This is a genomic window from Rhizobium sp. WSM4643 (assembly GCF_025152745.1).
Classification (GTDB): domain Bacteria; phylum Pseudomonadota; class Alphaproteobacteria; order Rhizobiales; family Rhizobiaceae; genus Rhizobium; species Rhizobium leguminosarum_I.
In genome coordinates this window covers 1-57,671 of sequence record NZ_CP104043.1, presented here as the reverse complement: position 1 = coordinate 57,671, position 57,671 = coordinate 1, and the positions used below count along the sequence as shown (strand labels likewise).

The following is a 57,671-nucleotide window of genomic DNA, read 5'->3' as shown; positions in this document are numbered from 1 at the left end:
ATCCTTGCGGGCGCCATAAGGACCCATCGAAAATTGCCTGCGAGGCGGCGCTTTCGGCCGTGCATCAGGCGCAGGCGCGGGTCGCCGAGCTCAACAGGGACCGCGAGCAGAAGGGCCTGACCAGGGTCGGCTACGGCATCGGCCTGCATGTCGGCAACGTCATGTTCGGCAATGTCGGCCTCAAGGACCGCCTGACCTTCTCCGCCTTCGGCTCAGCCGTCAACGAGGTCCAACGTTTGCAGATCCTGACCAAGAAATACGGCCGCGAGGTCGTCGCCAGCCAGGCCTTCGCCGGTTATTGCGGCGGCGAATGGACAACGCTCGGCGAGGAGAAGTTGCGCGGCGTCCGCCAGAAGGTGACGGTGCTGCAGCCGCGCGCGCCGGCACCCACAATCAATGTCGACGAGAGCTTCCGCGAGGCCGTACAGAACGGACTTTCGGAAGCCGAGCAGGTCATTCTCCTGCATCGCGACGCCAAGAAACAGGTCAAGCGCACCAGCATGGAGAAATTCATCCAGTAAGAGCTTAGAACCCCTGCCATAATCTTCGCATCTCGCCCGGGGGAACTTCGGCGGGGGCGGCGGTTTTTCTATGATTGTCATCAGCTAGACACCCCGTTTGCGGTACGATAGTGTGCCTTAACGGGAACATAGAAGACTGGGGAATTTCATTGGTATGGCGTCTGCAGCCGATCTGTTGCGTATTGAAAATCTCGACGTCTCCTTCTCGGTTTTCGGTGACCGGTTACGCGTCGTAAAAGAAGCCAATCTTCGCATCCTTCCGGGCAAGGTCACCGCCCTCGTCGGTGAATCCGGCTCCGGCAAATCGGTGATCAGCCAGTCGGTGATGGGCATATTGCCCAATCCGGCCAAGGCCTCCGGCCGCATCCTCTTCACCGATCCGCTCGACGGCAGCACGACCGATATCCTATCCTTTCCGCGCGACAGCGAGGAAATGCGCGACCTGCGTGGCCGGCGCATGGCGACGATCTTCCAGGAGCCGATGACCTCGCTCTCGCCGCTGCATACGATCGGCAATCAGATCAGTGAAGTGCTGCTGATCCATACCGAGGCCGACAAGCAGGAAGCCCGTGAAAGGACCGAGGAGATGCTCGGCCTGGTCGGCTTTTCCAACCCGCATCGCACTTACGACATGTATCCGTTCGAACTGTCCGGCGGCATGCGCCAGCGCGCGATGATCGCCATGGCGCTGATCTGCAAGCCGGCTCTCTTGATCGCCGACGAGCCGACGACGGCGCTCGACGTGACGATCCAGGCGCAGATCCTGGAACTGCTCCGCGAGCTGCAGGCCAAGCTCGGCATGGCGATGCTGCTCATCACCCACGATCTCGGCATCGTCGCCAATATGGCCGACGAGGTGGTCGTCATCTATCACGGCGAGATCATGGAAGCAGGACCCGTCGAGGCGATCTTCCGCAATCCGCAGCATCCTTATCTCAAAGGTCTGATGGCCGCCGTTCCGCATTTCGACATGAAACCCGGCGAGCGGCTGAAAGCGCTGCGCGAGGTAACGGTCAATCTCGAGTCCCTCGTCGGCAAGAAGAAGCCGCTCCAGGCAGAGGCGCCGGGCACCCTGCTGTCCGTTGCCAATCTGTCGAAGACCTACAAGACGCGCAAGCGCAGTTTCTTCGGCAAGCACGAAGCCACCGTCCTGCGCGCCGTCGACGACGTCAGCTTCGACGTCCGCCGCGGCGAATGTCTTGGCCTGGTCGGGGAATCCGGCTGCGGCAAGACGACACTCAGCAAGATCCTGATGCGCGCCATCACGCCGGACAGCGGCGCGGTGGTATTCAACGACGGCAAGGAGGTCGTCGACGTCCTCTCCGTCAAAGGCGCCGAACTGCAGGACATGCGGACCAAGATCCAGATGGTGTTCCAGGATCCGGTCTCCTCGCTTTCGCCGCGCATGACGGTGCGCAACATCCTGAGCGAACCGCTCGAGATCCATGACCGCGGCGACAGTAACGAGCGCAAGCGCAAGGTCGAGGGATTGATGGCGGCAATCGGCCTCGACAAGCGTTATCTCAGCCGTTACCCGCACAGTTTTTCGGGCGGCCAGCGCCAGCGCATCGGTATTGCGCGCGCACTCGCGCTCGGGCCGAAGCTCGTCATCCTCGACGAGCCGGTCTCGGCTCTCGACGTTTCCGTGCAGGCGCAGATCCTCAACCTGTTGAAGGACCTGCAGAAGGAGCTGGGACTTACCTATCTCTTCATTTCGCACAATCTCGCCGTCGTCGATTACATGGCCGACCGTATCGCGGTGATGTGCAAGGGCCGCATCGTCGAGATCGCGCCGCGCGAGATCATCCTGCGCGATCCGGTGCATCCCTATACGAAATCGCTGCTCGCCGCCGTCCCCTTCCCCGATCTCGACCGGCCGCTCGATTTCAAGGCGCTCAGGGAAAACGGCGCCGCCGACAAGCAGAACTGGGGCGTGACCTTCACCGCCGAGCACGACGACGCTTCCGAACTCGCTTATGCCGACCTCGGCGACGGCCATCTGGTGCGCGCCCGCAAGGGCGCCGATGCCAAGGAGTTGCGTTGATGGTGACGCGTCGCATATTCCTGGGCGGCCTCGTCGGCGCGGCGATCGCGCCCGCGGTGGTGAGGGCGCAACAAGCCACCGAACCGGAATTCCTGAAGGAGCGGCTGACATCAGGCAGCCTGCCGCCGATGGCCGAGCGCATTCCCGCCCGCCCGCGCATCGTCAACCTGAAGGAATTGGGGCTGGAACCGGGTGCCTACGGCGGCACGGTGCGCACCATTATCGGCGGCCAGCGCGATATCCGCTTCATGACGATCTACGGCTATTCCCGGCTGGTCGGCTACAACAAGCACCTGCAGTTCCAGCCGGATATCCTGGCCGGTTTCCAGTCCGAGGACGACACGGTCTTCACCTTCACGCTGCGCGAAGGCCATAAATGGTCCGACGGCCAGCCGTTCACGGCCGACGATTTCCGCTACTGGTGGGAAGACGTCATCCTGAACGACAAGTTGACACCCGGCGGCGGCGCGCTGGAACTTCGTCCGCATGGAAGCCTGCCGCGCTTCGAGATGCTCGATGCGCTGACCGTACGCTACACCTGGGAAAAGCCCAACCCGATGTTCCTGCCGACATTGGCAGGCCCGCAGCCGCTCGTCATCTTCGGCCCTGGTCATTATCTCAAGCAGTTCCACAAGAAATTCCAGCCGGACCAGGCGAAGATGGACGAGCTGATGAAGACCTACCGCGTCAAGAAATGGCAGGATCTGCACATCAAGATGGCGCGTTCCTATCGTCCGGAAAATCCGAACCTGCCGACGCTCGATCCCTGGCGCAATACGACGCCGCTGCCGTCCGAGCAGTTCGTCTTCGAGCGCAACCCGTTCTTCCACCGCGTCGACGAGACCGGCAGGCAGCTTCCCTATCTCGATCGTTTCATCCTCAACGTCTCCTCCTCGTCGATCATCGCCGCCAAGGCGGGTGCAGGCGAAGCCGACCTGCAGGTGACGGGCATCGATTTCAACGACTACACCTTCCTGAAGGAGGCCGAAAAGCGCTTCCCGGTGAAAGTCAATCTCTGGAAGCTCGCGCGCGGCTCGCGCATCACGCTGCTGCCGAACCTCAACTGCGCCGACGAGGTGTGGCGCGGCCTCTTCCGCGACGTGCGCCTGCGCCGGGCGCTGTCGCTGGCGATCGACCGGCACGAGGTCAACATGGTGGCCTTCTACGGCCTTGGCACGCCAAGCGCCGATACGGTCCTGCCCGACAGCCCGCTCTTCAAGCAGGAATATGCCGACGCCTTCGTGAAGTTCGATCCCGACGAGGCCAACCGCCTGCTCGACGAGCTCGGCTTGACCAAACGCGACGACGACGGCATCCGGCTGCTGCCCGACGGGCGGCGCGCCGAGATCACCGTCGAGACCGCCGGCGAGAGCAATCTCGATACCGACGTGCTGGAGCTGGTGCATGACCACTGGGCCAATATCGGCCTTGCGCTCTATACCCGCACCTCGCAGCGCGACGTCTTCCGCAACCGGGCCATGAGCGGTTCGATCATGATGTCGATCTGGTACGGCCTCGACAATGGCGTGCCAACAGCCGACATGTCGCCCGCAGGCCTTGCGCCGACACTCGACGATCAGCTGCAATGGCCGCTCTGGGGCATGCATTACCTCTCCGCCGGCCAGGAGGGCGTCGCACCCGACCTGCCGGAGGCGGCCGAACTGGTCGACCTGCTTGGCCAATGGGGCTCGACGGCGAAATTCGAGGAGCGCCAGGTGATCTGGCACAAGATGCTGTCGCTCTATACACAGCAGGTGTTCTCGATCGGCCTCATCAACAGCACGCTGCAGCCGATCCTTCGCGCCGCCAAGCTGCAGAACCTGCCGGAGAAAGCGCTCTACGGCTTCGATCCCACCTCCTATCTCGGCGTCTATATGCCGGATGCATTCTGGTACAAGGAGGCCTGAGGCGTGTTCAGATATATACTTTGGCGGATCGCCGCCATGGTGCCGACGCTCTTCGTCATTTCGGCACTGGTCTTCACCATCATCGAGCTGCCGCCGGGCGACTTCTTCGAGAGCCAGATCGCCGAACTGCGCGCCTCGGGCGAAACCGCCAACCTCCAGGAAATCGAGGAGTTGCGCCAGCAATACGGCTTCGATAAGCCGGAGATCGTGCGTTATTTCTACTGGGTCGGCGGCATGCTGCACGGCGATTTCGGCTATTCCTTCGAATACCAGCTGCCGGTCTCCGACGTGGTCGGCGATCGTCTATGGCTGACGATCCTCGTCTCCTTCACGACGATCCTGCTCACCTGGCTGATCGCCTTTCCAATCGGCATCTATTCGGCCACGCATCAGTACAGCTGGGGTGATTACGGGCTGACGTTCCTCGGTCTGATGGGCATCGCCATTCCGAACTTCATGCTGGCGCTGATCCTGATGTATTTCGCCAATATCTGGTTCGGCATCTCGATCGGCCATCTGATGGACCAGCAATATATCTCGGCGCCGATGAGTTGGGCGAAGGCGCAGTCGATCCTCGCCCATCTCTGGATCCCCGTCATCATCGTCGGCACGGCCGGCACGGCCGGCATGATCCGCCGGCTGCGCGCCAACCTGCTCGACGAGATGCAGAAGCAGTATGTCGTCACCGCGCGCGCCAAGGGCCTGCCGCCGCTGAAGGCGCTCATCAAATACCCGCTGCGCATGGCGCTCAACTTCTTCGTCGCCGATATCGGCTCGATCCTGCCGTCGATCATCTCGGGCGCCGAGATCGTCGCGATCGTGCTGTCGCTGGAGACGACGGGGCCGATGCTCATCAAGGCGCTACAGAGCCAGGACATGTACCTTGCCGGCTCCTTCCTGATGTTCCTGGCCTTCCTCAACGTCATCGGCGTGCTGATCTCGGACGTCGCGCTCGGCTTCCTCGATCCCCGTATCCGTCTGCAAGGCAGGAGCACCAAATAATGTCGCCCCTTCCCGCACCCGGCGCGCCGCTGCCGCACTATGTTTCGACCGCGCCTTTCGATCCCTTGGCGACCGAATCGATGACGTCGGCGCAATCGCGCATCCATCTCGCCTCACAGAAGCAGCTGATGTGGTGGAAGTTCAAGCAGCACAAGCTGGCCTTGATCTCCGGCATCTTTCTCGCCGCCGTCTACCTGATGATCCTGATCGTCGAGTTCCTGGCGCCCTACGGCCTGCACACGCGCAATGTCGATTTCATCCACGCGCCGCCGCAAACCATCCACTTTTTCGACAAGGGCAGCTTCGTCGGTCCCTTCGTCTACGGCCGCCGCATGACGCTCGATATCGACACGCTGCACCGCGTCTACACCGACAAGACGAATGACGTGCAGCCGATCCGGTTCTTCTGCCGCGGCGATGCCTATAAATTCTGGGGCCTTGTCGCCTCGAACTATCACCTCGTCTGCCCGGCGATCGGCGGCCAGATGTTCCTGCTCGGCACCGACCGGCTCGGCCGTGACGTGCTGTCGCGCATCCTCTACGGCGCGCGGATATCGCTGACGATCGGTCTGATCGGCATTTCGATCAGCTTCGTGCTCGGCATCGTCATCGGCGGCCTTGCCGGTTATCGCGGCGGCTTTTTCGATCTCATCGTCCAGCGCTTGATCGAAGTGTTGCAATCGCTGCCGAGCCTGCCGCTGTGGATGGCGCTGGCCGCCATCATGCCGGTGACGTGGAGCCCGATCGTCATCTATTTCGGCATCACCGTCATCCTCGGCATCATCGACTGGACAGGGCTGGCGCGTGCCGTACGCTCCAAGCTCCTGGCGCTGCGCGAGGAGGATTATGTCCAGGCCGCACAGCTGATGGGCGCCAGCACGCCGCGCATCATCGGCCGGCATCTGGTGCCGGGCTTCATGTCGCATCTCATTGCTTCGGCGACGATTTCAATCCCCGGCATGATCCTTGGAGAGACCGCGCTCTCCTTCCTCGGCCTCGGCCTTCGTCCGCCGATCACCAGCTGGGGCATTCTGCTGACCGAGGCAAAAAGCGTCAGCGTCATCGCCTTCTACCCGTGGCTGCTCTATCCGATCATTCCTGTTGTTCTTGTCATTTTGGCGTTCAACTTTCTGGGAGACGGCTTGCGTGATGCGGCAGATCCCTACAAATAGCAGGAAACGCGGCGGCGCATCTCGGCACCGCCCCCACCTCTTGCCCTCCGGACGGTGGGGGTACTAAGTATGTTGCTCACCCCAGAAGGGATGCCCATGTCCAGACGTCTCGAAGATGCGCGCATCCTCATGTACAGCCACGACACCTTCGGTCTCGGCCATCTCAGGCGCTGTCGCGCCATCGCCCATGCGCTGGTCGAGGATTATCGCGGCCTGAACATTCTGATCATTTCGGGTGCCACGATCGCCGGCGCCTTCGACTACCGCGCCCGCGTCGACTTCGTGAAGATCCCGAGCGTCATCAAGCTGCGCAACGGCGAATATACGTCGCTCGCCAGCCATATCGACCTGCACGAGACGCTGAAGATGCGCGAATCGAGCATTCGCCACACGGCCGAGACTTTCCAGCCCGATATCTTCATCGTCGACAAGGAACCGATGGGACTGAAGGGCGAAGTCGAAGATACGCTCGCCTATCTCAAGGCCCGCGGCACCGTTCTGGTGCTGGGGCTTCGCGAGATCATGGACGCGCCGCATCTGCTCGAGGCCGAGTGGAAGAAGAACAGCATCATGCAGAAGATCGACCAATATTACGATAGCGTCTGGGTCTACGGCCCACCTGACTTTTACGATCCGCTGATCGGCCTCGACGTGCCGGCAAGCCTGCGCCGCAAGATGGATTTCGTCGGCTTCCTGCAGCGCAGCGTCTCCAGGGGCAAGACCTCGATCAACGCCCGCAAGGACAATTACATCCTCGTCACCACAGGCGGCGGCGGCGACGGCTCCGATCTCGTCCACGACGTCATGAACGCCTACGAGGCGGACCCGACCTTGACGCAGAAGGCGCTCGTCGTGCTCGGCCCCTATATGCCGGCCGCCGAGCGCGCCAAGCTGGTGCAGAAGGGGGAAGCCATTCCCTATATCGAGGTGATCGAGTTCGACAATCACATGGAAGAGCTGATCGACAGCGCCACCGGCGTCGTTGCCATGGGCGGCTACAACACCTATTGCGAGATCCTCTCCTTCGACAAACCGGCCCTCATCGTGCCGCGTGTCAAACCACGCGAGGAACAGCTGCTGCGCGCGAAGCGGGCAAGCGAGCTCGGCCTCGTCGACATGCTGCTGCCGGAACAGTCGGTCGACCCCACAATCATGGCGGAAGCGCTGAAGCGTCTGCCCTTCCGCCAGCCGCCGTCAAAGAGCGGCGGCAACATGCGTCTTGAAGGGCTGGACCATATCTCGCAGACCGTCGGCCGGTGGATCGACGGCCGCGGCAGCCACCTTTCCCTCGTCGGCGCGGAATAGGGCCAAGCCTTGCCGCCACGCCGCAAGATCCTCGTCGTGCTGAAAGGCTATCCCCGCCTTTCGGAAACCTTCGTCGCCCAGGAGTTGCTCGGCCTCGAAAAGGCCGGCTTCGACCTGACGCTGATTTCGATGCGCCGGCCGACCGACAAGAAGCGCCATCCCGTGCATGACGAGATCAGGGCGCGCGTCGTCTATCTGCCGGAATATCTGCACGAGGAGCCGATCCGCGTGTTGAAAGGTCTCATCGCCGGTTTCTCCAAGCCCGGCTTCAAGCCGCTGATGAAACGCTTCCTCGCCGACCTCAAGCGCGATATCTCCCGCAATCGCTTCCGCCGTCTCGGCCAGGCGCTGGTGCTGGGGCGCGAATGGCCGGACGAGGGCGAATGGCTGCATGCCCATTTCATCCACACGCCGGCCTCGGTGACGGAATATGCGAGCATCCTCACGTGCATACCCTGGACCTGTTCGGCGCACGCCAAGGACATATGGACGTCGCCCGACTGGGAGCTTAACGAGAAACTGGGCAGCGCCCGTTGGACCGTCACCTGCACCAGGACGGGCTATGATCACATGCGCACGCTGACATCACGCAAGGAGGCCGTGCACTTGAGCTACCACGGTCTCGATCTTGCCCGTTTCGGCCATTTTGCCGGCGAGCGTTCGAACAGGACCGGCAGCGACCCCGACGATCCGGCCTTCATCCTCAGCGTCGGCCGCGCCGTCGAGAAGAAGGGCTACGACGTGTTGCTGCGCGGGCTGGCGCTGCTGCCCGCCGACCTTCACTGGCGCATGGACCATATCGGCGGCGGCGAGGAGCTTGCGAAACTGAAGGCGCTGGCCAGCGAGCTCGATATCTCCCGCCGCATCGTCTGGAAGGGCGCGATGGCGCAGGAAGACGTTCTCGATCACTACCGCCGCGCCGACCTCTTCGCGCTTGCCTGCCGCATCGCCGCCAACGGCGACCGCGACGGCCTGCCGAACGTCCTGGTCGAAGCCTCGAGCCAGCGGCTCGTCTGCCTCTCGACCGAAGTATCCGGCGTGCCGGAGCTGCTGAAGAACGGTGAAAACGGTCTCGTCGTGCCGCCCGAGGACCCGGCGCGGCTGGCCAGCGCGCTGGAGGCTGCGATCCGCGACCCGGCACTGCGCAAGCGCCTCGGCGACGCCGCCGAAGGCCAGGTGCGCGAACATTTCGACTACCACTCGAGCATCCGACAACTCACAGGCCTGTTCGAGGCCGAATGGCAGAAGGCGTCATGACGGCACCGCGTATTTTCTTCTATGTCCAGCATCTGCTCGGTATCGGCCACATAGCCCGCGCCAGCCGCATCGCCAATGCGCTGGTCAAGGATGGTTTTGACGTGACTGTCGTGACCGGCGGCCTGCCGGTGCCGGGCTTTCCGGGCGAAGGCGTGAAGACCGTGGCCTTGCCGGCAGTCGTCGCCAGCAATGCCGGTTTCTCCGGCCTCGCCGATGCCAATGGCCGGCCAGCGGGCGAGGCTTTCCTCCATGCCCGCTGCCAGCTGCTGCTCGATGCCTTTCATGCCGCAAGGCCCGATGTCGTCATCACCGAAGCCTTCCCTTTCGGCCGGCGACAGATGCGCTTCGAACTCCTGCCCCTGCTCGAGGCGATCGAAAGGGCCGAACCCCGGCCGAAACTCTTGAGCTCGGTGCGCGATATCCTGCAGGAAAACCGCAAGGCCGGCCGCGACGCGGAGACCGTCACGCTGGTCAAGGACCATTTCGATGCCGTGCTCGTCCACGGCGATCCCGGTTTCGTCAGGCTTGAGGACACCTTTCCGCTGACACCCGAGATCGCCGACAGGCTGCTTTATACCGGCCTCGTCGCACCCCCGCCGGCGCCGGAACCGACGGAGACATTCGACATCATCGCATCGGCGGGCGGCGGCGCGGTCGGCGCCGAGCTGATCGGCGCGGCGAAAGAGGCGGCAGCGCTGCTGCCCGCCGATCTTCGCTGGCTGCTGGTCGCCGGCCCGAACCTGCCGGAGGCAGATTTCGCCAAGCTGTCTGGAGACGCGGCGGCGAATGTGACGCTGGTGCGTTTCCGTAAGGATTTTCCCTCGCTGCTGCGTGGCGCCAAGGTCTCGATCTCGCAAGCAGGCTACAACACGGTCGGCGATCTACTGCGCACCGAGTGTCGGGCGATCCTCATCCCCTTCGTCGCCGGCGGCGAGACCGAGCAGACGGTGCGCGCCGAACGGCTGCAGGCGCTCGGCCTTGCCGATATTCTGCCGGAAAACGGACTGACCTCGGGCCATGTGAAAGAGGCCGTCGAAAAGGCGCTCACCACACCGCCAAGGGGATCGTTCCTGCTCGACCTCGACGGGGCGGAGAAAACCGCCCTCATCATTCGCTCCATGATTGCCGAATCCCTCGCCCAATCCAAAATTCCTGTGGTATAAGCAATGTTCCGGCGAGAATCGGCGCTTTTGCGGCCGGTCGCTTCGCCTTGTTTTCATTGCGATATCGGCGGTCCGGCTGCATGATCCTCTTCTCAGAATTCCTCCCCGACCCGGCGCCCGGATCGCGCCCTCGGAATTTCCCAGCAAGCTGACGGTTAGCCATGGAAAAAAGCCTCGCCCGCTACATCTGGAAGAACACGCGGCTGCAGCAGCTGTGGATTCTGGCTGTCGTCGCCGCTTCTATGGTGCCCTATTTCCTGTCCTTCGACCTGCCGAAGCAGATCGTCAACGGACCGATCCAGGGAGACGGGTTCGAAGGTCCGGGCGCAAGGCAGACCTTCATGCATATTGCCTACGACATTCCGCTGATCGGACATGTCGAATTCTTTCAAGGCTTGCAGCTCAACCGATTCCAGATGTTGATGGCCCTCAGCATGGTGTTTCTGGCACTGGTGGTGCTGAACGGGCTCTTCAAGTTCTATATCAACACCTATAAGGGCCGGCTCGGCGAACGCATGCTACGCCGTATCCGCTTTGAGCTCATCGACCGGGTGCTGCGGTTTCCGCCCATCCATTTCAAGCGGGTAAAATCGGCCGAAATCGCCACCATGATCAAGGACGAGGTGGAGCCGATGGGCGGTTTCACCGGTGATGCCTTCGTCTCCCCTGCCCTTCTCGGCGGCCAGGCGATCACGGCGCTCGCCTTCATCATCGTGCAGAATTTCTGGCTTGGCATGATCGCGGCGGGCATCGTCGGCGTGCAGGCGCTCGTCATTCCCCGCATGCGCAAGCGCCTGCTGGATCTCGGCCGGCAGCGGCAGCTGACGGCGCGTGAGCTTTCCGGCCGCGTCGGCGAAATCGTCGAAGGCATCGGCACGATCCACGGCAACGACACGTCGAACCTCGAACGCGCCGACATCGCCTCGCGGCTCGGCCGGATCTTCTCGATCCGCTACGACCTTTATCAGTGGAAGTTCCTGGTGAAGTTCATCAACAATTTCCTGGCCCAGGTCACGCCGTTCCTGTTTTACGCGATCGGCGGCTACCTCGCGCTGCAGGGCAGGCTCGACATCGGCCAGCTCGTCGCCGTCATTTCAGCCTATAAGGACCTGCCCGGCCCGCTGAAGGAACTGATCGACTGGGACCAGATGCGCCAGGACGTGCAGGTGAAGTACCAGCAGGTCTATGAGCAGTTCAACGTCGAGCCGCTGATCGACAGCCGCATCCAGGAACTCGCAACCGCCCCCGTCGGCCCGCTGACGGGGGCGTTCGTCGTCACCAATCTGACGCTCTCCGACGACAGCGGCGCCCGTATCGTCGACCACGTCTCCGTCGAGATCAAACCGAACGAGACGGTGGCGATCGTCGGGCCGAACGGCAGCGGCGCGGAAGCGTTCGCCGAAGCGCTCGGACGCATGGTCTGGCCGGACTCCGGCCGCATCACCATCGACGGGCGCGATCTCCTGGAGATGCCGGAATCGATCACCGGCCGGCGGATCTCCTATGCCTCCTCCGACACCTTCTTCTTTCACGGCACGCTTGCCAGCAATCTGCTCTACGGCCTGAAACATGCGCCGATGACCGATCCCGTTTACGATGAGCGGGAAGCGCTGGAATATAAATGGCATTCCGCCGAGGCGGAGAAGGCCGGCAATCCGACGCTCGACCTCAACAGCGACTGGGTGGACTACAAGGCCGCCGGCGCCAGCGGGCCCGAGGATCTACTGAAAGCGATCCGCCCTGTGCTCGACGCCGTCCTGATCTCGCAGGACATCCTCGATCTGGCGCTGCGCTCGACCGTCAACACCGACGTGCATGTGGCGCTCGGCGACCACGTCGTGGCGCTCCGCGCCTCGCTGCGCGACAGGCTGCGCGACGAGGGGCTCGACACGATCGTCGTGCCTTTCGATTTCGACGCCTACAATGCCCAGGCGACGGTTGGTGAGAACCTGCTCTTCGGCACGATGAAGCGGCCGTTGATGACCAATCGAAGGCTTGCCGCGCATCCCTATTTCCAGCAGCTCTTCCGTGAGACCGGCCTCAGCACCGATCTCTACGACATGGGCCTCGAGATCGCCGAGAACGCCGTGGAACTCTTCCACGACCTGCCGCCGGACCATCCTTTCTTCCAGCAGCTGACCTTCATGACGGCGGACGACATCCCGGCCTATCAGGCGCTGCTGCAGAAGCTTCAAAGCCGCCGCTTCGAGGACGCCACGCCAGAGGAACGTTCGGCCATCATCCGGCTGAGTTTTGCCTATATCGAGCCGCGCCACCGCTTCGGCTTGCTGACGAACGAGCTCATGGACAAGATCGTCAGTGCCCGCAAGCAGTTCCACGAACATATTCCGGCCGATCTCTCCGAGCTGATCGAGCGCTACGACGCCGAGCGTTTCACTCCGTCGGCTAGCCTGATGGACAATGTGCTCTTCGGTCGTATCGCCTATCAGCAGGCCGACGCCTCCGACCGCATCCGCGGCATCATGGGCGAGCTCTTCGATGCGCTCGACCTTTATGACGACGTGCTGTCGATCGGCCTCGAATTCGATGTCGGCTCCGGCGGCAAGCGACTGACCATGGTGCAGCGGCAGAAGCTGAACCTGGCCCGCGCCCTGTTGAAGCGCTCGGACTATTTCATATTCAACCGGCCACTGTCGGCGCTCGACCAACGCGTTCAGGATCAGATCACCCGCAATATCATCGAGAACCTGCACGAGGAAGGCCATCGGCCAGCGATCATCTGGGTGCTCTCCAATGCCCGGCTGGCAGAAATGTTCGACCGGATTCTGCTCTTCGACCGCGGGGGATTGGCGGAAGCCGGAAACTATCCGGAACTTTCCGAGAAAAACGGGATGTTCAAGGAACTGTTATCGTAATATTCTATAGGGGCGGCGATGGTGGGTGTTCCCGATGGGGAGCGCCTCGGAGTTTGAAGATGCCTGGTCTTATGGACCCTGCGTCAGGGGATTGAAACGCTCATGCTGTTGAGAGACGAAGTCGAAATGCTGCGAAGGGTACCGATCTTTTCAAGGATCGCGCCAGCAAAGCTCAAGCTTTTGGCCTTTACCTCCGATCGCATGACCTACAAAGCCGGGCAGAACCTCTTTCATCAGGGCGATGTCGGTGATGCGGCCTACGTCATCCTCTCGGGTACCGCCGATATCGTTGTCGCCTCGCCAGCGGGCGAGATCAAGGTCGCCGACGTCGAACCCAATTCCATCGTCGGCGAAATCGCCATCCTCTGCGATGTCTCGCGCACGGCAACGGTTCGCGCCACCTCGCCTCTCGAAGTGTTGCGCATCAGCAAGGAGCACTTCCTGAAGCTGCTCAGCGATTTCCCGGAGATGGCCGTGGAAATCATGCGGGTGCTGGCCGACCGCCTGAACCATACCACCGCGGAACTGACCGCGGCTCGGGCGGCGAAACAGCCGCAGATGGCGCAGTAAAACGCATTCAGCGTTTCGGCGGCCATTGCTGCGCGCCATGTAGAAGGCGCAGTATTTCCACCCTCTGTGCTTTTCTGTCGATGCGATAGATCAGCAGAAATGTGGTACGCGGAATGACCAATTCCCGGGTTCCGTCAAGACGGCCGCCGCGTCCTGCTTCGGGGTGATCGGCGAGCATTTTGGCCTGATGTCGGATAAGATCATCCAATGCGATTGCAGCCTCTGGATTTTGAGCGAAGACGTGCCGGATCTGAGCTTCCCGATCCCGGAGAGCCTGTTGCAGCCATTTGACGATCAAGAAGCCTTATCTCCGGATTCCAGCTGCGCGAGCAGTTCGGCCCGAAGCTTGTCCATTCGCTCTTCGGCGTCCTGCGCGCTGATCCAGCCCGCGTTCGGATCATCGGCTTCCCGGATCGCTTCCTCGATCTGTTTGCGGAACCACTTGTCGTATTCCGCCGCCTCATGGGTACGACGTAGAGCTGCGGCCCGATCCGGCCGCGATGCCGTCCCCGGAACGTAATCGGCCGCATCGACATCGAACTGCGAGATGCCGACATCCTTGAGATAAGACACCAAGCTATCCATGCGCTTGAACACGCGCACCTGCCGGCTGCGTTGGGCGGCGAGTGGGCGCTCGGTCTTGCCGTAGCGGATGACGACGGACCAGCCACCGGTCTTGCCGACGACATGAGCCGCCTCAACTGCCCCTGCTTCGACAAGGCGGGAAAGGGTCGAATGATCGATGGTTTCCGCGGTCATGGCCTATCCTCGTTCAGGCCGACAAGAATATGCATTTAATTATAGATTGCAATGCATTCAATAATTGAAATTGCGCTGCCCGAAGACGAAAGCCTGCATGGTTTCCCATGCAGGCCCCCATGCGTTCAAATCCGTCTATTCACGCTGTTCCAGCGCCCTGCTGAAGGCGAGGGCCGCAAGCGTGCAGATGGCGCCGGACAGCAGGTAGTAGCCGACGAAAGTCAGGCCGAAGCGGCTGGAAAGGCTGAGCGCCACCAGCGGCGCAAAACCCGCGCCGATCAGCCAGGCGAGGTCCGAGGTGAAGGCGGCGCCCGTATAGCGGTAACCGCGGCCGAAGCGCGAAGAGATCGAGCCCGTCGCCTGGCCGAAGGAAAGGCCGAGCACGCCGAAGCCGATGATGACGAAAGCGTCATGACCACTGTTGCCGGACGCGATCAGGATCGGCCCGACGAAGCTGAAGATAGCGATGATGACGGCGCAGATGGCAAGCTGGGCGCGTCGGCCGATACGGTCGGCAATCAAGCCCGAGGCGATAATGGTGACAATGCCGACCATGGCGCCGACCACCTGCACCACCATGAAGGCGCCGATCGGCTGGTTGCCGTAAAGGCTCATCCAGCCGAGCGGGAAAATGGTGACGAGGTGGAACATGGCAAAACTTGCCAGCGGCACGAAGGCGCCGATCAGGATGTCACGGCCATGGACGCGCAGCACGTCGAGGATGGGGGCTGCTTCCAGCTCGTGCTGTTCCAGCAGCGTGCCGAATTCCTTGGTCATGACCAGGCGCAAACGCGCAAACAGCGCCACGACATTGATCGCGAAGGCGACGAAGAAGGGATAACGCCAGCCCCAGGAGAGGAAATCCTCACTGGAAAGATTGGCGACGAAATAACCGAACAGGGTACTCGCCAGCGCAAAGCCGATCGGCGCGCCGAGCTGCGGTATCATCGCATACCAGCCGCGGTGCTTGGCCGGCGCATTGAGCGCGAGCAGCGAGGCAAGGCCGTCCCAGGCGCCGCCGAGCGCGAAGCCCTGGCCGAGACGAAAGAGCGCCAGCAACGCGATCGACCAGACGCCGATCTCGTCGTAACCCGGCAGGAAGGCGATTGAGGCCGTGGAGCCGCCGAGCAGGAAGAGCGCGATCGTCAGCTTCGTGCCGCGGCCGTACAGCCGGTCGATCGTCATGAAGACGACGGAGCCGACCGGGCGGGCCAGGAAGGCCAGCGAGAAGATGGCGAAGGAATAAAGCGTTCCCGTCAGCCTGTCCGGCGCGAAAGGGAAGATCAGCTGCGGAAAGACCAGGACCGAGGCGAGACCGTAGACGAAGAAATCGAAGAATTCCGACATGCGGCCGATCACCACGCCGATGGCGATGCTGCCCGGCGAAACCGGCTTGTCGTCGTGAATGCGCCGCGCGTCGCGTTCCAGCGACGACGATGACGGTCCGTAATGCGATGTTGTAGCCATGAAACGCCTCCCTCGTTGAAGCGCTTTCGCCAAGGCGCCTCAACCTGATCTTGATCAAACCTGCAGGCTTATCAAGTCCATAAGACGTAAATAGTTCATCATGGCGGCTCAAAATGAGGCGTGAACGGAAAAAACAGCGTGATCCGGACCGCGATTTTCCGACGGGATGCTGGCCTGCCCGGTTCTGGCGGATATATTGCTTGGAAACATGCGCTGGCGGAAGAATCCTTCTTGAGTTCATCAGGATTTCAAAGCTGTAGTGCGACATGATTCTTGCCGCAGTGCGGCATGATTGCTGCGCTGCGACCAAACACCTCATGTCGCTATCGGGTCCAGTGCGTTAGTCGCGGAACGAACGAAACAACAAGAGCTTAGAGACGTGCTAAAACTCATGAAGTTTTCCCGCCTTCTATCCGTCTTGCCGCTGCTTTTCCTGGCAGGATGCAACATGGTGGTCATGGCGCCTTCCGGCGACATCGCCATGCAACAGCGCGATCTCATCGTCATCTCGACGGTGCTGATGCTTTTGATCATCATACCGGTGATCTTCCTCACGCTGTTCTTCGCCTGGCGCTATCGCCGCTCCAATACGGCTGCAACCTACGCGCCGGAATGGCACCATTCGACCCGTCTCGAAATCGTGATCTGGGCAGCACCGCTGGCGATCATCATCGCGCTCGGCGCCGTCACCTGGATTTCCACCCATAAGCTCGATCCCTACCGCCCGCTCGACCGCCTCGATGCGGAGCGGGCCATTCCGGCCGATACCAAGCCGTTGAACGTCGAGGTCGTAGCGCTCGACTGGAAGTGGCTGTTCTTCTATCCCGAACTCGGCATTGCCACCGTCAATGAACTCGCTGCCCCAGTGGACAGGCCGATCAATTTCAAGATCACCGCCTCCTCGGTGATGAACTCCTTCTATATCCCCGCCCTTGCCGGCCAGATCTATGCCATGCCGGGCATGGAGACGAAGCTGCACGCCGTCATCAACAGGGAAGGCGAATACGAGGGCTTCTCCGCCAATTACAGCGGCGCCGGCTTCTCGCACATGCGCTTCAAGTTCCACGGTCTCACCCAAGAGGGATTTGACCAATGGGTGGCGCAGGTCAAGCAGCAGGGCACCATGCTCAACCGCGACGCCTATCTGAAGCTCGAAAAGCCGAGCGAGAAGGAACCGGTGCGTTATTATGCCGGCACCGATGCCGACCTTTACAACGCCATCCTCAACCTGTGCGCCACGCCAGGCAAGATGTGCATGAACGAGATGATGCACATCGACATGATGGGGGGCGGCGGCAAGGAAAGTGCGGAGAACCGCGAGAAGCTGCGATATGACGGCCGTCACGCCGGCGGAGGTGTCGTCGAGCACGGGGCTACCGTGCCGGCAACGGGTGTTCCGGCACAAGTTGAGCCGCCCAAGAGCACCGATGGCGGCATGCAGCACGACATGCCTGGCATGCCCGGTATGCCTGAAATGGACATGCAGCATGAGGGTCATTCCATGCCAGGCATGAGCAATGGCGCCGATCCGGCGCCGGCGCAGCTCAACAACAACAATTAACCTGGCGCTTTGCGTCGCGAGACATAATGAACGGGTTGTTCCATGTTTTCCAATCCTGACCTCCTGAAGTTCGTCTTCGGCCGGTTGACCCTCGATGCCATCCCCTATCACGAGCCGATCCTGGTCGTGACCTTCCTTGGCGTCATCATCGGCGGTCTCGCCGTGCTCGGCGCCATCACCTATTTCAAGTTCTGGGGTCCGCTCTGGCAGGACTGGATCTGCAGCGTCGATCACAAGAAGATCGGCATCATGTATGTGATCCTGGCGGTCATCATGCTGTTGCGCGGTTTCTCCGACGCGATCCTGATGCGCGTCCAGCAGGCGATCGCCTTCAACGGTTCGGAGGGCTTTCTGCCGCCGCACCATTACGACCAGATCTTCACCGCCCACGGCGTCATCATGATCTTCTTCGTGGCGATGCCCTTCGTCACCGGCTTGATGAATTTCGTGGTGCCCCTGCAGATCGGCGCGCGCGACGTCTCCTTCCCCTTCCTGAACAACTTCTCTTTCTGGATGACTACCGCCGGCGCGATCATCATCATGCTGTCGCTGTTCATCGGCGAATTCGCCCAGACCGGCTGGCTCGCCTACCCGCCACTGTCGGGCGCTGCCTACAGTCCAGGTGTCGGCGTCGACTATTATATCTGGGGCCTGCAGGTGGCCGGGGTGGGAACGACGCTTTCGGGCATCAACCTGATCGCCACCATCGTCAAGATGCGTGCTCCGGGCATGACCTTCATGAAGATGCCGGTCTTCACCTGGACGGCACTCTGCACCAACGTGCTGATCGTTGCCTCCTTCCCGATCCTGACCGCCACGCTCGCGCTGCTGTCGCTCGACCGCTATGCAGGCACGAACTTCTTTACCAACGACCTCGGCGGCAATCCGATGATGTACATCAACCTTATCTGGATCTGGGGTCATCCGGAGGTCTACATTCTCGTGCTGCCGGCCTTCGGCATCTTCTCGGAAGTCGTCGCCACCTTCTCCGGCAAACGCCTCTTCGGCTACGCCTCGATGGTCTACGCAACCTGCGTGATCATGATTCTTTCCTACATCGTCTGGCTGCACCACTTCTTCACGATGGGCTCGGGCGCCAGCGTCAATTCCTTCTTCGGCATCACCACGATGATCATCTCGATCCCGACCGGGGCGAAGATTTTCAACTGGCTCTTCACCATGTATCGCGGCCGCATCCGCTTTGAGGTGCCGATGCTGTGGACGATCGGCTTCATGGTGACCTTTGTCATCGGCGGCATGACCGGCGTCATGCTTGCCGTGCCGCCGGCCGACTTCGTGCTGCACAATTCGTTGTTCCTCATCGCCCACTTCCACAACGTCATCATCGGCGGCGTTCTCTTCGGTATGTTCGCCGGCGTGAACTACTGGTTCCCGAAAGCCTTCGGCTTCAAGCTCGACGCCTTCTGGGGCAAGATGAGCTTCTGGTTCTGGCAAATCGGCTTCTGGTTCGCCTTCATGCCGCTCTACGTGCTGGGCCTGATGGGCGTCACCCGCCGCATGAGCCAGTTCGAGGACCCGTCGATACAGATCTGGTTCATCATCGCCGCCTTCGGCGTCGGCCTGATCGCGCTTGGCATTGCCGCCTTCCTGATCCAGATCGTGGTCAGCTTCATGAAGCGCGAGGAATTGCGCGACGACAGTGGCGATCCCTGGGACGGCCGCACCCTTGAATGGTCGACCTCCTCTCCGCCACCGGACTACAACTTCGCCTTGACGCCTGTCGTGCACGACCATGACGGCTGGTACGACATGAAGAGCCGTGGTTATGCGCGTCCGCTGGAAGGCTTCCGGCCGATCCATATGCCGAAGAATACCGGCACCGGCGCGATCCTCTCGGCCATCAGCATCGCCCTCGCCTTCGGCCTGATCTGGTACATGTGGTGGCTGGTGGTCGTTTCCGTCGTCGCCATGCTCTCTGTGGCGATCGGCCACACCTTCAACTACAGACGCGACTTCTACATCCCCGCCGAAGAGGTGACCGAAACGGAAGGCAAGCGCACCGCGTTGCTTGCCGAGCAGGTGTGATGACCATGACCGATCAGACTATCGACACGGCCGAAAAGCCTGAATTCTACCTGACGGAAGATCATCATCCGGAAAACAGCACCAATCTCGGCTTCTGGCTCTACCTGATGAGCGACTGCCTGATCTTCGCGGTTCTGTTTGCAACGCACGGCGTCCTTGGCCGCAACTATGCCGCCGGCCCCTCGCCCGCCGATCTCTTCGATCTGCCGATCGTTGCCCTCAACACATCGATGCTGCTGTTTTCCTCGATCACCTACGGCTTCGCGATGCTGCAGATGGAGCGGAACGCAAAGGCGGAAACGCTGTTCTGGCTTGCCGTGACCGGCTTGTTCGGCGCAGCTTTCATCGGGCTCGAACTCTACGAGTTCATCCACCTGATCCACGAAGGCGCCGGGCCGACGCGCAGCGCCTTCCTCTCCTCCTTCTTCACCCTGGTCGGCACCCACGGGCTGCACGTCACCTTCGGCATCGTCTGGCTGATCACGCTGATGGTACAGGTGTCGATGCACGGGCTGATCGAGGCCAACCGCCGCCGCCTGATGTGCCTTTCGATGTTCTGGCACTTCCTCGACGTCGTCTGGATCGGCGTCTTTTCCTTCGTCTATCTGCTGGGAGTTGTCGGATGAGTTCGCAAGCACCTGCACATGAGGATGCCCACGAGGCCCACCACGGCCACAGCCACGGCCATCAAGCCGGCCATGGCACGTTCCGCAGCTACATGACGGGCTTCGTGCTCTCCGTCATCCTGACTGCCATTCCCTTCTGGCTGGTCATGTCAGGCGTCTTCGAAAACCCGGCGGTGACGGCGGTGCTGGTGATGGGCCTCGGCGCGATCCAGATCGTCGTCCATATGGTCTTCTTCCTGCATATGAATACCAGGAGCGAGGGCGGCTGGACGATCATGGCGCTGATCTTCACCCTGATCATCGTCGCCATCGCGCTCTCCGGCTCGCTCTGGGTCATGCATCATCTCAACACCAACATGATGCCGATGAGCCCCGAGATGATGAAGAACATGCCGTGACTATGACGAAGGGGCGGCGGCAACGCCGCCCGCAGCGGGTCAGCTCATGAGCGAGGCTCACTCGGAAAAATCGGAAAGACGGCGTTATCAGTTCAAACGCGCGATCTTCGCCGCCTGCCTGATACTACTTGCCGCGGCACTCGCCGCACTCGGCAGCTGGCAGGTTGAGCGCCTAGCCTGGAAACGCGACCTCATCGCCCGCGTCGACCAGCGTGTGCATGCGCCACCCGTGCCGGCCCCGGCACGCGCCGACTGGAACAAGGTCAACGCCACTGATGACGAATATCGGCGGGTGACCGCAGTGGGGACGCTGGCCAACGACAAGGAGACGCTGGTCTATGCCTCCACGATGCTCGGTCCAGGTTATTGGGTGATGGCGCCGCTGACGCTTGCCGACGGGACATCAATCCTCGTCAATCGCGGCTTCGTGCCGACCGACCGGCGCGACCAGGCCTCGCGCCGCGAGGGCGAATTGTCAGGCCCTATCGAGATCACCGGTCTGCTGCGGATGACGGAGCCGAAGGGATCGCTGCTGCAATCCAATGACGCCGCGACCGACCGCTGGTATTCGCGCGATATCGCAGCGATCGCTGAAAAGCGCGGCGTCAGTGCGGCCGCGCCCTATTTCATCGATGCCGATGCCAGTGCCAACCCCGGCGGTCTGCCTGTCGGCGGCCTCACGATCATCGAGTTCCCCAACAACCATCTCGTCTACGCGATCACCTGGTACGGGCTGGCGGCGATGGTGCTGGCATTGCTAGTGTTCATTCTTCGCGGCGGGAGGGCTGCTGCATAATGCAGCAGTGATCCCCTTATGGAGCGATCCGGCTGATCGCCTCGGCGAGTTGTGCTTGGGAAAAGGGTTTGCCGAGGCGGGGCAGATTGGCGATGCCGGCCCCTTCAGGAACTTCGGCGTAACCGGTTGCGAGAATGATCGGCATCTCGGGCCATTCGCTGCGGATCGCCTCGGCGAGCTGCGCGCCCGTCATGCGCGGCATGGCATGGTCGCAGATTACCAGGTCGATCTGTTGTTTGCGCAGGATGTCGAGCGCCTCGGGACCGGCCATCGCCTCGAATACCGTATGGCCGAGATCTTCCAGCATCAGCGTCGTATTCATCAGGACGAGACCATCGTCATCGACAGCGACGATGCGCAGCCGGCGCGGCGCATTTTCCTCCTGCTGCGGCCGGTCGGCAGTTGCCTCGGTCGCCCGTTCGACAATTGCGACCGGGAACCACAATTCGGCGGTCGTGCCTTCGCCGAGGCTGCTCTTCATCGTGAGGCGGCCACCGGACTGGGACACAAGGCCCTGCACCATGGAAAGGCCAAGCCCGGTGCCTTTGCCGACACCCTTGGTGGTGAAGAACGGCGTGATCGCCTGCTCTAGCGTCTTTGCGTCCATGCCCTCGCCTTCGTCGATCACTGCGATACGGACATAGCGGCCAGGCGACAGCGGGCCTTTGCCTGATGGCAGCGACTCCTCGGACGCGCGAAGCATGATCCGGCCGCCGGACGGCATGGCGTCGCGGGCGTTGACGACGAGGTTCAGGATCGCCATCTCCAGCTGGTTCGGATCGGTCAGGATCGTCGGCAGCCTGACGGGGAAAGAGGTCTCGATCACGGTCAGCGGGCCGAGCGAACGGCTCAGCATATCCATCATGCCGCGGATCAGGCCGGAGACGTCGATCGGCTCCATGTGCAGTTCCTGCCGGCGGGAAAAGGCCAGCATGCGCTGCGTCAGCGCAGCCCCCCGCTGGGCGCCCTGCATGGCATTGTCGACCAGCGATGTCAGCGAGAGATCCTGCGGCATGCGTTTCTTCAGGATTTCGAGACTGCCGAGGACAGCCATCAGCAGATTGTTGAAATCATGGGCTATACCCCCGGTCAATTGACCGATCGCCTCCATCTTCTGTGACTGGAAGAGCTCTTCGCGAGCCTGCTCCAGGGCCCGCTGGGTCTCCATCTTCTCGGTGATATCGCGGGTGATCTTGGCAAAACCGACCACATCGCCTTCGTCGTCCCGGATGACGTCTATGACGACGCTGGCCCAGAAACGGGTGCCGTCCTTGCGGACGCGCCAACCTTCCCTCTCGAACCGGCCCTCGGTACGCGCGAGGCTGAGCGCGATCTCCGGCAGGCCGGATTCGCGGTCCTCGGGGGTATAGAAGGTTGAGAAATGCCTGCCGATGATTTCTTGCGGCCGATAGCCCTTGATCCGCTCGGCGCCGAAATTCCAGCTGCTGACATTGCCGTCGGGATCGAGCATGTAGATCGCATAGTCCGAGACGCCCTGGACGAGCCGGCGGAACTGTTCCTCGCTCTGGCGGATCGCCTTTTCGGCAGCCATGCGTTCGGTCAGGTCGCGGGTGATCTTGGCATAGCCGATAAGTTCGCCGGAGGGGCGGCGGATCGGATCGATGACCACATGCGCCCAGAAGCGACTGCCATCCTTGCGCTGGCGCCAGCCTTCCCCCTCGAACCGGCCGTCCTCCGATGCCGTGGCAAGCGCGCGCGCTGGTGCACCCGCGGCGCGGTCCTCTTCCAGATAAAAACGGGAAAAATGCTCACCGAGAATTTCGGAAGGCTGGTAACCTTTGAAGCGCTGGGCGCCGGTATTCCAGCTGGTGACGATGCCTTCGGGGCTCAGCATATAGATAGCGTAGTCGGTGATGGCATCGACCAGAAGGCGAAAGCGTCCCCCTTCGTCAAGAGACGTGTCATGTCGATTCAGCAATTCCATCGGCCCCTCTGAGTCACCAGCGCTTTAACGCCGGGGCAGCCAGATGGTTCCGAAACAGCTCCAGATTTTCAGACGGCCTTGACCCTTGGATAGAACCGTTCGCCGACGCGCTCGGCAACGGCATAGGCCTGCGAGACGATCTCGGGCACCAGATCGATATCGGGCAGGCTGCCGAGGCCGAGCGGGCCGACGGCAAAGAGTCCGGCGACCGTCGAACCGTCCTCGAGGAAGGGCTCGCCGCGCGCATTGACGGCTAGCCCGAGCGAGAGTTCGTCCGGCATGGCAAGGCCGGCGGAAAGCAGGCTTTGCATCAGCGGCGCTGAAAGATCCGGCGCCTGACAGCGGCAATCGATGATGCGCTCGGCATGAATGATCTCCTCGGCGGCGGAACCGGCCGGCGTGAAGAACAGGCCGCTCAAGCCGCGGCGGCCGGCCCGGCCGCGGCGCAGCACCGTGCGGCCTTCGGCGAGCTCACGTTTCAGACGCAGGTGCATGGCTTCCGGCAGGCGGTTGCGATGGCTGTCGTAGATTGCCCTGAGGTGCCGGTTGAACTGATGTTTGTCGCGGGCCGGCAGCGAGCGCCAGAGCGAGCGGGCATGTTTCCTCAGGCCGTTCATTACCGATTGCCAGCTTCGCCCCGCCTCCTCCGCCTCGCGACAGGCTTCACGGATCAAGCGCACGATCTCCGGCAGGCTCTGCGGCAGCGTTTCGGCCGGGAACACCGGATCGGCGGAATTCGGCGTATGGCTCTGGGGCAGGAAGCCGCGCCTTGAAATGATCGTCACCTGGCCGGTATAACCGGAATCGCGCAGCTGCAGCAGCTGGTCGACGACGCGGATGCCGCTGCCGAGCAACACCGCATGCGGCCGCGCGACGAGGCGCTGGGCTCTGACCGGCGAAGCATCCTCACCGCCGGCATTCGGCGCAGCCAGGCCGTAGCCGGTGGCGAGGATCACGGTATCGAACAACGGATTGGCGGGATTGGCGCTTTCGAGCAGGAAGCGGTTGCCGTGGCTCCTGCGGATCGCCACGACCGGATCGTTGCAGACCTGGACGGTAATGTCCCTGCGCGCGGCCAGTGCTTCCGAAAAGCGCTGGTAGACATAATCGCTGAAGATTTCCTTCGGCACGAAGATCTGCCGGAATCCGGGGATGGCGGCCGGCACGGCGGCGCGGAAGGCGGCGTTGCTGCAAAGCCAGTCGTTGAAATCGTCATTGTCGCCGGCCGAGACCGAGAGGTCCCGCACGCGGGTGTTGAGGATCGTCGAGGAGCGGACTGAGGCCAGCGCCTGCCCACCGCTGACCGACGAATTCGGATCGAACAGCTGCAGGTGGAAGGGCGCGCGCACCGTCTTCATCAGCGCGATGGCCGTCATCATGCCGGAAAAGCCCCGCCCGACGATCGCAATGCGTGGTACGGCTGATATCTGCGCCGTCGCATTGGCCCTCGCGGAAAAAAGTCCCTGAACCGTCATCGCAACTCCTTTGCGGCTTCATCCGCACCGTGGGTCGATCGAGGTTTCAACGCATAAAACAGCGGTTCACGCGTTGATGAGGTTCATGCGGCCATTCACAACATCTGCCGCGGCATCGGGGTCCGAACCAGCGGTCCCGCAAGAGAACTAGGGGAGCAATCACGCTCGTCCATAGTCTATCAAACTAGTAGTGTATGAAAGCGCCAAATGGCGCAGGTGGCAAGAGGTTTGTTGCCGTTTTTTTTAAGCTATTGAAATGCAAAGTAATTTATAGGCAATCTGCGAAAATATGACCGACCTTCGTACCCCAGGCTGCCGGGATTGGCCGTTGGGAAGATTGCTCCCGCCGGGGATGCGAGGAGACCTCACGTAAAAATAACCAACTGGTGAATTCTTTACTTGAACCCCCAACTGGAATCGGCAAAAGTGAAGGCGCTATCAATCCCTTCATGGATTTGCCGTCTTTTCGGGCCAGAGTCCGACCACACATCTATTGGAAAAATACCGTGAGCAGCGATGCGTTAATACGCGCGACGAAGCCTTCGGCTTCGATGGCGCTTGCAACTGCGGCAGGCTGGGGGCGAGGCCTCTTCACATTGGTGCGCATCACCATGATGGCCTTCCGCCACCCCTGGCAATCCGGCTTTGCGATCGGCGCCACGCTTGTTGCCTCCACCTTCCAGCTGATGATCCCGCGCCTTCTCGGCCGGGCCGTCGACCACACGCAGATGGCGATGAGCGGCGGTGCGGCGGGCCAGGTGGCACAGGACGCGCTTCTGACCACGGCGCTACTGCTGCTTGGCGCCAGCGTGCTGCGCGGCCTCTTCACCATGGTCCAGAACTATTACAGCGAAGCCGTCGGCCATCACATCGGCTACGAACTGCGGCTGGCCTGCTACGAGAAAATCCAGCGTCTCTCTTTCAGCTTTCACGATACCGTGCATTCCGGCGACCTGATCACCGTCGGCCTGCTCGATCTCGAAGGCGTGCGCATGTATTTTTCCACGGCGCTCGTCCGGATGATCCTGCTGTCGATCCTGATCGGCATCGGCGCCTATATGCTGCTGTCGACCGATGTCGTGCTCGGCCTTCTGGCGCTAAGCTTCGTGCCCTTCGTCGGCTGGCGCTCCTCGGTGACGCAGCTCAGGCTACGTGCCACCTGGCTCGACCTGCAGGAGCGGCTTTCGGTGCTGACCCGCATCATGGAGGAGAATCTTGGCGGCATCCGCGTCGTGCGCGCTTTCGCCGCCCACGAACACGAGATTTCGAAATTCGAGGCCGCGTCGAAGAGCGCATTGGCGCTTGCACACCAGCGCGTCGGCATCCGCGTCACCAATACTAGCGCCATGACCTTCTCCTTCTTCGCGGCGATGGGCCTGGTGCTCTGGATCGGCGGCGGCAAGGTGATGTCGGGCGAGATCACCGTCGGCACGCTGGCTTCGTTCCTGACCTTCATGACCATCCTGCAGATGCCGGTGCGCCAGCTCGGCCTGATGGTCAACGCCTTTGCCCGCGCCTCCACTTGCGGCTCGCGGCTCTTTGCCCTTCTCGACCTCGACATCGCGATCAAGGATGCGCCGGATGCGAAGGAGCTCAACCTCACCGACGGCGTGTTGCGCTTCGAGAATGTCAGCTTCGCCTATCCGGGTTCCGAAAAGCGCACCGTGCTCCAGGATATCTCCTTTGAAGCCCGCCGCGGCCAGACGATCGGCATTGTCGGGCCTCCGGGCAGCGGCAAGTCGACGATCGCCCATCTCATTCCCCGCTTCTACGACGTCAGCGGCGGCAAGGTCACGATCGACGGACAGGACATCCGCAAGGCGACGCTGCAATCGCTGCGCCGGGCGGTGGCCGTCGTGCAGCAGGATTCCTTCCTGTTCACGACGACGATCGAGAACAACATCGCCTATGGCGACCCGTGGGCGAAGGAAGGCCGCATCGAGCGCGCCAGCGAAAGCGCCCAGCTGCACAACTACGTGCTCGGCCTGCCCACAGGTTACGGCACCGTCGTCGGCGAGCGCGGCGTTTCGCTTTCCGGCGGCCAGCGGCAGCGACTTTCGATCGCCCGCGCGCTGATGCTGAGACCTGCGGTGATGGTGTTCGACGATTCGACGGCGGCGATCGATGCGGCCACCGAACAGCGCATCCGCAGCGCCATGCGCCGCTACGCCGCAGACCGCGTAACCATCATCGTTGCCCACCGCCTGAGCTCGCTGATGCATGCCGACCAGATCCTGTTCGTCGAAGACGGCCGGATCGTCGAACGCGGCACGCATGCGGCGCTGCTTTCGCTCGGCGGGCGTTACAAGGCGCTCTACGACCTTCAGGTGCGACCGGGCGACGAGGCTTTAAGCGCCTAGCGCATACTCCCTCTTCTCCCCAGCGGGGAGAAGAGCGGACAAAATACTGACTATGCAGGCAACCTGAAGTGTTGGCCGCGGGAGGAATGACATGGCCGAGGAACTGGAAACCGAGCGTCCCGACGTTCGCGAGGACGGACGCCGCCCGCCACGGGCAGTCGTCGGTTCACATCGCGTCGAAGAGGAGATGTTCGGCAAGGCCTTCGACGGCAACATCGTCAAGCGCATCTGGGTCTTCGTCAGCCCCTATCGCCGGCAGGTCCTGTGGTCGGTCGTCGCCGTTTTGACCTTCACGATGATGCAGCTGATCATCCCGCTAATCATCCGCTATGCCATCGACCACGGCATGTCGCCGGGCGGCAACGCTTCGGCGCTGATCTGGTCGATCGTCGCCTTCACGATCGCCATCCTCATCAACTATGCGGCGAGCTACGCGCAGGAGACCCTGGTCGGCGGCGTGGCGGAAGACGTGCTCTTCGATATCCGCAAGGCGATGTTTTCGCATCTGCAGCGCGTCTCGCTCTCCTTCATGGACAAGACCGAAGTGGGACGGTTGATGTCGCGCCTGCAGGGCGACGTCAACTCGATGCAGGAATTCCTCGAGACCTCGGTGCTCTCCGTCGGCGACATCATGCTGCTCTTCGGCATCGTCTTCGTGATGCTCTATCTCGACTTCAAGCTGGGGCTGCTGACGCTCTCGGTGCTGCCGGTGCTCTTCATCGTCCGGCTGTTCTGGTTGCCGCTGGCGCGCAAGTCCTTCATGGCCGCGCACGAGACCAATTCGGTCGCAAACGGCGCGCTTGCCGAGGCGATCCACGGCGTGCGCGCCGTCCAGAGCATGGACAGGCAGGGCGTCAACTTCACGCTCTACGACGACAAGGCGCATGCCAACCTCGAGACGCATCTGACGGCGGCGCGTTATGCGCAGGTGATGGTGCCGATCGTCGACAGCCTGACGGGCGTAGCGATGGCACTCGTCATCGTCGTCGGTGGCGCACGCGTTCTCAATCAGGCGCTCGATGTCGGCGTGCTTGTCGCCTTCCTGTTTTATATCCAGCGTTTCTTCGACCCGATCCGTTCGCTGACCCTGCAATACTCGGTGATGCAGCGCGCCATGGCGTCTGGCCAACGGCTGACCGAAGTGCTCGACGTGCCGGTCGACATCAAGGACGCGCCTGGCGCCAAAGCCTTGTCGCGCGACATGGACGGCTCGGTGGAATTCAAAGACGTCGTCTTCGGCTACAATCCGAAAAATCCGGTGCTGAAGCACGTCAGCTTCAAGGTCAATCCCAGCGAGACGGTGGCGCTGGTCGGGCCGACGGGGTCCGGCAAATCTAGCTGCATGTCGCTGATCCACCGCTTCTACGACGTTCAGCAGGGCCAAGTGCTGGTCGGTGGCCATGATGTGCGTGATCTGACGCAGGATTCGCTCGGAGCTCAGATCGCCATGGTGCTACAGGAACCCTTCCTCTTCACCGGCACGGTCTTTGAGAACATTCGCTACCACATGCGCGAGGCCACGCGCGAACAGGTGATCGAGGCGGCGAAGGCCGTTGGCGCGCACGAGTTCATCATGCGCCTGCCGGAGGACTACGACAGCGTTCTCGGCGAGCGCGGCGGCAATCTCTCGCTTGGCCAGCGCCAGCTTTTAAGCTTTGCCCGCGCGCTGGTGGCGGATGCGAAGATCCTCGTGCTCGACGAAGCGACCGCCAATATCGACAGCTATACCGAGATGCTGATCCAGAAGGCACTGGTGAAGCTGCTCGAAAACCGCACCGGCCTCGTCATCGCCCATCGCCTCGCGACGATCCGCGAGGCGGATCGCATCATTGTGCTGCAGAACGGCGAAATCATCGAAAGCGGGAACCATCAACAGCTGATGAAGAATGGCAAGCTCTATTCGAAGCTCTATAACCTCAACTATGCGTCCTTCGACGATATTCCCGAAGACGTGCTGGAGGAGACGACGGCGACACAGTCGGCGACTTGATGGTGTGTATGACTTGAATTAACACTTTTGCAAAGTTTGAACGAACAAACGCGTTGCTGCCGCATTTCCCTTTTATCCGGGGCGAATGCCACTGAGGAGAATGTCATGAAGAGAATCATTAGCAGCCTGTTGATCGCGACGGCCCTTGTTGGATCGGCTATCCAGCCTGCTGCCGCGCGTGACCACCATCACCACAACAACACTGGCCGAGTCATCGCCGGCGGCGTTGCCGCAGGTGTGGTGGGCGGCCTGATCGGCGGCGCACTCGCCAATAGCGGCCCGCGCTACTACGTCGATGGCCCTCGCTATGTCGAGCCGGCGCCGAGGTGCTGGTATGAGGACCGCGACGTCCGCAATCGCTATGACGGCGGTTATCATACCGAAACCGTGCGGGTCTGCGAGTAGCGGGCTCGAACCGGGACCATTTGTGGTCGCCGCTTATTTTTGCCCCTCAACCGAGGCTGCATCCGGCAGCCTCGGTTTTTCTTTATGACGACCATTGTTCTGCCTCGGACCAATGCGGTTGGTTCACAGCCATTCTCCGCAGCAAAAATTTCTGGCTGCCTCGGCCGCCTGTCATCCGGCTGTTAGGGGCGACCTGAAGCCGATGAATGATGGTCCATTAAACGGCGGCAAGACGCCAAAGAAACAATGCATGCGCTTCGTCAGCGCCGAGCAGGTGGCGCAATTGGCGGGAGTTTCGCGCTCCGCCGTGTCGCGCACCTTCACGCCGGGTCCGAGCGTGGCGCCTGCAACGCGCGAAAGGATGCTGCAGGCGGCGCAAGAACTCGGCTACCACGTCAACGACTTGGCGCGCGGCGTGCTTGCCAATCAGAGCCGCCTGGTCGGCATCGTCGCGACCCGGCTCATCAAACGCGGCAGCATCTCGATCCTTATCAATACCGGCCAGACGGAAGACGAGCTGCTCGCCGCCCAAAAAATGCTGATCGGCCACCGTGCCGAGGCGACCATCATCCTGTCCGGCTCGCCGCCGGCGAGTTTCTTCGAACTCGCGCAGCGAAATGGCCAGCCGCTCGTCCAGGTTACGAACGCGTCATTCCGGAGTTCGTCATCCGCCAGAGCTTCAGAGCCTAATGCCTCCCCCGGCTTTTCGCAGGCGCCATCCTGTGGCAAGAAAGGATAAACGCGATCCGGTGGGGAGGAAAATCGTCGAACATGAAGGGAATCCGCCAGCTCGCCGAGCATCTCGACATTTCGATCGGAACGGTGTCCCGTGCGCTGAACGGCAAGCCCGACGTCAACGACGAAACGCGCCGGCGCGTGCTCGCCGCCGCCGAGGAGCTCGGCTACGTCGCCAACCAGTCGGGCCGCAGCCTTCGCCAGGGCATGACCAACGTCATCGGGCTGATGCTCGAGGTGAGCCGCGAGACGGTTGAAAACAGCGACGATTTCTTCCTTGGCGTCACTGACGGGCTGCAGAGCGTCTTTTCCCGCCACAAGCTCGATCTCGTCATGCTGCCCTGCCCCGACGACGAGGACCCGCACGAATATCTGAAGCGCATGGTGGCGCGCCGGCTTGTCGACGCGCTGATCATCTCTGCGACACGACGCACCGACAGGCGCATCGAACTCCTGGAAAAGGCCCGCATCCCCTTTGTGGCGCTCGGCCGCAGCGCGTCGGGCGGCAGCTACACCTGGGTGGATCTCGATTTCGAGGGCGTGGCGACGCGCGGAGTCGATCGGCTGGTTGCCAAAGGTCACCGGCGGATCGCCGTGGCTGTCCCCTCCTCCGACATCAATCTCGGCTACCTCTTCTTTGACGCCTACCGCCAGGCACTGCAACGGCACGGCATCCCCTACGACCCGGCCCTCGTCATCCGTGTCAAGTCGAGCGAACAGGGCGGTTATCAGGCCGGCCATGAATTGCTGATGATCGCGCAGCGGCCAACTGCAATCATCCTGATCCATGAACTAATGGCGATCGGACTTTACCGCCGGCTTGCCGAGGCCGGCGTCGTGCCCGGCCGTGACCTCGCCGTCGTCGGTTTCCGCGAGGAGCCGCGCACGCTTTTCCTGCAGCCGGCGCTGACCTCCTTCCGCATGTCGCTGCGCGATCTCGGCGCGCAGCTTGGCGAAACCCTGCTCGCCACAATGCCGGCCTATGCCGATCATTATCCGCAAGGTGCCCGCAACAGGATCTGGCCGCTGGAACTCGTTCCGGGCGAAAGCGACGCTTTCACGCTGACGGCCTGAAGCCGTCGCATAGATATGTTTGGCGGCTTGCATCAGACCCGGCTTGGAGCCGCCTGATGCTCCCTCTGTGACAGCTGACGCGTGACGACGAAGACCAGCAGGGCGCCGACTGCAAGACAGGCCGAGAGAAAGAACATCGGCGCGATCGTGCTGCCGCTCTCATCCTTGATCCAGGGCACCACGTTCTGGGCGACGAAGCCGCCGAGATTTCCGACCGAATTGATGGCGGCAAGGCCCGCCGCAGCCCCCGCGCCCTTGAGGAAACGGGAGGGCAAGCTCCAGAACACCGGTTGGGGTGCGAAGATCCCTGCAGCGGCGACGCAGAGGAAGGCGAATTGCAAAGTGTGGTTCGGGATCAGCGCCGAGAGCAGCAGGCAGGCGGCGCCGATGAAAGCGGGAATGACGATATAGGGCGTCTTCGATTGCGCCTTGTCGGCCATGGCGGGAACGGCATAGAGCGCGATCGCGACCAGCACCCAGGGAATGATGTTGAGGAACCCGTTCACCGTGTTGCTGACGCCGAAAGCCTTGACGATCGTCGGCAGCCAATAGCTGAGGCCATAGGCCGAAAGCGGAAAGGCGACATAGCAGAGTGCCATCAGCAGGACGCGCGGGTCGATGAGCGCCTTGAATCCGTTTCCGGCATTCTCGCCCATGCCGGCATTTTCCGAGGCGAGCCTTCGTTCGAGCCAGTTCTTCTCCTCGCTGCTCAGGAAGCTTGCACTTTCAGGCCGGCCGGGAAGATAAAAGAAGGTGACGATGCCGGCGATCACAGCCGGAACACCCGTCGCCAGGAACACCCACTCCCAGCCGGCAAAGCCGTATAGACCATCGAGATCGAGCAGCACGCCGCCGAGCGGTGCACCGACGGCATTGGCGATGGCGCTGAAGATCATGAACAGCCCGACCATCCTGCCGCGATAGGCCGAGGGAAACCAGAGCGTCAGCAGATAGAGGACACCGGGAAAGAAGCCGGCTTCGCAGACACCGAGCAGAAAGCGCAGGATATAGAACATCGTCGCGTTCTGCGTGAAGGCGAGCGCGATGGTGACGATGCCCCAGGAGACCAGGATGCGCGCGAACCAGACACGGGCGCCGAGCCTGTCGAGGAAGAGGTTGCTCGGCACCTCGAAGAGAAAATAGCCGATGAAGAACAGCGAAGCGCCGAGACCATAGGCATATTCGCTCATTGCGAGGGCATCGACCATCTGCAGCTTGGCAAAACTGACGTTCTGCCGGTCGATATAAGCGATGAGATAAAGAATGCCGAGAAACGGCATCAGCTTCCAGGTGATTTTCGAGATCAGCCGCTTCTCGTCGACCATGCGTATCCTCCGGTATGACCATGCTTCGTCGTGGCGTAGATAGCGCGGCCTGCCGATAATCAATTGCGCGTTGCATTTTCTCCGGGGCCGCGACCCGATCATCGGGTCGCACCCGGACACCGGGTGCGGCCTCTCTTGAGATCATTCGGCAGCGGCGACGGCGGCGCGGCGGCCGATCGTTACCTGCGTCAGCACGAAGGCTGAGAAGGCGCAGAGCGCTATGCCGGCGGCCATCGGAACGGCTGTGCCGTCGAAAAAGACGCTCGATATGACCATGGCGACGGCGGCGATCACGAAATGCAGCGTGCCCATCAGCGACGAGGCAGTGCCGGCGATCTCGCCGTGATCCTCAAGCGCAAGCACGGCGCTCGTCGGGATGACGAGGCCGAGGAAGCCGTAGCCGATGAACAGAAAGGTCGCCAGGACGGGCAGCTGGTTGAAGCCGGAGGCCATCACCACCGCCATCACGACCATCGCCAGCGCGTAAGCGCTGACCGCAATCCGCATGACGCGCACGAGGCCGAAACGCTCGCCGAGCAAGCCCGTGGCCTGCGATACCGCAAAGAAGGACACGGCGTTGATCGAGAAGGCGAAACTGTATTGTGTCGGCGTCAGCCCGTAATGCTGGATCAGCACGAAGGGCGAGTTGGCGAGGTAGACGAGGAAGCTCGAAATGCCGAGGCCGCCGATGAAAGTCAACGTCAGGAAATTGCGGTCGGTTAGCAGCAGACGGTAAGCCGCCATGGCGCTCTTCAGACCGCTGCCATTGCGTTCGTTCGCCGAACGGGTTTCGTCAAGCTGGGTGGCGAGCAGGACGAGGCCGATGAAGGCGGCGATCGTCACGGCCCAGAATACGCCGCGCCAGCCGTAGAACTCGATGACGGCGCTGCCTGTCAGCGGCGCCAGGATCGGCGAGATCGAGAAGACCAGCATCAGCAACGACATCAGTCGGGCGGCCTGCACGCCAGTGTGCATGTCGCGGACGATGGCGCGCGGAATGACCATGCCGGCAGCACCGCCGATACCCTGAACGAAACGGAAGGCGATCAGCATTTCGATGTCGGTTGCCAGCGCACAGCCGATCGAGGCGATGGCAAAGAGGCCGATGCCGAGATAGAGCGGCAGCTTGCGGCCCCACATATCCGACAGCGGACCATAGACGAGCTGAGCGAGCGCAAAGGAGATGAAGAAGGCGAGAAGGGTAAGCTGGGTGACGTTGTTATCGGCATGCAGGTCCTGGCCGATCGACGGCAGCGCTGGCAGATACATGTCGATGGCGAAAGGCCCGATGGCCGACAGAAGGCCGAGAATGAGGGCAATGCGAAAGAAGGGAGCCGTCATAATGGTGATCTTTCATAATAATAGCGCAGCGGAGGTACCGGATTGTCGCTCCGCCGAATTGCTCTGAGAGCGCCGTGCGTCCTCTCGGAGGCACAAGGGATGCTCTAACACTGTAAATCTGCGCATCGTACTTTCCGAAAATCGGTTCCGATTTTCGGCCCGATGCGCCCGTTCAATGATAATCGTTCGCGCGAAGACGAAGTTGGGAGCTCATATCTCAGCGGTGGAACCAGGAGTGTCAACAAATTTGGACACGGATGTAAAATTAGACGCCATTGTCTAAAACGTCAAGACGTCTTATCTTCGATCTCATGAAAGATCGCATGACACCGGCAGTCCGGATGACAGGGCATACGCAGCGTGGACAATGCGCCAAGCGCATGTCGATCCTTGATGCCGCGGCCGACGTATTCTGCCGCCAGGGTTTTGCCGGCGCCAGCATCGACGAGATCGCCGCCGTCGCCTGCGTCTCCCGCCAGACGATCTACAATCACTACCGCGAGAAGGAAACGCTGTTCGTCGCGGTCGTCGAGGACGTCATGAACCGCGCCAATGCCATGCTCTTTTCCGTGTTGTCGACCTTTCCTGATCGTCCCGACAATCTGGAAGACGAGCTGACGGCCTTCGCCGTGCGCCTCAACAAGAACTGCATCTGCAACCACGACGGAAAATTTCTGCGCAAGTTGGTGCAGACCGAAGGCGAGCGATATCCGCACCTCTTCGAAGGCTGGCGCCAGCAGGGGCCCGGCAAACTGACCACCGCACTTTCCGCACTTTTCGCGCGGCTTGCCCACAAGCAAGCGCTCGTCATCGATGATTTCGACGTTGCCGCCCGGCAATTCGTGGCGCTCGGCAATGCCGACCTGCAGATGATGATCCTTCTCGGCGCCACGCCCACCGATGAAGAGCTGGAAAAGGCGGCGCGCAACGCCGTGCGTACCTTTCTCAAGGCCTATGGCCGGGCAGAGGCTGAAAAGACCGGCCATCCGCCGCAGCTCGCAGCCATATCAGGCTAACCAGGACTTTCAGATAAAGCCGGCCGATCAGGCAAAGATCGTCATCTGCGCGGGCACGACCGCGAACATGCCGACACGGCGCGCGGCAAGATATTTCACCAGCTGCTCGACAACCGAAGGCATCACCGGCTTCTGGACCACGCCGACGGCGCCCTTGACGCCGTCAGCCACCACTTCGGGATTGCCGGTCATGAAGACGACGGCAATGCCATGCTCCTGCGCCAGCCGTCGGCCGATCTCAGGCCCGGTCGGGCCATCGGCGAGATTGACGTCGACGAAGGCGATATCGGCAAGCGGCGCCAGCCGCAGGGCCTGCTCGCGACCATTCGCAAGGCCCGCGACTTGCATGCCCATGCCTTCCACCGTCGCCTCGAGATCGAGCGCGATCAGGAGTTCATCTTCGACGATCAACACTTTCTGTTTCATGAGATCATCTCGCTGCCAGCGCCGCACGACATTGGTGGCCATGATACTTCCTCTTGGTTACGCCTATACTTCTAACGAGGGATCCGCTCCGGCAGTCTATCCCACACGAGACTCACGGTGGTAACGGGCAACTCAACGATATGTTCCGCGGTGGAACGCCGTTTTTTGCATTTAAGATATTGTTAACGTTGATAAATTCTTAAGTGCACGGAGGTGGCGCGAAAAGGCGGCACCATTGCCGCCTCGATAATGCCAGCACCGATAGGGTTAATCAGCCTTTGACCTTCATCACCAGCACCGGCTTGCCGCGGTAGTCGGCGGGAAACAGCGACTTCAGGTTCTCGATTTTCGGCAGGTCGTTGTAAACGATATAGGGATAGGTCGGATTGAGCGTCAGGAAATCCTGATGATAGGCTTCGGCCGGATAGAAACCTGTGGCTTCAGAGACCTTGGTGACGATCGGCTGCGAGAAGACATGCGCCTTGTCGAGCTGGCTGATATAGCCCTCGGCAACCTTACGCTGCTCTGGATCGGCAACGAACAACGCCGAACGGTACTGCGTTCCCCGGTCCGGGCCCTGAAAATTCAGCTGCGTCGGGTTGTGCGCCACCGAGAAGAAAATCTGCAGCAACTTGCCGTAGCTTACCTGTTTCGGATCGAACTTCACCTGGACGGATTCGGCGTGGCCCGTCGAGCCGGTGCTGACGGTTTCGTACTGCGCCGTTTTGGCGTCGCCGCCGGCATAACCGGAGACGGCGCTCTCAACGCCCTTCACGTGCTGGAAGACGCCTTGGACGCCCCAGAAACAGCCGCCGGCGAAAATGGCGGTCTCTGTGCCCGGGCCGGCCGCCTCGTCGACGGTCGGCGGCGGGATGACGACGGCATCTTCGGCCGCGCCTGCGGCACACGTACTGAGCGAGAAAAAAGTGGCTGCAAGGAGCGCGGCAAGGCTCCTGCGGTGGGAAGACGGGGACATGGCGCTACCTCCTGCGATCGCCCAAATCCTTGCTCATCCTTGCAAAAGCCGCAAATCACAAGGCGGTCACTCACGCCGATGTGACAGCCAGACGAAAGCGCCTGTGTGAAGATGAAACAGCGCTCAACTTGAGTTGACAATCTCGCGAGGAGTGAGGAGAGTGCCGCCGGTCAGAGCCAGCATTTCCGGGGGGAACCTATGTCCGTGCGCTCGTTCTTCGCTTTCGCGACAATCGCATTTTCCACGATCGCCATCAGCTTTCCCGCCGCCGCTGCGGACACCAAGCGCGACATCCAGACGATCAAAGACGCCGATTTCTTCGGCTTCGATCTTCGCACCGAACAGAACGTCTCGCTCGATCAGTGCAAAACCTCCTGCATCGGCGACAAGAGCTGCAAGGCCTTCACCTACAATCCCAAGGTGAAATGGTGCTTCCTGAAATCCGATTTCAAGACGATGAACGCTTTCCCCGGCGCCATCGCCGGCAAGATCGTCGAGACCGCCGGCCAGCAGGAGCCGGATATCGGCGCCGCCCCGCGCCTGACCTTCCTGACCAACGACCTCATCCAGCAGGCTCGCGACTTCAAGGACAATCTGGAGCTTGCCGACGACCAGCAGGGCCAGGGCGTCGACAGCCTGACGGCCAATGCCCGCATCGACCTTACCGGCAACAACCTGGCCGACGCGCTGAAGTCCTTCCATGGCGCGCTGTCGATCACACCTGACGACGCTGATCTCTGGCTTGAAACCGCCCGCGCCGCCGCATCGCTCGGCAGCGCCGAAAGCAACACGAGCGGCCAGGCGGTGCTCGACGCGCTGAACGGCTACGAGCTGACTCGCACCAAGCCCAAGCGAGCCGAGGCGCTCGCCGTCCTCGCCGACGCCCTGGACCGAAACGCCAATTACCGTCCGGCGCTTGACGCCTACAAGGCGAGCCTGGCGCTGGTTGCCTCCGAAGACGTGCAGACCGCCTACCTGCAGCTGAAATCGACGCAGGGCTTCCGCATCACCGAACACACGGTCGATGCCGACAGCGCCACGCCGCGTGCCTGCGTCACCTTCTCAGAAGCGCTCGTCAAGACCACCGACTACACGCCCTTCGTGACGCTCAACGGCGAAGCGCCGAAGGCGCTGGAAACCAAGGACAAGCAGATCTGCGTCGAGGGGCTGACGCATGGCCAGACCTACAAGATCGCTTTCCGCACCGGCCTGCCGTCGTCGGTCGACGAGCCGCTCGACGCCCCCGTCAGCATCGACGTCTATATCAAGGACCGCAGCCAGATGGTGCGTTTCACCGGCGACAGCTTCGTGCTGCCGTCGACGGCGCGCCGCGGCATCCCGATCGTCTCGGTCAACATGACCTCGGCCAACCTCAAACTCTATCGCATCGGCGATCGCGCCATCGCGCCGCTGCTGACCAATTCGCAATTCCTGTCCCAGCTCGACGGCTACAGCGCCCAGAACATCCAGGACCAGAGCGGCGAGCTCGTCTGGCAGGGCTCCATCGACATCGCCAATGAACTCAACAAGGACATCGTCACCAGCTTTCCGGTCGACGAGGCGCTGCCCGCGCGCAAGCCCGGCATTTACGTGATGACCGCAACGGCAGCAAACGGCCCCGCGCAGGAGTGGGATTCGCAGGCGACGCAATGGTTCCTGGTCTCCGATATCGGTGTCACCACCTATGCCGGTACCGATGGCCTCAACGTCTTCACCCGCTCGCTCGCTTCGGCAAAGCCGATATCAGGCGTCGAACTGCAGCTGCTGGCCAAGAACAATGAAGTGCTAGGCACCGCCACCACCGACAAAAACGGCCGAGCCACCTTCACCGCCGGCCTGATCCGCGGCACGGCGGCGCTGACGCCCGCCGTCATTACCGCCAGGAACGGCGCGTCGGACTACGTCTTCCTCGACATGACGCGCGCCGGTTTCGATCTATCCGACCGCGGCGTGACGGGCCGGGCCGCGCCCGGCGCGATCGACGTGCTGACGTTTACCGAACGCGGCATCTACCGCGCCGGCGAGACGGTGCATGCTCAGGCACTTGCCCGCGACACCGATGGCAATGCCATCGACAACCTGCCGCTCACCTTCATCTTCAGCCGTCCCGATGGTGTCGAAGACCGGCGGATCGTCAGCCAGACCAGTAATCTCGGCGGCTATAGCATCGATTTCCCGACCCAGGAAAACGCCATGCGCGGTACCTGGACGATGAACATCTATACCGATCCGAAGGGCAGCGCGATCGCCACCAAGAGTTTCCTCGTCGACGATTTCGTCCCCGATCGCACCGACATGGAGATCAAGACCGAGGCCAAGGAAGTCGGCCCGGACACGCCGGCGACGATCACCGTTTCGGGCAAATATCTCTACGGCGCCCCGGCCGCCGGCCTGACGCTCGAAGGCGACGTCGTCGTCAAGCCGACGCGCGAGAGTGCGGCCTACAAGGGCTTCCTCTTCGGCCTCGCCGACGAAGAGGCGAGCGAGGATTCGCGCCTGCCGATCGACGGCCTGCCGGAACTCGACGGGAACGGCGAAGCCTCGACGGATCTCACCATCAGCGAACTGCCGGCAACGACACAGTTGCTGAACGCCACCGTCTATATGCGCATGCAGGAGGCGGGCGGCCGCGCCATTGAGCGCACTCTGAGCATTCCGGTGAAGAACGAGCGCGCTTCGATCGGCATCAAGCCGGAATTTTCCGACGATCTGCCGGAGAACGCGATCGCCAACTTCACGGTGATCAGCGTCAAGGCCGATGGACAGAAGCAGGAGACGAAGGGCCTGCGCTGGAAATTCTACAGCCTCAACCGCGAATATCAGTGGTATCGCGAGGGAACGGCCTGGAAATACGAGCCTGTTTACACCGCCGAGCAGGTCTCCAACGGCAGCGTCGACGCGACGATGGACGGCGGCAAGATCTCCGTGCCGGTGACCTGGGGCCGCTATCGTCTCGAAGTGGAAAGCCCGGATGCCGACGGCCCGACTTCCAGCGTCGAATTCGACGCCGGCTGGTTCGTGACCTCGACCTCGACCGAAACGCCCGACGGGCTTGAGATCGCCCTCGACAAGGACAGCTACAAGATCGGCGAAACCGCCAAGCTCAAAGTCACCTCGCGCTATGGCGGCGAGCTGATGGTGACGGCCGGAACCGAAGAACTTGTTGCCGTACAGAACGCCACGATCGGCGAGACCGGCGGCGAGGTCGACATCCCCGTCACGGCTGATTGGGGTGCCGGCGCATATGTCACAGCCACGCTTTTCCGCCCCGGCGACGCGCAGGACAGCCACATGCCGATGCGCTCGATCGGCATCAAATGGCTGAAAGTCGATCCCGAACAGCGCGCGCTGCAGGTGACGCTCGACACCCCCGAAAAGATGTTGCCGCGCGGACCGCTGAACATTGGTCTGCAGGTGGCGGGCGCCGGCGCCAACGAGGATGCCTATGTCACGGTTGCCGCCGTCGATGTCGGCATTCTCAACCTGACGCGCTACGAACCGCCGAATCCTGAGGACTGGTATTTCGGCCAGCGCCAGTTGGGACTCGAGATCCGCGACCTCTATGGCCGCCTGATCGACGGGTCGCTGGGTGCGACCGGCAAGCTCCGGACCGGCGGCGATGGCGGCGCAGTGGCACTGCAGGCAAGCCCGCCGACGCAAAAGCTCGTCGCCTTCTTCTCCGGGCCGGTGAAGCTCGACGCCGAAGGCAAGGCCAATATCTCCTTCGATATTCCGCAGTTCAACGGCACGGCGCGCGTGATGGCGGTCGCCTGGTCGAAATCAGGCGTCGGCCACGGCGTCAAGGATGTCATCATCCGCGATCCTGTCGTGGTGACCGCAAGCCTGCCGAAGTTCCTCGCCCCCGGCGACAAGGCCAATCTGCGCCTCGACATCGCCAACACCGATGCGCCAGCCGGCGATTACAAACTGCAGCTGACCGGCAATGACGCGGTCGGCATCGAGCAAGCGTCCGCCTCGCAGACGATCCGTCTTGAGGCCGGCGCGAAATCCGAGCTGACGCTTTCGCTCATCGGCAAACAGCCGGGTGCTGGCAGCGTCTCGATCAACCTCTCCGACGCTTCCGGCCTCTCGCTCGACCAGAACCTCGACGTGCCGGTGCGCCCGGCCTCCTTGCCGATTACCGAACGCAGGGTGCTGGCGCTGAAGTCAGGGGCAAAGCTCACCGTCGACAAGAACCTGCTCGCCGACAGCGTGCTGCCCGGCGCCTCGATCAGCGTCAACGTCACCCGTTCTGCCGCCTTCGATATCCCAGCCCTGCTGATGACGCTCGACCGCTATCCCTTCGGCTGCGCCGAGCAGACCACCAGCCGGGCGCTGCCGCTGCTCTATCTCGCCGAGGTGGCGAAGCAGGCCGGCATGGAAAACGACGACGACGTGAAGAAGCGCGTCCAGGATGCGATCTACCGCGTGCTCTCCTATCAGGCCTCGGCCGGCAGCTTCGGTCTCTGGGGACCGGATTCGGGCGATGTCTGGCTCGATTCCTACGTCACCGATTTCCTGACGCGGGCTCGCGAAATGAAATACGACGTGCCGGAAAGGGCTTTCGTGCAGGCGCTCGAAAACCTGCAGAACACGTTGTCCTACACAACCGACATCAAGGGTCAGGGTGACCAGATCGCCTATGCCATCTACGTGCTTGCCCGCAACAAGAAGGCTGCGATCAGCGATCTGCGCTACTATGCCGATACGATGATCAACGACTTCCCGACGCCGCTCGCTAAGGCGCATATCGCCGCCGCGCTGGCGCTCTATGGTGATGCGCAGCGTTCGAAGAATATCTTCCTCGACGCGCTGCAGATGTCGGAGCAATCGATGGTATCGCGGGTGAACCTGTCGCGTACCGATTACGGCACGATCCTGCGCGACGGCGCGGCGATCCTGGCGCTCGCAGCCGAAAGCCGGCCGGTGCCGCCTGTCATCCCGGAGCTTGCCAAGGCCGTCACCAAGGAATGGGGCCGCAGCAAATATAAGAGCACCCAGGAAGAGGCCTGGATGCTGCTTGCCGCCCGGGCCATCCAGGGCGGTGACGACGGCCTCAAGGTCGATGTCAACGGCGCGCCGCACACCGGTGCCTACATGGCGAAGATATCAGGCGATGCGCTGAGCGACCATCCGCTGACGCTGACCAACCAGACGAGTGACGTGGTTTCGGCCGTCGTCACCACGGTTGCCGCGCCCACCGTGCCGTTGCCGGCCGGCGGCGACGGCTTTATCATCGAGCGCACCTACTACACGCTCGACGGCGAAGAAGCGAATGTCAGCGAGGCGAAGCAGAACGAGCGCTACGTCGTCGTCATCCATGTGCGCGAAACCAACGCTTGGCCTTCGCGCATCGTCATCACCGATCTTCTGCCGGCCGGCTTCGAGATCGACAATCCGAACCTCGTCGACAGCGCCCAGATGACGAATTTCGACTGGATCGGCGAGATCTCCGCTGCGCATACCGAATTCCGCTACGATCGCTTCGTCGCCGCCTTCAACCGCGCAGAAGGCGACGAGCGCGAATTCAACGTCGCCTATGTCGTGCGCGCCGTCACCCCCGGCACTTACGACCATCCGGCCGCAAGCGTCGAGGATATGTACCGCCCGGAACTTTCGGCCCGCACGGCAACCGGCAAGATGGAGGTCGTGACGGCGCAAAAATGAGGCGGTGGCACAAGTTTGCGATCGGGTCCGCAGCCGGCGTCGTTCTTGCCGGTGCAGCTCTCTTTGCGCTCGATGCCGCCGACAAGGCCTTTCCGCCGCCGCTCGACAGGGCAGATGCCGTCTCCGCCGAAGTGCTGGATGCCGACGGGCAATTGCTGCGTGCGTTTGCAACGTCGGAAGGCCGCTGGCGGCTGAAGACGGCGGTCTCCGACGTCGATCCGCAATTCCTGCGCATGCTGATCGCCTATGAGGATCAGCGTTTCTACGAACATGGCGGCATCGACCTCTGGGCGCTCGGGCGCGCTGCCGTGCAACTGGTCAGCAACGGCCGCATCGTCTCCGGCGCCTCGACGCTTTCGATGCAGGTGGCGCGGCTGATCGAGCCGCGCGAAGGCCGCTCGCTTTCGGCAAAACTGCTGCAACTGGCGCGCGCCGTGCAGATCGAGCGGCGGCTGTCGAAGGAAGAGATCCTCGACCTCTATCTGACGCACGCGCCCTATGGCGGCAATCTGGAAGGCGTGCGCGCCGCAAGCCTTGCCTATTTCGGCAAGGAACCGCGGCGCCTGACGGTCGCCGAGGCAGCGCTTCTCGTCGCACTGCCGCAATTGCCGGAACGGCGCCGGCCGGACCGCAATCTCAAGGCAGCCGAGGCCGCACGCAAGCGTGTCCTCGACCGTGTGGCGGTCGCTAGAGCCGTTGGTGACGGCGAGGCGGAACGGGCTGAAGGCGTCGCGGTCCCGCCCCAGCGCATGCAATTGCCGGCACTTGCCGCCCATGTCGCCGAAGCAGCACTGCGCAAGGAGCCTGATGTCCTCAAGCACCAGACGACACTGAAGAAGCAGGTGCAGCAGGGGCTGGAGGCGGTTGCGCGAGCAGCGGCATTCAAGCTCGGCCCGAAGCTCTCGCTTGCCATGGTGATGGCGGATGCGCAGACGGGCGCGATCGTCGGTGAGGTCGGCTCGGCCGATTATTTCGATGCCAGCCGCTCCGGCTGGATCGACATGACCCGCGTCAACCGCTCGCCGGGCTCGACGCTGAAGCCCTTCATCTATGGGCTCGCCTTCGAGCAGGGCCTGGTGTCCCAGGAGACGATCATCGAAGACCGACCAGCCGATTTCTTCGGCTACCGGCCGCGCAATTTCGACATGAGCTACCAGGGCGACGTCACCGTGCGCGAGGCACTGCAGCTTTCGTTGAACGTGCCGGCCGTCAAGCTGCTCGATGCCGTCGGGCCGGCACGGCTGATGGCGCGCTTCCGCCGCGCGGAGGTACGCCCGGTCCTGCCGCCGAATGAGACGCCGGGGCTTGCGATCGGGCTTGGCGGCGTCGGCATCACCCTGAAGGATCTGGTGCAGCTCTATACGGCACTCGCCAATCGCGGCCAACCGGCAAGGCTCGGCGACGGCGTCACCGGCGCACCAGGCAAGCTCGACGGCGAACCGCTGCTGGAGCCGGTCGCGGTCTGGAACGTCGCCGATATTCTCTCCGGCGTCATCCCCCCCATCGGCGCGCCGCAACGTGGCATCGCCTACAAGACCGGCACGAGCTATGGCTATCGCGACGCCTGGTCGGTCGGCTATGACGGGCGCTATGTGCTCGGCGTCTGGGTTGGACGGCCTGATAACAGCGCCGTGCCGGGATTAACCGGCTATGGTACCGCCGCGCCCATCCTCTTTGAAGGGTTCGCCAAGTCAGGCATCGCGACGACGCCGCTGCCCCGCCCGCCTGCAGGCGCCGTACGCATCGCCCAATCCGAGCTGCCGATCAGCCAGCGGCGTTTCGCCCTCAATGCCAGCGGCCTGCTCACCTCCGGCCGCGAGGCCGCGCCTGAGATTATCTATCCGCCCGAGGGCGCGCATGTCGATCTTGGCGCTAGGCAAGGCAACCTGTCACCGCTAATGCTGAAGCTCCAGGGCGGCCGCGCGCCTTTCCGCTGGCTTGCCAACGGCAAGCCGCTGCCCGACCTCTCCCGCCGACGCATCCAGCAATGGCTGCCCGATGGCGGCGGCTACTCCAAACTGACCGTCATCGACTCGACCGGACGCGCCGCAAGCGTCGGCGTTTTCATCGACTGAAGCATCGTTCTTTGCACGTCTGAAAAGACACGCCGGCCGGTAAGGGAACAAAAGCTCGGCTGCAACCGTTGGGGACAGTCTCCCTCCAACGTCAGACGGCCTTATGATACTTCCGACCGCGACCTACCGGATCCAATTCCGCAACGGCATGACCTTCGATCGCGCCTGCGGCCTCGTCCCCTATCTCAAGAAACTCGGCATCAGCCACCTCTATGCCTCGCCGATCTTCACCGCCGTCAGCGGCTCGACCCACGGCTATGACGTCACCGACGCCAACGACATAGACCCGGCGCTCGGCGGCCGGGTAGGATTCGACAGGCTGACCGAAAGCCTCGCCTCGGCGGGCCTGGGGTTGATCCTCGACATCGTCCCGAACCACATGGCGGCCTCGCCGGAAAACGGCTGGTGGCGCGACGTGCTGACATTCGGCCGGCAAAGCGCCTATTCCAGCTATTTCGACATCGACTGGAGCGAGCCGCTGACGCTGCCACAGCTCGGCCAGGATTTCGATGGGGCGCTGGCTGACGGCGAGCTTCGCATCACGCTCGACGAAACGCATGGCAACTTCGCCTTCGGTTATTTCGAGACGCTGTTGCCGCTGAACCCCGGGAGTTTCGGGGCGATCGCAAACCGGCTCGACGATCCGGTTGCCACCAGAATGGCGGAAGCTGCGGCCGTGACATCCGGCGAGAGCTTCAACCGTGCAATGCGAGACATTCTCTTCGAAGCCGGCGATCGGGCAGTCCTCCAGCAAAAGCTCGATGACGTCTCGGCCGATCGCGATTTCGTGAGAAGCCTGCATGAGACACAGCATTGGCGGCTGACGCATTGGAAGGAGGCGGCACGACATCTGAGCTATCGCCGCTTTTTCGAGGTGACCGGACTGGTCGGCACCCGTGTTGAAGACCCCCCTGTGTTCGAGGACATGCACCGGCTGGTGCTCGAGCTGGTGCGCCATGGCAAGGTCCAGGGCCTGCGCGTCGACCATATCGACGGGCTCGCCGAACCCAAGGCCTATCTCGACAGGCTGCGCGAGGCGGCCGGACTGGACACCTATATCGTTGTCGAAAAGATCCTCGGAGCCGGTGAGGTCCTGCCGGAGAGTTGGCCGGTCGCCGGCACCACGGGATATGAATTCATCGCCGCCTTGAGCGAGCTGTTCATCGACGGCGGTGGCCTGCGCATATTGGACGATGCCTATCGCGGCATCGCCGGCGAGACGGGTGATCTCGAGGCGGGCCGGCGGAATGCCAAGCAACTGATGGTCGAGCGCAATTTCGCCGGTGAGACCGACAGGCTGGTGTCGATCGCAGCAGGCATCTTTCCCGAGCTAAAAAGAAACGAGATCGCCACTGCGCTCAGCGAACTGCTGATCGCGTTTCCCGTCTACCGCACCTATGGCGACGGCGGCCCGCTTTCCTGGCAGGATTCAGCGGTCCTTGCGGCGACCGCCTCGCAAGCCATGGCGCGGCTCGACGATCGGCGTACCCTCGACCATGTGCTGAAGCTTCTCGAAGGCAAGGTCGAAGGTGACGCGGCCCACGAGTTCCGTATCCGCTTCCAGCAATTGAGCGGGCCGGTGATGGCGAAAGCGACAGAGGACACGCTGTTTTATCGCTATAACCAGCTGCTTGCCGCAAACGAAGTCGGTGGCGAACCGGGCAAGGCGCCTGGCGGCCCGGAGGAATTCCACCGCCGCATGGCCGAGCGAGCTCGGCTGCAGCCGCATGGGCTTTCGGCAAGCGCCACCCACGACACCAAACGCGGCGAAGATGCGCGCGCAAGACTTTATGCCCTGAGCGAGGGAGCCGACGTTTTTGCACAGGCGGTCGAGCGGTGGCGCGAGATGAACCGGCCGTGGCTGAAGGATCTGCCGGAGGGTGCCGCGCCGGAACCCAATGTCGAATGGATGCTCTATCAGGCGCTGGCCGGCATCTGGCCGGAGGATTTTGACAGAGGACAGACAGAAGAACTCGGCGAACGTTTCACCAATTACGCGGTCAAGGCCGTGCGCGAAGCGAAACTGCGTAGCAACTGGACGGAACAGAATGCCGCTTACGAGGAAGCGGTCGCAGCCTATGCCGCGGCGCTGGTCTCGCCTGACAATGACGTGTTTCTCGAGGATTTCGAAAGCGTGCTGCAGCCTTTCATCGCGGCGGGTTACCTCAACAGCCTGTCGCAGACGCTGCTCAAGCTGATGACCCCCGGCATTCCCGATATTTACCAAGGTGCGGAAGGCTTCGATTTCAGTCTCGTCGACCCCGACAACCGCCGGCCGGTCGATCATGAGCGGCTGACGGCCTGGCTTGATGAAGCCGGACCGATCGCCAAGCTGCAGGCGGCGGCGCTGAAGCAGCGCCTCGTCGGGATCGGCCTGCAGCTGCGTCAGCGGCAGGCGGAACTCTTTGCCAGAGGCGACTATCTGCCGCTGAAGGTGACGGGCGCCCGACGCGACCATGTGCTTGCTTTTGCCCGGGTGCATAAGGATGATTTCGCGATCATCGCGGCGCCCCGGCTGATGTTCGGCTGGCTTGATCCGGGTGTGCTCTTTGCCGGCCCTGAATTCTGGGAGGATACGGCAATCGCCGTGCCCTCCCCGCTTCACGGTCTGAAGGCCGACCTGCTGACCGGAAAGACAATCGAGCCCGGGGGCAGCATTTCAGTCGCCGCCCTGCTCGGGAGTCAGCCGGTCGGGCTGATCACCCCGATCTGACGATCAGCCGTCGCAAAAATCGAGTCCATGAAAATAGTGCTTGACCTTCCAGTCGCTGGAAGGTGGATAAGCCTATCCAACGGCCCTCCGGGCACAGGAGATAGTCATGGATATCAAGCACGAACACGATCACCATCACAGCCACGCCGATGGCGACGATCATTGCCATTGCGGCCATGAACAGGAGAAGGCTGTCAGCGCCATGATCCGTGATCCTGTCTGCGGCATGACCGTCGATCCGCAGGCTGGGAAGCCCTCGCTCGATCATGACGGCCGCACCTATCATTTCTGCTCCGAGGGCTGCCGGACGAAGTTTGCGGCGGCACCTGAGGATTATCTGACCGCGAAGGACCCCGTCTGCGGCATGACCGTCGATCGCGCGACGGCGAAACACTTTCTGAAACACGAGGGCGAAAAATTCTACTTCTGCTCGGCCGCTTGCCAAGCGAAGTTCGAAGCCGACCCCGCAGCCTATCGCGACGGCAGCCGCCCGGTGGCAAAGCCGGCACCCGAGGGTACGCTTTATACCTGCCCGATGCACCCTGAGGTCGTCAGCGATCGCCCCGGCGACTGCCCGAAATGCGGCATGGCGCTGGAGCCGATGGGCATTCCGCCTGCTGACGAAGGCCCGAACCCGGAACTCGTCGATTTCGTCAGGCGGCTCTGGATCAGCGCCATTCTCGCCATACCGTTGCTGGCGCTGAGCATGGGGCCGATGCTCGGTCTGCCGCTCCGGGAAGCGATCGGCGAGCCGCAGGCTTCCTACATCGAACTGCTGCTGGCAACGCCGGTGGTGCTCTGGGCGGCCGTGCCGTTCTTCCGCCGCGCATGGGCGTCTGTCGTCAACCGCAGCCCGAATATGTGGACGCTGATCGGTCTCGGTGTCGGCACCGCCTATGTCTACAGCGTCGTCGCCACGCTTGTACCCGGCATCTTCCCGATGAGCTTCCATGGCCACGGTGCAGCGGTGCCTGTCTATTTCGAAGCGGCAGCCGTCATCGTCGCGCTCGTCTTCGTCGGCCAGGTGCTGGAATTGAAAGCGCGCGAACGCACCGGCTCGGCAATTCGCGCCTTGCTCGACCTTGCGCCGAAGACGGCACGGCGCATCGATGCCGAGGGCAGCGAGAACGACGTGCCGGTGGATAATATCCAGCCTGGTGACCGACTGCGCGTTCGCCCCGGCGAGCGGGTGCCGGTGGACGGCTCCGTCCTCGAAGGCCAGTCGACGGTCGATGAATCGATGATATCAGGCGAGCCCCTGCCGCTGGAGAAGTCGAAGGGCGACCCGCTGACCGGCGGCACGATCAACAAGAACGGCACCTTCGTCATGACCGCAGAGAAGGTCGGCGCAGACACGGTGCTGTCGCGTATCGTCGACATGGTCGCCAAGGCGCAACGCTCTCGGGCGCCGATCCAGGGCGCGGTCGACCGGGTGTCGGCCATCTTCGTACCGGCGGTGGTCGCCGCCGCCATCCTCGCCTTCCTCGTCTGGGCCGCGATCGGTCCGGAGCCGCGCATGGCGAATGGTCTGCTTGCCGCCGTTGCCGTTCTGATCATCGCCTGCCCTTGTGCGCTCGGCCTTGCGACGCCGATGTCGATCATGATCGCGACGGGGCGCGGGGCGCAGGAAGGTGTGCTGATCAAGGACGCCGAAGCCCTGGAGCGCTTTTCCAAAGTCGACACGCTGATCGTCGACAAGACCGGTACACTGACGGAGGGAAAGCCGAAGCTTACCGACATCGTCAGCTTCGGCGGGGTCGGGGAAAATCGGCTGCTGTCGCTGGCGGCAAGCCTGGAGCGCGGCTCCGAACATCCGCTGGCCGAAGCGATCGTTTCCGGCGCCGAGGAGCGCGGTGTCCCCTTCGTCGAGGTCACCGGTTTCGAGGCAAAGACCGGCAAGGGCGTTCAGGGCCGTGCCGGCGGCACGACGGTGGCGCTCGGCAATGCGGCGATGCTTACCGATCTCGGCATCGATCCAGCGGTCCTTGCCGAGAAGACCGAAGCCCTGCGCGGCGACGGCAAGACGGTGATGTTCGTGGTGTTCGACGGCGCACTTGCCGGTCTCGTCGCCGTTGCCGACCGCATCAAGCCGACCACGGCAGCCGCCATCAAGGCACTGCACGAGAGCGGTCTGAAGATCATCATGGCGACCGGCGACAACGAGCGCACAGCACGTGCGGTGGCAAAAAGCCTCGGCATAGACGAGGTCCGCGCCGATGTACTTCCGGAAGGCAAGAAGGCGCTGATCGACGAGTTGCGGGCCAAGGGCGCCATCGTCGCCATGGCCGGCGACGGCGTCAACGACGCGCCGGCGCTCGCAGCCGCCGATGTCGGCATCGCCATGGGTACCGGCGCCGACGTCGCGATGGAAAGCGCCGGCATCACATTGGTGAAGGGCGACCTGAACGGCATCGTCAGGGCACGGCGGTTGGCGGAGGCGACGATGCGAAACATCCGGCAGAATCTTGGCTTCGCCTTCGGCTACAATGCGCTCGGCGTGCCGGTCGCGGCCGGCGTGCTCTACCCGATCTTCGGGCTGCTGCTTTCGCCGATGATCGCGGCGGCGGCGATGAGCCTCTCGTCCGTCTCGGTGATATCAAATGCGCTGAGACTGCGCTTTGCAAAACTATAGGAGATGGAGATGAATATCGGCGAAGCATCGGAACGATCCGGGCTGCCTTCGAAGACCATCCGCTACTACGAGGACATCGGCCTCATCCGCCCCGAAAGGGGCGGAAATGGCTATCGCGACTATGCCGCAACCGACGTCCACAAGCTGCGCTTCCTGCAGCGTTCGCGCGGTCTCGGCTTTTCCGTCGAGGAATGCCGGCAATTGTTGGCGCTCTATGAGGACAAGAACCGGGCGAGCGCCGACGTCAAGGATATCGCTGAGACCAAGCTTGCCGAGATCGACCGCAAGATCCGCGAACTGACGGAACTGCGCCGCACGCTCGAGCATCTCGTGCATGCCTGCCATGGCAACGACAGGCCGGACTGTCCGATCCTCGAAGAGCTTTCGGACGGCAGCTGACCATTCCGGGAGAGCAGGCGTCGCGTTTCAGATGATCTGCATCAGGAAAGCTGAGGCATGTTCTGGTTGGCCGCCTGCGAGGATTGAGGCCGCTCGTCGGGGCTCTCGTCTTCGGTGTCGTCCAGCACGCCGTCATCCAACCGATGCTTGATCGCCAGCGCATAGATCACGTCGAGAATATTGCGGTCCTTCAGGTGAGAATCGGTCAGGGCGAGAAGCGAGGCTCGAACGATCTTCCTGCTGGTGGCCTTCGGACAACGCGCCTTGACGAAATCGTAGAGCGCCTGATCGGTCAGCCCTTCCATGGCGCCGTCCACGAGAGCTTCGTAGACCCGCTTCTTTTCCTTCATTCTTTCTATTCCCCTCCAAATCAGCGGCGCCATGATCTGTCATGTAATTGTCATAAACAATCGCGGATTTAAGGCGCGCGGCCGCTGAAGAGGGATATTTGAGATGATCCGGCGAGGGTTTTGGTCCCGCATGATTTTTTTACGCCGCCCGGGAATAAAATCCGCCGGATTTCCGTATACTCAATCATGGAACGCAAAGATCGCCCCTTTGATGTCATTGGACAGCTTGCAGCACTGCGGCGCTACGCTCGCTCACTGGTGCGCAATTCGGACGAGGCGGAGGATCTGGTGCATGATGCGCTGGTGCGCGCCTTCGAGAAGCGAAAGAGCTTCCGCAGCGGCGGCAACCTGCGCACCTGGCTGCTCTCCATCCTGCACAATGCCCATATCGATCGTCTTCGCCAGAACCGATCGCTGACGCGCCGCCACGATGAGGCCGCTGTCGAAGCCGAGCAGTCGCTGCCGGCCGGCCAGGAACACGCCGTGCGCCTGCAGCAGGTGCGGGGCGCCTTCTTCGACCTGCCGGAGGAACAGCGCGAGGCGCTGCACCTCGTTGCGATCGAAGATCTTTCCTACCAGGAAGCCGCCCAGGCGCTTGGCATTCCTGTGGGGACGCTGATGTCGCGCATCTCCCGCGCCCGCGCTCAACTGCGCGAATTCGAGGAGAAGACGCCGCGGATTTCGCATCTGAGAATAATCGGAGGGAACGGCAATGAAAGCAGTTGATCCGATCATCGATGCCGATCTCGACGCCTATGTGGATGGCGAGCTGGATGTCGCCCGTCGCATCCAGGTTGAATCGTATCTTTCCGAGAATCCGGCGATTGCCGCCAATGTCATGGCCGACCTCAGCATGAAGGGCGAACTGCGTCTGGCGCTTGCCGGCGAAAGTGCCTTCGGCCACCCCGAGACCCGCGATGCTGCCCGCCGGCTGGAACGTGGCCTTTCCTATGGCCGTATCTTCCATTCCATGCAGCGCATTGCCGCCGTCGGCATTCTGATCGCTGCCGGCTGGGTGGCGCACAATTCCTTCGGCGCCTTCTCGGCGACCGAGGTGGTGGCATCCGTTCCGGCACCCGCCTATGTCGAGGATGCCGTCCGCGCCTATCAGACCGCGGCTCTCCGCCAATCGATGCCTCCGCAGACGCCGACCACCTATAGCGCCGACGATATCCGCGCCGCCACCGCGATCGTGATGCCCGAATTGCCCAAGGATTGGAAGGTCGCCGACGTGCAGATCTTCCCGTCCGAATTCGGCCCCAGCGTCGAGATGGCGATCGAACAAGCAGATGGAAAGCAACTGTCGCTTTTTGCCGTCCGTCCGGGCGCCTTCGAGGTCAAGCCGGTCAGTCATCTTGCGCTGGAAAAAGCAGAAGCCGCCTATTGGCAGATCGGCGAGGTCGCTTATGCGCTGATCGCAGACGATAGCGGTCTCAATCTCGACCAGGCGGCCGAACGGCTAGCCCGCTCGCTCTATTAATTCAAACCGAGGAGATCAGCATGAACCCGATCAATCCCCGCTATGGCGCCGTCGCCGGCTCGCAGGCCCTCTTCGACGAAGGCCTGCGCCAGCATATGCTGCGCGTTTACAACTATATGGCTCTCGGCCTCGTCATAACGGGCCTCGTCGCCTTTGTCGTCGGCTCGACGCCGGCACTCTACGTCCCGATCTTCGGCTCGCCGCTGAAGTGGGTGGTGATGCTTGCCCCGCTCGCCTTTGTATTTTTCTTCTCGTTCAAGATCCAGACGATGTCGGCCAGCACCGCTCAGATCACCTTCTGGGCCTTCTGCGCCGTGATGGGCCTGTCGCTCGCCTCCGTTTTCCTGGTCTTCACCGGGATGAGCATCGCGCGGACCTTCTTCATCACCGCGACGATGTTCGGCGCCACCAGCCTCTACGGCTATGCGACGAAGCGTGACCTCTCGCGCATGGGCTCGTTCCTGATGATGGGCCTCTTCGGCGTCATCATCGCCTCGGTCGTCAACATCTTCCTGGGTTCGAGCGCGCTGCAATTTGCGGTCTCGGTGATCGGCATCGTCGTCTTCGTCGGTCTGACCGCTTACGACACGCAGAATATCAAGGAACAGTATTCGGAAAACTTTGATCAGGAATCGAACCAGAAGCTCGCCGTCTTCGGTGCGCTCTCGCTCTACCTAAACTTCGTCAACATCTTCCAGCTTCTGCTCAACTTCACCGGCGAGCGGGAATAGGACTGCGCTTCTGGGGGCAAAGGAAGCGCAGAGCGCCCGGTCTGCAATCTGTGACAGGATGGCAGATCGGGTGTTCACCTAAACGAGACGAGCCGGGTCAATGCCCGGCCGTTTTCGTTTAAAGCGCATCGCGTCAAATCGGAATCATACGACGCGCTTTAAGTCTTTGTTTTATGCATGTCGTTGTCCCAAAACCGCTGCACACTTTTGGGCGACATGCATTAGATGATGCCCCAGGCGCGATAGCGGCCCCGGCCGGTAATTTCACGAATGCCGATCTCATTGACGAGGTTCAGCGCACCGCGCGGCGTGATGCGCAGATGACGGGCGATCATCGCCGCCGAGACCATCGGCCGCGACAGGATGAAATCGGCAAGCTCCGGCAAGCTGCTGTTCGAACGGCGGCCGCGGAAGCGCAGCTCCATCTGCGTGCGTGCTAAGGACAAGCGGTCGATTTCCTTGAGGCCGGCCGCAGCGCCCAGATGCATCGCCTCCAGAAAGGCTTGCAGCCGCGTGGCCCGATCGCGCGCCCGACGACGCTCATGGCGCACCAGCTTCAGCCCGCCGTAAAAAGAAAACAGATGCGAGACGACCTTGCCGCGGGCGCGTAGATGGCTTGCGACCAGAAGGCCGCCGAGCCAGTGCTGACGCCGCAACGGCTCGATCCTTTCCCAGGCTTCGAAGAGGATGATGGCGCCGAGAACCGGCGGCAAGCTGTCGGTCAAAGGCAGGACGCTCCGCCACTCCGCAAGCCGCTGTTCCTCGTCCCACTCGTCGTCACCGAGCAAGCCGAGGGGATCTTCGTTGCGCCTTGCCGGGGTAACGGCGGCCGACTCGCTTGCCGGCGTTTTCCCTGTATGGATATCGAGCAGCTTCTGTGAGCGAGCAAGAAGCGCATCGATCTCCGCCATCTCGGCAGCGAGCGGCCCATCTTCATCCTCGCCCTCCTCGTCGATCTCGACCGGAGCTGCGGGGCTCTTCGCGTCCGGCACTTTCCCCTCCCCGCCGGTCGCAGTTAGGGTCGCAAGGCCCGAGACACCGAGCGCCCAGGAGGGTTCGCCGGTCCAGATGCGCCGACGTGCCCGCAGTACGGAATGGGCGATCGTCAGTTCGTGGGTGGGAGCGCGGCTATCCATATGCGCATCATGCAAAACGAGATCCTCGACATGCACAAGTTCGCCGGCCACCCAGAGCGCGCCGGCGGCGTCGAAGAAATGGCTGCGTTCGGCAAATCCCCCGCCGACGGGCGAGCGTAACACGCGTTCGTCCAGCCGCGCCACCGCATCCTCCGCCGCGGCAATGGAGGGAAGCAGGGTTTGAAGCATTGCACCGTCAATATCGTAGCACATTGTTAAGCTTTATAGTTTTCCACAAATGGAAGCAAAACGAACGTTCCCTTCCGCCATGTATGACATGGTTAACAGCGGTTTTCAACAAACTACGGGAAAGGAAGCCGTCAAGACGGCTAATAGACCGGCCGCATATGCTTCTAACCGTCGCAGCTGGCGCGAAACTTTTTCATGGCCGTTCATCCAGTTTTCCTCGCCGTCGGACCATTTGCCCGCATCAGCGCCATCAGCATCGGTCCGAGCGAGAATTCGCCACGCTCCGCCCGCCGTGTCAGGTCACGCAGGTAGCCGCCGGCGGAGTTGATATGTCCGCCCCTTTCCAGAATGCAGGCGATTACCGTGGCGGCGTTTTCCGGCCCCATGACATCGCAGGCCAGCTGATAGGCGCTGGGGCTGACGCCAAGAGTTGAACGGACGATGACGGCCGCGGCCATCAGATCCCGCCAGCTGCCAATGCCGCCGCCCGGTCCGTAAGCGATGATCTCCGGGCAGGCCTGCAGCACCATGGCAAGGGGGAAGGATTTCGGCGGCTCCCGCCACGGCTGCGGTTCTTCCTCCGGCTTTGCGCCCTGCTTCGTTTCGAAGCTTGGTTCAAGTTCAGATGGCGGGTTTGGGTTTGAATTATGTATGTGCCGACCGTTTTGGTTATCATTGGCGTCTGTTTTTTCTGTTTTCGACTTCGATTCCAGCGTCTTGACGATCAATTGCCGGAAAGCTTCGAGATCAGCCAGCAGGCTTTCCATCTCGGCAGCCGACGGGCGGCGCGGCAGGCTTGCCGAAAGCAGATTGAAATGCTTCTGCATCTCGATCCATTCGCCGGCAATTTCCTCTTCCAGCGCGATCTCGATGAGCTTGGTGATGTCACGCCGGCAAAGTGTCAGGCGCTCCCTCAGGCGCTTCCATTCGAGTTTGGCGGCCATCACTTGAGCAGCCTGCGCCTCGATCTCGCGAGCGCGCACCAGGAGCGGCGCCAGGCTGAAACCAAAGGCCTCACCAAGCCCGCCCTCGCCGTTACGGCGGGCAAAACGCTTCCCGTTCGGGCTATCTCGCCGGATGATCAGGCCGGCTTCCACTAGCATTGCCAGGTTCCGCCGCAGCGTCGTGCCGGCCATGCCATGCGTGCGCAGCGACAACTGCTCGTTCGATGGGAATACGACGAAACCGTTGGCCTCGGCAATCTCGTTCTTCGGGTAGAAGGTCAATAGCGCGTTGAGAACGGCCAAGGCACGGTCCGATACGCCGACCATGTCCTTTGCTTCGCAGAGCGCACGAAATATCTTCCACTTGTCGACCGATGCGTCCGGATCGACCTTGCTGGCGCTTTCCTGGCTTGCCAGCATGCCAAGCGTCATCGATCGCCGCCCGAAGGGCGTCGATATATATTGAGGCTCCATGTCCCTCACCTTTTCTCAAGGCAAAAGAAACCTACCACCCAAAAGGATGCCGAAGACGCTTGACAGTGATTCGAGGAAGTGCGATTCTCAGATTGTCCAGATATGAGAAAGGCTTCCGCGACGGCAACGTTCGGAGGCTTTTTTCTTTTGCGGCCTACTCTCCTGCTTGCAACTTGCCGGCCCGATAGGCTTCGTAAAGCTCATCGAGACGGCGTGAAATGTAAGCGCCGAAATCCGGCGCATCGCCGGTCTTCAACGCGATCGTGAAGGAATTGCCGGCGCTCTTGATTCGGCCGGCAATCTTGCCGCCACTCTTCGGCTTCCAGTCATATTCCGTGGTTTCGGGCTTTGCCTCTTTCTTGGCGAGCTCGGCAACCAAGAGCTCGAAACGGCGGTCGCTCTCTTCCGCCATGAAACCTCCCGAGGCAATAAGCTTCGCAAGCCGGGCGGCCGTCATCCCATTCCAGTCCTGGGCAAGCGCCATCCACCGGCGTCGCCCGATACCAGGCGCGGCTCCGACCGACCTGACGATCTCGGCGGGAATAGCTTTTGCAACAGATATCAGCTTCGATAACTCCGTCTTGTCCGTCGACAGCGCTTTCATGATGACCGGGCGCTCAAAACCCTTCAGCTCGAGATTGAGGGCAAAGACCGCGCGCTCGATATAGGAAAGGTTGCGGCGCGCCGAATTCTCGATGCCCTGCGCGATGACGACATCGGTATCGTCGAGCTTACGGACGATCGCCTGCACCTTGAGGCCGAGCAGCTTGACCGCCTGCAGGCGGCGATGGCCGTAGGCGATCTGGTAGCGGTCCTCATTATTGGGATGGCGGCGAACGAGGATCGGCACTTCTTGGCCGTTCTCGGCAATCGACTGCACCAACTCATCCTCAATATCGAGGGGCTGGTCGGCAAGACGATCGCGGACGAAGGAGGAATCGATCAGATCAGGGTCGAGCTCGACGATGCGCTCACCGGAGAGCAAAGCCTCCTGCATCGCCCTGCTCTCTTCCTCCATGCGGCCAAGGGTCAGCGCCATCGTCCGAACCGGCCCGGCCGATCCGCGCGAGGATGGTTCCTCGTAGTTGGCCGCGGCCAACTCCTGCGCTGTATCGTCGAAAAGACCTTTCAGGCGATCGCGTCTGCTCATGCTCGACCCCAGGCTTTGTGAATACCGGCGAGAACCTCGCTGTTGGCGGCATTGACCGATTCCAGCGCCCGGTCATAGGTCGAGCGGCGCACCTGCCCCTTCTCGATCTCGTAGAGCGTCTGCTTGGTCAAGCCGACATCGGCGATCGCCGTCGATTTGAGAATGGTCGCCGTCAACACGTCGTCACTGAAAAGACTGCGCAACAGCGCAACGATCTGCGACTGCGGCGCATCGAAGGGTTCGTGACGAGTGACAACATATTTGATGAAGTCATGCTGCAGGTCGCCGCCGGCCTTGCGCACGACGGAAAGCAGATCCGAAGTCATCAGCAGGAACTGCGACATGGAAGCGACGTCGACCATCTGCGGATGGATGGTGATGAGCAGCGATGTTGCGGCGCAGACGGCGCCAAGCGTGAGGTAACCGAGCTGCGGCGGGCAGTCGATCACCACGATGTCGTAATCGGCCTCGACCTCGGCAATGGCGACACCGACGCGACGGAAGAACAGCTCGCCGGGCCGCTGCCGGTCGTTCAGTGCCCGTGGCGTCTCATGCTCGAACTCCATCAGTTCGAGATTGCCCGGCACCAGATCCAGCCCGTCGAAATAGGTCTTGCGGACGATCTCCTTCAGCGGCTTGCGGCCCTCATCATAGCGAATTGCGCCATAGAGCGTATCGCCTTCGGAAAGATCGAATTCGGGCTGAACGCCCAGCATGGAAGAGAGCGAAGCTTGCGGATCGAGATCGATGGCAAGCACCCGGTAACCCGCCAGCGCCAGATACTGAGCCAGATAGAGCGTCGTCGTAGTTTTGGCCGAGCCACCCTTGAAATTGGTGACGGCAACCGTCTGCAGCTTTTCGCCAGGGCGGCGCCAAGGCTGATAGGAAAGCGCATCCTTCGGCTTGAGCTTGGCCATATATTGGCGCAATTCGTTGATCTGGCCGAGCGTGTAGGAACGCCGGCCATTCTGGGCAAGATCCGGCTGCGGTCCCTTGCCATCCAGCGAAAGCTGGCGAAGATAGCCGTCCGAGACGCCGATCATCTGGGCCGCCTCGCCGGAGGAGAATGTTCGTAGCGTCTTTTGCGAGAGCGGCGGAAACAGCTTGTCGCGGAGGAGCTTCAGTTGCCGCGAAAGCTGGTTCGCATGCCGCTCGATCCGTACATCTGTCGTCGATACGCTAATGTTGTCCAA

At 62.1% G+C, this 57,671-nt stretch carries 41 protein-coding genes and 2 pseudogenes (1 of these 43 running past the window's edge); 29 read left to right on the top strand and 14 right to left on the bottom strand.

All coding sequences use genetic code 11. From position 1 onward, the window contains the following. From N1937_RS29730 to N1937_RS29685, 10 genes are all read left to right on the top strand, one after another. A protein-coding gene (locus N1937_RS29730; RefSeq protein ID WP_026154574.1) for an adenylate/guanylate cyclase domain-containing protein crosses the window boundary here: on the top strand, positions 1-521 show its end. 823 nt of this gene lie to the left of the window's left edge; only the last 521 of its 1,344 coding nucleotides appear in the window; its start codon lies beyond the left edge, outside the window; the stop codon is at positions 519-521. Between the two features lie 154 nt (positions 522-675). Next, a complete protein-coding gene (locus tag N1937_RS29725; RefSeq protein ID WP_170256468.1) occupies positions 676-2,565 on the top strand; it encodes an ABC transporter ATP-binding protein in 1,890 nt (629 codons plus the stop codon). After that, positions 2,565-4,472, top strand: a complete 1,908-nt coding sequence (locus tag N1937_RS29720) for an ABC transporter substrate-binding protein (RefSeq protein WP_260060365.1) — start codon at positions 2,565-2,567, stop codon at positions 4,470-4,472. Before N1937_RS29725 ends, N1937_RS29720 begins: the two co-directional genes overlap by 1 nt. Before the next feature lie 3 nt (positions 4,473-4,475). Further along, complete coding sequence (locus N1937_RS29715) at positions 4,476-5,474, top strand: ABC transporter permease (protein WP_260060364.1); 999 nt, start codon at positions 4,476-4,478, stop codon at positions 5,472-5,474. After that, complete coding sequence (locus N1937_RS29710; RefSeq protein ID WP_170277610.1) at positions 5,474-6,646, top strand: ABC transporter permease; 1,173 nt, start codon at positions 5,474-5,476, stop codon at positions 6,644-6,646. Before N1937_RS29715 ends, N1937_RS29710 begins: the two co-directional genes overlap by 1 nt. A gap of 96 nt (positions 6,647-6,742) precedes the next feature. Next, positions 6,743-7,951, top strand: coding sequence for a glycosyltransferase family protein (locus N1937_RS29705; protein WP_162115187.1), 1,209 nt, complete (start codon positions 6,743-6,745; stop codon positions 7,949-7,951). Between the two features lie 9 nt (positions 7,952-7,960). Further along, positions 7,961-9,208, top strand: coding sequence for a glycosyltransferase family 4 protein (locus N1937_RS29700; RefSeq protein WP_260060363.1), 1,248 nt, complete (start codon positions 7,961-7,963; stop codon positions 9,206-9,208). Continuing rightward, positions 9,205-10,371, top strand: coding sequence for a glycosyltransferase family protein (locus N1937_RS29695; protein WP_260060362.1), 1,167 nt, complete (start codon positions 9,205-9,207; stop codon positions 10,369-10,371). The genes N1937_RS29700 and N1937_RS29695 overlap by 4 nt, the downstream gene beginning before the upstream one ends. 161 nt (positions 10,372-10,532) lie before the next feature. Next, positions 10,533-13,247 carry an ABC transporter transmembrane domain-containing protein gene (locus tag N1937_RS29690; RefSeq protein WP_162115184.1) on the top strand — a complete coding sequence of 905 codons (2,715 nt, stop codon included), beginning with the start codon at positions 10,533-10,535 and terminating at the stop codon, positions 13,245-13,247. A 102-nt stretch (positions 13,248-13,349) separates the two neighbouring features. Continuing rightward, positions 13,350-13,817: a cyclic nucleotide-binding domain-containing protein gene (locus N1937_RS29685; protein WP_017968198.1), complete on the top strand. Its 468-nt coding sequence runs from the start codon at positions 13,350-13,352 to the stop codon at positions 13,815-13,817. A 7-nt stretch (positions 13,818-13,824) separates the two neighbouring features. Here N1937_RS29685 and N1937_RS29680 read toward each other — a convergent pair whose 3' ends face one another. The 3 genes from N1937_RS29680 to N1937_RS29670 form a co-directional block, all read right to left on the bottom strand. Continuing rightward, entirely contained in the window at positions 13,825-14,115 is a 291-nt protein-coding gene (locus tag N1937_RS29680; protein ID WP_260060361.1) for a type II toxin-antitoxin system RelE/ParE family toxin, read from the bottom strand. Then, a complete protein-coding gene (locus N1937_RS29675; protein WP_260060360.1) occupies positions 14,112-14,576 on the bottom strand; it encodes a hypothetical protein in 465 nt (154 codons plus the stop codon). Before N1937_RS29675 ends, N1937_RS29680 begins: the two co-directional genes overlap by 4 nt. 135 nt (positions 14,577-14,711) lie before the next feature. Continuing rightward, complete coding sequence (locus tag N1937_RS29670; RefSeq protein WP_017968195.1) at positions 14,712-16,043, bottom strand: MFS transporter; 1,332 nt, start codon at positions 16,041-16,043, stop codon at positions 14,712-14,714. A gap of 379 nt (positions 16,044-16,422) precedes the next feature. Here N1937_RS29670 and cyoA point away from each other — a divergent pair, with 379 nt between their 5' ends. The 5 genes and pseudogenes from cyoA to N1937_RS29645 all read left to right on the top strand — a co-directional run bounded on the left by cyoA (position 16,423) and on the right by N1937_RS29645 (position 21,470). After that, complete coding sequence (gene cyoA, locus N1937_RS29665) at positions 16,423-17,604, top strand: ubiquinol oxidase subunit II (RefSeq protein WP_017968194.1); 1,182 nt, start codon at positions 16,423-16,425, stop codon at positions 17,602-17,604. A gap of 42 nt (positions 17,605-17,646) precedes the next feature. Continuing rightward, entirely contained in the window at positions 17,647-19,650 is a 2,004-nt protein-coding gene (gene cyoB, locus N1937_RS29660) for a cytochrome o ubiquinol oxidase subunit I (protein ID WP_260060359.1), read from the top strand. A gap of 5 nt (positions 19,651-19,655) precedes the next feature. Then, a complete protein-coding gene (gene cyoC / locus N1937_RS29655; protein WP_260060358.1) occupies positions 19,656-20,276 on the top strand; it encodes a cytochrome o ubiquinol oxidase subunit III in 621 nt (206 codons plus the stop codon). Continuing rightward, on the top strand, positions 20,273-20,674 hold the full coding sequence (gene cyoD, locus N1937_RS29650) for a cytochrome o ubiquinol oxidase subunit IV (RefSeq protein ID WP_017968191.1): 402 nt from the start codon (positions 20,273-20,275) through the stop codon (positions 20,672-20,674). The genes cyoC and cyoD overlap by 4 nt, the downstream gene beginning before the upstream one ends. Beyond that, positions 20,671-21,470 (top strand): annotated as a pseudogene (locus N1937_RS29645) (SURF1 family protein). The gene cyoD and the pseudogene N1937_RS29645 overlap by 4 nt, the downstream one beginning before the upstream one ends. A 16-nt stretch (positions 21,471-21,486) precedes the next feature. On the opposite strand, the gene N1937_RS29640 reads toward N1937_RS29645, so the two are convergent. Together N1937_RS29640 and N1937_RS29635 are read right to left on the bottom strand one after the other, a co-directional pair. After that, positions 21,487-23,415 carry a hybrid sensor histidine kinase/response regulator gene (locus N1937_RS29640; RefSeq protein WP_260060357.1) on the bottom strand — a complete coding sequence of 643 codons (1,929 nt, stop codon included), beginning with the start codon at positions 23,413-23,415 and terminating at the stop codon, positions 21,487-21,489. 68 nt (positions 23,416-23,483) lie between these two features. Continuing rightward, the gene (locus N1937_RS29635; RefSeq protein ID WP_017968189.1) at positions 23,484-24,890 is read right to left on the bottom strand and encodes an FAD/NAD(P)-binding protein; all 1,407 of its coding nucleotides are present in this window, start codon (positions 24,888-24,890) and stop codon (positions 23,484-23,486) included. A gap of 551 nt (positions 24,891-25,441) precedes the next feature. Here N1937_RS29635 and N1937_RS29630 point away from each other — a divergent pair. From N1937_RS29630 to N1937_RS29610, 5 genes and pseudogenes are all read left to right on the top strand, one after another. Then, on the top strand, positions 25,442-27,250 hold the full coding sequence (locus N1937_RS29630) for an ABC transporter ATP-binding protein (protein ID WP_170262653.1): 1,809 nt from the start codon (positions 25,442-25,444) through the stop codon (positions 27,248-27,250). Positions 27,251-27,341: 91 nt separating this feature from the next. Then, a complete protein-coding gene (locus tag N1937_RS29625) occupies positions 27,342-29,240 on the top strand; it encodes an ABC transporter ATP-binding protein (protein ID WP_260060356.1) in 1,899 nt (632 codons plus the stop codon). Between the two features lie 105 nt (positions 29,241-29,345). Further along, the gene (locus tag N1937_RS29620; protein WP_162115177.1) at positions 29,346-29,645 is read left to right on the top strand and encodes a hypothetical protein; all 300 of its coding nucleotides are present in this window, start codon (positions 29,346-29,348) and stop codon (positions 29,643-29,645) included. A gap of 202 nt (positions 29,646-29,847) precedes the next feature. Next, positions 29,848-30,342: pseudogene (locus N1937_RS29615) on the top strand (LacI family DNA-binding transcriptional regulator); the annotation flags it as partial. A gap of 74 nt (positions 30,343-30,416) precedes the next feature. Next, the gene (locus tag N1937_RS29610) at positions 30,417-31,454 is read left to right on the top strand and encodes a LacI family DNA-binding transcriptional regulator (protein ID WP_162115176.1); all 1,038 of its coding nucleotides are present in this window, start codon (positions 30,417-30,419) and stop codon (positions 31,452-31,454) included. A 32-nt stretch (positions 31,455-31,486) separates the two neighbouring features. Here the strand turns inward: N1937_RS29610 and N1937_RS29605 are convergent, their stop codons facing one another. After that, positions 31,487-32,779 carry an MFS transporter gene (locus N1937_RS29605; protein WP_162115175.1) on the bottom strand — a complete coding sequence of 431 codons (1,293 nt, stop codon included), beginning with the start codon at positions 32,777-32,779 and terminating at the stop codon, positions 31,487-31,489. Between the two features lie 141 nt (positions 32,780-32,920). Next, complete coding sequence (locus tag N1937_RS29600) at positions 32,921-34,120, bottom strand: multidrug effflux MFS transporter (protein WP_222280178.1); 1,200 nt, start codon at positions 34,118-34,120, stop codon at positions 32,921-32,923. Between the two features lie 275 nt (positions 34,121-34,395). On the opposite strand from N1937_RS29600, the gene N1937_RS29595 reads away from it, so the two are divergent. Further along, the gene (locus N1937_RS29595) at positions 34,396-35,136 is read left to right on the top strand and encodes a TetR/AcrR family transcriptional regulator (protein WP_170277598.1); all 741 of its coding nucleotides are present in this window, start codon (positions 34,396-34,398) and stop codon (positions 35,134-35,136) included. Between the two features lie 27 nt (positions 35,137-35,163). Here N1937_RS29595 and N1937_RS29590 read toward each other — a convergent pair whose 3' ends face one another. Next, a complete protein-coding gene (locus tag N1937_RS29590; protein ID WP_260060355.1) occupies positions 35,164-35,604 on the bottom strand; it encodes a response regulator in 441 nt (146 codons plus the stop codon). Positions 35,605-35,833: 229 nt separating this feature from the next. Continuing rightward, a complete protein-coding gene (msrA, locus tag N1937_RS29585) occupies positions 35,834-36,538 on the bottom strand; it encodes a peptide-methionine (S)-S-oxide reductase MsrA (protein WP_260060354.1) in 705 nt (234 codons plus the stop codon). A 198-nt stretch (positions 36,539-36,736) separates the two neighbouring features. Here msrA and N1937_RS29580 point away from each other — a divergent pair, with 198 nt between their 5' ends. The 5 genes from N1937_RS29580 (at position 36,737) to cueR (ending at position 50,024) form a co-directional block, all read left to right on the top strand. Further along, positions 36,737-42,205: an alpha-2-macroglobulin family protein gene (locus tag N1937_RS29580; protein ID WP_260060353.1), complete on the top strand. Its 5,469-nt coding sequence runs from the start codon at positions 36,737-36,739 to the stop codon at positions 42,203-42,205. After that, positions 42,202-44,280 carry a penicillin-binding protein 1C gene (pbpC, locus tag N1937_RS29575; protein WP_260060352.1) on the top strand — a complete coding sequence of 693 codons (2,079 nt, stop codon included), beginning with the start codon at positions 42,202-42,204 and terminating at the stop codon, positions 44,278-44,280. The genes N1937_RS29580 and pbpC overlap by 4 nt, the downstream gene beginning before the upstream one ends. Positions 44,281-44,383: 103 nt before the next feature. Then, positions 44,384-46,993, top strand: a complete 2,610-nt coding sequence (gene treY / locus N1937_RS29570; RefSeq protein WP_260060351.1) for a malto-oligosyltrehalose synthase — start codon at positions 44,384-44,386, stop codon at positions 46,991-46,993. A gap of 106 nt (positions 46,994-47,099) precedes the next feature. Then, the gene (locus tag N1937_RS29565) at positions 47,100-49,625 is read left to right on the top strand and encodes a heavy metal translocating P-type ATPase (protein ID WP_260060350.1); all 2,526 of its coding nucleotides are present in this window, start codon (positions 47,100-47,102) and stop codon (positions 49,623-49,625) included. Between the two features lie 9 nt (positions 49,626-49,634). After that, a complete protein-coding gene (gene cueR, locus N1937_RS29560; protein WP_260060349.1) occupies positions 49,635-50,024 on the top strand; it encodes a Cu(I)-responsive transcriptional regulator in 390 nt (129 codons plus the stop codon). 41 nt (positions 50,025-50,065) lie between these two features. Here the strand turns inward: cueR and N1937_RS29555 are convergent, their stop codons facing one another. After that, on the bottom strand, positions 50,066-50,374 hold the full coding sequence (locus N1937_RS29555) for a hypothetical protein (RefSeq protein WP_017968552.1): 309 nt from the start codon (positions 50,372-50,374) through the stop codon (positions 50,066-50,068). A gap of 186 nt (positions 50,375-50,560) precedes the next feature. On the opposite strand from N1937_RS29555, the gene N1937_RS29550 reads away from it, so the two are divergent. Genes N1937_RS29550 through N1937_RS29540 form a run of 3 tightly spaced genes read left to right on the top strand, consistent with a single transcriptional unit; the run spans position 50,561 to position 52,585 of the window. Continuing rightward, the gene (locus tag N1937_RS29550; protein WP_170262636.1) at positions 50,561-51,100 is read left to right on the top strand and encodes a sigma-70 family RNA polymerase sigma factor; all 540 of its coding nucleotides are present in this window, start codon (positions 50,561-50,563) and stop codon (positions 51,098-51,100) included. Then, on the top strand, positions 51,087-51,854 hold the full coding sequence (locus tag N1937_RS29545; protein WP_260060348.1) for an anti-sigma factor family protein: 768 nt from the start codon (positions 51,087-51,089) through the stop codon (positions 51,852-51,854). The genes N1937_RS29550 and N1937_RS29545 overlap by 14 nt, the downstream gene beginning before the upstream one ends. A 20-nt stretch (positions 51,855-51,874) precedes the next feature. After that, a complete protein-coding gene (locus N1937_RS29540; protein WP_170262638.1) occupies positions 51,875-52,585 on the top strand; it encodes a Bax inhibitor-1/YccA family protein in 711 nt (236 codons plus the stop codon). A 221-nt stretch (positions 52,586-52,806) separates the two neighbouring features. Here the strand turns inward: N1937_RS29540 and N1937_RS29535 are convergent, their stop codons facing one another. The 4 genes from N1937_RS29535 to repA all read right to left on the bottom strand — a co-directional run bounded on the left by N1937_RS29535 (position 52,807) and on the right by repA (position 57,671). Then, positions 52,807-53,934 (bottom strand): RHE_PE00001 family protein, encoded by a 1,128-nt coding sequence (locus N1937_RS29535; protein ID WP_260060347.1) that lies wholly within the window; start codon positions 53,932-53,934, stop codon positions 52,807-52,809. Positions 53,935-54,113: 179 nt separating this feature from the next. Beyond that, positions 54,114-55,328, bottom strand: coding sequence for a plasmid replication protein RepC (repC, locus tag N1937_RS29530; RefSeq protein ID WP_260060346.1), 1,215 nt, complete (start codon positions 55,326-55,328; stop codon positions 54,114-54,116). A 154-nt stretch (positions 55,329-55,482) separates the two neighbouring features. Beyond that, positions 55,483-56,478: a plasmid partitioning protein RepB gene (gene repB / locus N1937_RS29525; RefSeq protein ID WP_162115160.1), complete on the bottom strand. Its 996-nt coding sequence runs from the start codon at positions 56,476-56,478 to the stop codon at positions 55,483-55,485. Continuing rightward, the gene (gene repA, locus N1937_RS29520; protein WP_026154606.1) at positions 56,475-57,671 is read right to left on the bottom strand and encodes a plasmid partitioning protein RepA; all 1,197 of its coding nucleotides are present in this window, start codon (positions 57,669-57,671) and stop codon (positions 56,475-56,477) included. Before repA ends, repB begins: the two co-directional genes overlap by 4 nt.

Excerpts from the sequence above, each read along its gene's own strand:
- N1937_RS29685 (WP_017968198.1), top strand. The coding sequence starts at position 13,350 with ATGCTGTTGAGAGACGAAGTCGAAATGCTGCGAAGGGTACCGATCTTT.
- N1937_RS29670 (WP_017968195.1), bottom strand. The coding sequence starts at position 16,043 with ATGGCTACAACATCGCATTACGGACCGTCATCGTCGTCGCTGGAACGC.
- repB (WP_162115160.1), bottom strand. The coding sequence starts at position 56,478 with ATGAGCAGACGCGATCGCCTGAAAGGTCTTTTCGACGATACAGCGCAG.
- N1937_RS29605 (WP_162115175.1), bottom strand. The coding sequence starts at position 32,779 with ATGGTCGACGAGAAGCGGCTGATCTCGAAAATCACCTGGAAGCTGATG.
- N1937_RS29620 (WP_162115177.1), top strand. The coding sequence starts at position 29,346 with ATGAAGAGAATCATTAGCAGCCTGTTGATCGCGACGGCCCTTGTTGGA.
- cyoB (WP_260060359.1), top strand. The coding sequence starts at position 17,647 with ATGTTTTCCAATCCTGACCTCCTGAAGTTCGTCTTCGGCCGGTTGACC.
- pbpC (WP_260060352.1), top strand. The coding sequence starts at position 42,202 with ATGAGGCGGTGGCACAAGTTTGCGATCGGGTCCGCAGCCGGCGTCGTT.
- cyoC (WP_260060358.1), top strand. The coding sequence starts at position 19,656 with ATGACCGATCAGACTATCGACACGGCCGAAAAGCCTGAATTCTACCTG.
- N1937_RS29540 (WP_170262638.1), top strand. The coding sequence starts at position 51,875 with ATGAACCCGATCAATCCCCGCTATGGCGCCGTCGCCGGCTCGCAGGCC.
- N1937_RS29720 (WP_260060365.1), top strand. The coding sequence starts at position 2,565 with ATGGTGACGCGTCGCATATTCCTGGGCGGCCTCGTCGGCGCGGCGATC.
- N1937_RS29580 (WP_260060353.1), top strand. The coding sequence starts at position 36,737 with ATGTCCGTGCGCTCGTTCTTCGCTTTCGCGACAATCGCATTTTCCACG.
- N1937_RS29690 (WP_162115184.1), top strand. The coding sequence starts at position 10,533 with ATGGAAAAAAGCCTCGCCCGCTACATCTGGAAGAACACGCGGCTGCAG.
- N1937_RS29535 (WP_260060347.1), bottom strand. The coding sequence starts at position 53,934 with ATGTGCTACGATATTGACGGTGCAATGCTTCAAACCCTGCTTCCCTCC.
- N1937_RS29555 (WP_017968552.1), bottom strand. The coding sequence starts at position 50,374 with ATGAAGGAAAAGAAGCGGGTCTACGAAGCTCTCGTGGACGGCGCCATG.
- N1937_RS29710 (WP_170277610.1), top strand. The coding sequence starts at position 5,474 with ATGTCGCCCCTTCCCGCACCCGGCGCGCCGCTGCCGCACTATGTTTCG.
- N1937_RS29725 (WP_170256468.1), top strand. The coding sequence starts at position 676 with ATGGCGTCTGCAGCCGATCTGTTGCGTATTGAAAATCTCGACGTCTCC.
- N1937_RS29675 (WP_260060360.1), bottom strand. The coding sequence starts at position 14,576 with ATGACCGCGGAAACCATCGATCATTCGACCCTTTCCCGCCTTGTCGAA.
- N1937_RS29630 (WP_170262653.1), top strand. The coding sequence starts at position 25,442 with ATGGCGCTTGCAACTGCGGCAGGCTGGGGGCGAGGCCTCTTCACATTG.
- N1937_RS29610 (WP_162115176.1), top strand. The coding sequence starts at position 30,417 with ATGAAGGGAATCCGCCAGCTCGCCGAGCATCTCGACATTTCGATCGGA.
- N1937_RS29625 (WP_260060356.1), top strand. The coding sequence starts at position 27,342 with ATGGCCGAGGAACTGGAAACCGAGCGTCCCGACGTTCGCGAGGACGGA.
- N1937_RS29600 (WP_222280178.1), bottom strand. The coding sequence starts at position 34,120 with ATGACGGCTCCCTTCTTTCGCATTGCCCTCATTCTCGGCCTTCTGTCG.
- N1937_RS29545 (WP_260060348.1), top strand. The coding sequence starts at position 51,087 with ATGAAAGCAGTTGATCCGATCATCGATGCCGATCTCGACGCCTATGTG.
- cueR (WP_260060349.1), top strand. The coding sequence starts at position 49,635 with ATGAATATCGGCGAAGCATCGGAACGATCCGGGCTGCCTTCGAAGACC.
- N1937_RS29590 (WP_260060355.1), bottom strand. The coding sequence starts at position 35,604 with ATGGCCACCAATGTCGTGCGGCGCTGGCAGCGAGATGATCTCATGAAA.
- msrA (WP_260060354.1), bottom strand. The coding sequence starts at position 36,538 with ATGTCCCCGTCTTCCCACCGCAGGAGCCTTGCCGCGCTCCTTGCAGCC.
- N1937_RS29635 (WP_017968189.1), bottom strand. The coding sequence starts at position 24,890 with ATGACGGTTCAGGGACTTTTTTCCGCGAGGGCCAATGCGACGGCGCAG.
- N1937_RS29640 (WP_260060357.1), bottom strand. The coding sequence starts at position 23,415 with ATGGAATTGCTGAATCGACATGACACGTCTCTTGACGAAGGGGGACGC.
- repC (WP_260060346.1), bottom strand. The coding sequence starts at position 55,328 with ATGGAGCCTCAATATATATCGACGCCCTTCGGGCGGCGATCGATGACG.
- treY (WP_260060351.1), top strand. The coding sequence starts at position 44,384 with ATGATACTTCCGACCGCGACCTACCGGATCCAATTCCGCAACGGCATG.
- cyoD (WP_017968191.1), top strand. The coding sequence starts at position 20,273 with ATGAGTTCGCAAGCACCTGCACATGAGGATGCCCACGAGGCCCACCAC.
- N1937_RS29705 (WP_162115187.1), top strand. The coding sequence starts at position 6,743 with ATGTCCAGACGTCTCGAAGATGCGCGCATCCTCATGTACAGCCACGAC.
- N1937_RS29565 (WP_260060350.1), top strand. The coding sequence starts at position 47,100 with ATGGATATCAAGCACGAACACGATCACCATCACAGCCACGCCGATGGC.
- N1937_RS29695 (WP_260060362.1), top strand. The coding sequence starts at position 9,205 with ATGACGGCACCGCGTATTTTCTTCTATGTCCAGCATCTGCTCGGTATC.
- N1937_RS29550 (WP_170262636.1), top strand. The coding sequence starts at position 50,561 with ATGGAACGCAAAGATCGCCCCTTTGATGTCATTGGACAGCTTGCAGCA.